At 63.9% G+C, this 56,085-nt stretch carries 57 protein-coding genes (1 of these 57 only partly in view); 20 read left to right on the plus strand and 37 right to left on the minus strand.

Annotation, left to right across the window (positions count from 1 at the left end):
- On the minus strand, positions 1 to 285 hold a 285-nt coding region (locus tag DL237_RS01925; protein WP_199671919.1), incomplete at its 3' end, for a hypothetical protein.
- A 149-nt stretch (positions 286 to 434) separates the two neighbouring features.
- On the opposite strand from DL237_RS01925, the gene dapA reads away from it, so the two are divergent.
- Positions 435 to 1,310, plus strand: coding sequence for a 4-hydroxy-tetrahydrodipicolinate synthase (gene dapA, locus DL237_RS01930; RefSeq protein WP_119397351.1), 876 nt, complete (start codon positions 435 to 437; stop codon positions 1,308 to 1,310).
- Positions 1,311 to 1,371: 61 nt separating this feature from the next.
- On the opposite strand, the gene mntR is transcribed toward dapA, so the two are convergent.
- Positions 1,372 to 1,803, minus strand: a complete 432-nt coding sequence (mntR, locus tag DL237_RS01935; protein WP_119397352.1) for a manganese-binding transcriptional regulator MntR — start codon at positions 1,801 to 1,803, stop codon at positions 1,372 to 1,374.
- A gap of 243 nt (positions 1,804 to 2,046) precedes the next feature.
- Here mntR and DL237_RS01940 point away from each other — a divergent pair, with 243 nt between their 5' ends.
- Positions 2,047 to 3,336 carry an Nramp family divalent metal transporter gene (locus tag DL237_RS01940; protein WP_119397353.1) on the plus strand — a complete coding sequence of 430 codons (1,290 nt, stop codon included), beginning with the start codon at positions 2,047 to 2,049 and terminating at the stop codon, positions 3,334 to 3,336.
- A gap of 163 nt (positions 3,337 to 3,499) precedes the next feature.
- On the opposite strand, the gene DL237_RS01945 is transcribed toward DL237_RS01940, so the two are convergent.
- The 4 genes from DL237_RS01945 to smpB form a co-directional block, all read right to left on the minus strand.
- Complete coding sequence (locus tag DL237_RS01945; RefSeq protein WP_119397354.1) at positions 3,500 to 4,084, minus strand: VOC family protein; 585 nt, start codon at positions 4,082 to 4,084, stop codon at positions 3,500 to 3,502.
- A 102-nt stretch (positions 4,085 to 4,186) separates the two neighbouring features.
- Positions 4,187 to 5,371 carry an amino acid aminotransferase gene (locus DL237_RS01950; protein ID WP_119397355.1) on the minus strand — a complete coding sequence of 395 codons (1,185 nt, stop codon included), beginning with the start codon at positions 5,369 to 5,371 and terminating at the stop codon, positions 4,187 to 4,189.
- A 7-nt stretch (positions 5,372 to 5,378) separates the two neighbouring features.
- The gene (sseA, locus tag DL237_RS01955; RefSeq protein ID WP_119397356.1) at positions 5,379 to 6,230 is read right to left on the minus strand and encodes a 3-mercaptopyruvate sulfurtransferase; all 852 of its coding nucleotides are present in this window, start codon (positions 6,228 to 6,230) and stop codon (positions 5,379 to 5,381) included.
- A gap of 71 nt (positions 6,231 to 6,301) precedes the next feature.
- Positions 6,302 to 6,775 carry an SsrA-binding protein SmpB gene (gene smpB / locus DL237_RS01960; RefSeq protein WP_119397357.1) on the minus strand — a complete coding sequence of 158 codons (474 nt, stop codon included), beginning with the start codon at positions 6,773 to 6,775 and terminating at the stop codon, positions 6,302 to 6,304.
- A 129-nt stretch (positions 6,776 to 6,904) separates the two neighbouring features.
- Between smpB and DL237_RS01965 the strand changes: the two genes are divergently transcribed.
- A complete protein-coding gene (locus tag DL237_RS01965) occupies positions 6,905 to 7,930 on the plus strand; it encodes an NADP-dependent oxidoreductase (protein WP_119397659.1) in 1,026 nt (341 codons plus the stop codon).
- A gap of 69 nt (positions 7,931 to 7,999) precedes the next feature.
- Here DL237_RS01965 and DL237_RS01970 read toward each other — a convergent pair whose 3' ends face one another.
- Together DL237_RS01970 and DL237_RS01975 are read right to left on the minus strand one after the other, a co-directional pair.
- Positions 8,000 to 8,677: a DsbA family protein gene (locus tag DL237_RS01970; protein ID WP_119397358.1), complete on the minus strand. Its 678-nt coding sequence runs from the start codon at positions 8,675 to 8,677 to the stop codon at positions 8,000 to 8,002.
- A 16-nt stretch (positions 8,678 to 8,693) separates the two neighbouring features.
- Positions 8,694 to 9,203 (minus strand): DUF721 domain-containing protein, encoded by a 510-nt coding sequence (locus DL237_RS01975; protein ID WP_119397359.1) that lies wholly within the window; start codon positions 9,201 to 9,203, stop codon positions 8,694 to 8,696.
- A gap of 181 nt (positions 9,204 to 9,384) precedes the next feature.
- Here DL237_RS01975 and DL237_RS01980 point away from each other — a divergent pair, with 181 nt between their 5' ends.
- Positions 9,385 to 10,389 (plus strand): A/G-specific adenine glycosylase, encoded by a 1,005-nt coding sequence (locus DL237_RS01980; RefSeq protein ID WP_119397360.1) that lies wholly within the window; start codon positions 9,385 to 9,387, stop codon positions 10,387 to 10,389.
- A gap of 22 nt (positions 10,390 to 10,411) precedes the next feature.
- On the plus strand, positions 10,412 to 11,548 hold the full coding sequence (locus tag DL237_RS01985) for an alkane 1-monooxygenase (protein ID WP_119397361.1): 1,137 nt from the start codon (positions 10,412 to 10,414) through the stop codon (positions 11,546 to 11,548).
- 206 nt (positions 11,549 to 11,754) lie between these two features.
- On the opposite strand, the gene DL237_RS01990 is transcribed toward DL237_RS01985, so the two are convergent.
- From DL237_RS01990 to ade, 4 genes are all read right to left on the minus strand, one after another.
- The gene (locus DL237_RS01990; protein WP_119397362.1) at positions 11,755 to 12,816 is read right to left on the minus strand and encodes an acyl-CoA dehydrogenase family protein; all 1,062 of its coding nucleotides are present in this window, start codon (positions 12,814 to 12,816) and stop codon (positions 11,755 to 11,757) included.
- Between the two features lie 3 nt (positions 12,817 to 12,819).
- Complete coding sequence (locus tag DL237_RS01995; RefSeq protein ID WP_119397363.1) at positions 12,820 to 14,004, minus strand: acyl-CoA dehydrogenase family protein; 1,185 nt, start codon at positions 14,002 to 14,004, stop codon at positions 12,820 to 12,822.
- A 4-nt stretch (positions 14,005 to 14,008) separates the two neighbouring features.
- Positions 14,009 to 16,108, minus strand: a complete 2,100-nt coding sequence (locus tag DL237_RS02000; protein WP_119397364.1) for a 3-hydroxyacyl-CoA dehydrogenase NAD-binding domain-containing protein — start codon at positions 16,106 to 16,108, stop codon at positions 14,009 to 14,011.
- A gap of 151 nt (positions 16,109 to 16,259) precedes the next feature.
- Positions 16,260 to 17,960: an adenine deaminase gene (gene ade, locus DL237_RS02005; RefSeq protein WP_119397365.1), complete on the minus strand. Its 1,701-nt coding sequence runs from the start codon at positions 17,958 to 17,960 to the stop codon at positions 16,260 to 16,262.
- A 103-nt stretch (positions 17,961 to 18,063) separates the two neighbouring features.
- Here ade and DL237_RS02010 point away from each other — a divergent pair, with 103 nt between their 5' ends.
- From DL237_RS02010 to DL237_RS02020, 3 genes are all read left to right on the plus strand, one after another.
- Complete coding sequence (locus DL237_RS02010; RefSeq protein WP_119397366.1) at positions 18,064 to 18,753, plus strand: fumarylacetoacetate hydrolase family protein; 690 nt, start codon at positions 18,064 to 18,066, stop codon at positions 18,751 to 18,753.
- A 142-nt stretch (positions 18,754 to 18,895) separates the two neighbouring features.
- The gene (locus DL237_RS02015; protein ID WP_119397367.1) at positions 18,896 to 19,429 is read left to right on the plus strand and encodes a TetR/AcrR family transcriptional regulator; all 534 of its coding nucleotides are present in this window, start codon (positions 18,896 to 18,898) and stop codon (positions 19,427 to 19,429) included.
- A gap of 23 nt (positions 19,430 to 19,452) precedes the next feature.
- A complete protein-coding gene (locus DL237_RS02020; RefSeq protein WP_158585576.1) occupies positions 19,453 to 19,878 on the plus strand; it encodes an META domain-containing protein in 426 nt (141 codons plus the stop codon).
- Here the strand turns inward: DL237_RS02020 and recO are convergent.
- Complete coding sequence (recO, locus tag DL237_RS02025; RefSeq protein ID WP_233544850.1) at positions 19,853 to 20,527, minus strand: DNA repair protein RecO; 675 nt, start codon at positions 20,525 to 20,527, stop codon at positions 19,853 to 19,855. The two genes, DL237_RS02020 and recO, sit on opposite strands and share 26 nt — an antisense overlap.
- On the opposite strand from recO, the gene DL237_RS02030 reads away from it, so the two are divergent.
- Entirely contained in the window at positions 20,429 to 21,262 is an 834-nt protein-coding gene (locus tag DL237_RS02030) for a Pr6Pr family membrane protein (protein ID WP_233544832.1), read from the plus strand. The two genes, recO and DL237_RS02030, sit on opposite strands and share 99 nt — an antisense overlap.
- Positions 21,263 to 21,268: 6 nt before the next feature.
- On the opposite strand, the gene DL237_RS02035 is transcribed toward DL237_RS02030, so the two are convergent.
- On the minus strand, positions 21,269 to 21,598 hold the full coding sequence (locus DL237_RS02035; protein WP_119397370.1) for a DUF1491 family protein: 330 nt from the start codon (positions 21,596 to 21,598) through the stop codon (positions 21,269 to 21,271).
- An 84-nt stretch (positions 21,599 to 21,682) separates the two neighbouring features.
- Between DL237_RS02035 and DL237_RS20550 the strand changes: the two genes are divergently transcribed.
- Complete coding sequence (locus tag DL237_RS20550; protein ID WP_158585577.1) at positions 21,683 to 21,853, plus strand: hypothetical protein; 171 nt, start codon at positions 21,683 to 21,685, stop codon at positions 21,851 to 21,853.
- A 6-nt stretch (positions 21,854 to 21,859) separates the two neighbouring features.
- Here the strand turns inward: DL237_RS20550 and era are convergent, their stop codons facing one another.
- From era to folK, 10 genes are all read right to left on the minus strand, one after another.
- Positions 21,860 to 22,765, minus strand: a complete 906-nt coding sequence (era, locus tag DL237_RS02040; protein WP_119397371.1) for a GTPase Era — start codon at positions 22,763 to 22,765, stop codon at positions 21,860 to 21,862.
- 75 nt (positions 22,766 to 22,840) lie between these two features.
- Positions 22,841 to 23,719 (minus strand): DMT family transporter, encoded by an 879-nt coding sequence (locus tag DL237_RS02045; RefSeq protein WP_233544833.1) that lies wholly within the window; start codon positions 23,717 to 23,719, stop codon positions 22,841 to 22,843.
- The gene (rnc, locus tag DL237_RS02050; RefSeq protein WP_119397372.1) at positions 23,716 to 24,408 is read right to left on the minus strand and encodes a ribonuclease III; all 693 of its coding nucleotides are present in this window, start codon (positions 24,406 to 24,408) and stop codon (positions 23,716 to 23,718) included. Before rnc ends, DL237_RS02045 begins: the two co-directional genes overlap by 4 nt.
- Positions 24,409 to 24,499: 91 nt before the next feature.
- A complete protein-coding gene (lepB, locus tag DL237_RS02055; RefSeq protein ID WP_119397373.1) occupies positions 24,500 to 25,339 on the minus strand; it encodes a signal peptidase I in 840 nt (279 codons plus the stop codon).
- 162 nt (positions 25,340 to 25,501) lie between these two features.
- Positions 25,502 to 25,933, minus strand: coding sequence for a holo-ACP synthase (gene acpS, locus DL237_RS02060; protein WP_119397374.1), 432 nt, complete (start codon positions 25,931 to 25,933; stop codon positions 25,502 to 25,504).
- Entirely contained in the window at positions 25,933 to 26,682 is a 750-nt protein-coding gene (locus tag DL237_RS02065) for a pyridoxine 5'-phosphate synthase (RefSeq protein WP_119397375.1), read from the minus strand. Before DL237_RS02065 ends, acpS begins: the two co-directional genes overlap by 1 nt.
- A 159-nt stretch (positions 26,683 to 26,841) precedes the next feature.
- On the minus strand, positions 26,842 to 27,570 hold the full coding sequence (locus DL237_RS02070) for a DUF2062 domain-containing protein (protein ID WP_119397376.1): 729 nt from the start codon (positions 27,568 to 27,570) through the stop codon (positions 26,842 to 26,844).
- On the minus strand, positions 27,560 to 29,770 hold the full coding sequence (locus DL237_RS02075; protein WP_233544834.1) for a RelA/SpoT family protein: 2,211 nt from the start codon (positions 29,768 to 29,770) through the stop codon (positions 27,560 to 27,562). Before DL237_RS02075 ends, DL237_RS02070 begins: the two co-directional genes overlap by 11 nt.
- A gap of 110 nt (positions 29,771 to 29,880) precedes the next feature.
- Complete coding sequence (gene rpoZ / locus DL237_RS02080) at positions 29,881 to 30,237, minus strand: DNA-directed RNA polymerase subunit omega (protein ID WP_119397378.1); 357 nt, start codon at positions 30,235 to 30,237, stop codon at positions 29,881 to 29,883.
- 65 nt (positions 30,238 to 30,302) lie between these two features.
- Positions 30,303 to 30,971, minus strand: coding sequence for a 2-amino-4-hydroxy-6-hydroxymethyldihydropteridine diphosphokinase (folK, locus tag DL237_RS02085; RefSeq protein WP_119397379.1), 669 nt, complete (start codon positions 30,969 to 30,971; stop codon positions 30,303 to 30,305).
- 53 nt (positions 30,972 to 31,024) lie between these two features.
- On the opposite strand from folK, the gene DL237_RS02090 reads away from it, so the two are divergent.
- The 6 genes from DL237_RS02090 (at position 31,025) to cydB (ending at position 37,486) form a co-directional block, all read left to right on the plus strand.
- Positions 31,025 to 31,597, plus strand: coding sequence for a LabA-like NYN domain-containing protein (locus DL237_RS02090; RefSeq protein WP_119397380.1), 573 nt, complete (start codon positions 31,025 to 31,027; stop codon positions 31,595 to 31,597).
- Between the two features lie 218 nt (positions 31,598 to 31,815).
- A complete protein-coding gene (gene ispH / locus DL237_RS02095) occupies positions 31,816 to 32,766 on the plus strand; it encodes a 4-hydroxy-3-methylbut-2-enyl diphosphate reductase (RefSeq protein WP_119397381.1) in 951 nt (316 codons plus the stop codon).
- Between the two features lie 223 nt (positions 32,767 to 32,989).
- Entirely contained in the window at positions 32,990 to 34,231 is a 1,242-nt protein-coding gene (locus DL237_RS02100; protein ID WP_119397382.1) for an aminopeptidase, read from the plus strand.
- A gap of 90 nt (positions 34,232 to 34,321) precedes the next feature.
- On the plus strand, positions 34,322 to 34,771 hold the full coding sequence (gene rnhA / locus DL237_RS02105; protein WP_119397383.1) for a ribonuclease HI: 450 nt from the start codon (positions 34,322 to 34,324) through the stop codon (positions 34,769 to 34,771).
- A gap of 271 nt (positions 34,772 to 35,042) precedes the next feature.
- Complete coding sequence (locus DL237_RS02110; protein ID WP_119397384.1) at positions 35,043 to 36,467, plus strand: cytochrome ubiquinol oxidase subunit I; 1,425 nt, start codon at positions 35,043 to 35,045, stop codon at positions 36,465 to 36,467.
- A gap of 5 nt (positions 36,468 to 36,472) precedes the next feature.
- Entirely contained in the window at positions 36,473 to 37,486 is a 1,014-nt protein-coding gene (cydB, locus tag DL237_RS02115) for a cytochrome d ubiquinol oxidase subunit II (protein WP_119397662.1), read from the plus strand.
- 154 nt (positions 37,487 to 37,640) lie between these two features.
- Here cydB and fmt read toward each other — a convergent pair whose 3' ends face one another.
- The 4 genes from fmt to def (DL237_RS02140) form a co-directional block, all read right to left on the minus strand.
- On the minus strand, positions 37,641 to 38,564 hold the full coding sequence (fmt, locus tag DL237_RS02125; RefSeq protein WP_119397386.1) for a methionyl-tRNA formyltransferase: 924 nt from the start codon (positions 38,562 to 38,564) through the stop codon (positions 37,641 to 37,643).
- A gap of 63 nt (positions 38,565 to 38,627) precedes the next feature.
- The gene (gene def, locus DL237_RS02130; RefSeq protein WP_119397387.1) at positions 38,628 to 39,122 is read right to left on the minus strand and encodes a peptide deformylase; all 495 of its coding nucleotides are present in this window, start codon (positions 39,120 to 39,122) and stop codon (positions 38,628 to 38,630) included.
- On the minus strand, positions 39,119 to 39,616 hold the full coding sequence (def, locus tag DL237_RS02135; protein WP_119397388.1) for a peptide deformylase: 498 nt from the start codon (positions 39,614 to 39,616) through the stop codon (positions 39,119 to 39,121). Before def (DL237_RS02135) ends, def (DL237_RS02130) begins: the two co-directional genes overlap by 4 nt.
- A gap of 40 nt (positions 39,617 to 39,656) precedes the next feature.
- The gene (def, locus tag DL237_RS02140; RefSeq protein WP_199671945.1) at positions 39,657 to 40,175 is read right to left on the minus strand and encodes a peptide deformylase; all 519 of its coding nucleotides are present in this window, start codon (positions 40,173 to 40,175) and stop codon (positions 39,657 to 39,659) included.
- A gap of 165 nt (positions 40,176 to 40,340) precedes the next feature.
- On the opposite strand from def (DL237_RS02140), the gene DL237_RS02145 reads away from it, so the two are divergent.
- Both DL237_RS02145 and DL237_RS02150 read left to right on the plus strand, forming a co-directional pair.
- Positions 40,341 to 41,513 (plus strand): MalY/PatB family protein, encoded by a 1,173-nt coding sequence (locus DL237_RS02145; RefSeq protein WP_119397389.1) that lies wholly within the window; start codon positions 40,341 to 40,343, stop codon positions 41,511 to 41,513.
- Positions 41,514 to 41,681: 168 nt separating this feature from the next.
- On the plus strand, positions 41,682 to 42,323 hold the full coding sequence (locus tag DL237_RS02150) for a VOC family protein (protein WP_119397390.1): 642 nt from the start codon (positions 41,682 to 41,684) through the stop codon (positions 42,321 to 42,323).
- Positions 42,324 to 42,459: 136 nt separating this feature from the next.
- On the opposite strand, the gene DL237_RS02155 is transcribed toward DL237_RS02150, so the two are convergent.
- The 5 genes from DL237_RS02155 to DL237_RS02175 all read right to left on the minus strand — a co-directional run bounded on the left by DL237_RS02155 (position 42,460) and on the right by DL237_RS02175 (position 48,007).
- Complete coding sequence (locus tag DL237_RS02155; RefSeq protein ID WP_119397664.1) at positions 42,460 to 42,936, minus strand: Hsp20 family protein; 477 nt, start codon at positions 42,934 to 42,936, stop codon at positions 42,460 to 42,462.
- 147 nt (positions 42,937 to 43,083) lie between these two features.
- Complete coding sequence (locus tag DL237_RS02160) at positions 43,084 to 43,875, minus strand: trypsin-like serine peptidase (RefSeq protein ID WP_119397391.1); 792 nt, start codon at positions 43,873 to 43,875, stop codon at positions 43,084 to 43,086.
- Between the two features lie 53 nt (positions 43,876 to 43,928).
- On the minus strand, positions 43,929 to 45,257 hold the full coding sequence (glcF, locus tag DL237_RS02165) for a glycolate oxidase subunit GlcF (protein ID WP_119397392.1): 1,329 nt from the start codon (positions 45,255 to 45,257) through the stop codon (positions 43,929 to 43,931).
- 99 nt (positions 45,258 to 45,356) lie between these two features.
- A complete protein-coding gene (locus tag DL237_RS02170; protein WP_119397393.1) occupies positions 45,357 to 46,508 on the minus strand; it encodes an FAD-binding protein in 1,152 nt (383 codons plus the stop codon).
- Positions 46,509 to 46,576: 68 nt separating this feature from the next.
- Entirely contained in the window at positions 46,577 to 48,007 is a 1,431-nt protein-coding gene (locus tag DL237_RS02175; protein WP_119397394.1) for an FAD-linked oxidase C-terminal domain-containing protein, read from the minus strand.
- 112 nt (positions 48,008 to 48,119) lie between these two features.
- Here DL237_RS02175 and DL237_RS02180 point away from each other — a divergent pair, with 112 nt between their 5' ends.
- Positions 48,120 to 48,833, plus strand: a complete 714-nt coding sequence (locus DL237_RS02180; RefSeq protein ID WP_119397395.1) for a DUF599 domain-containing protein — start codon at positions 48,120 to 48,122, stop codon at positions 48,831 to 48,833.
- A 53-nt stretch (positions 48,834 to 48,886) separates the two neighbouring features.
- Here the strand turns inward: DL237_RS02180 and DL237_RS02185 are convergent, their stop codons facing one another.
- From DL237_RS02185 to DL237_RS02200, 4 genes are read right to left on the minus strand one after another with little or no spacing between them, the layout of a single operon-like run.
- Complete coding sequence (locus DL237_RS02185) at positions 48,887 to 50,938, minus strand: hypothetical protein (RefSeq protein WP_119397665.1); 2,052 nt, start codon at positions 50,936 to 50,938, stop codon at positions 48,887 to 48,889.
- On the minus strand, positions 50,938 to 53,727 hold the full coding sequence (locus DL237_RS02190; RefSeq protein WP_119397396.1) for a DUF4159 domain-containing protein: 2,790 nt from the start codon (positions 53,725 to 53,727) through the stop codon (positions 50,938 to 50,940). The genes DL237_RS02185 and DL237_RS02190 overlap by 1 nt, the downstream gene beginning before the upstream one ends.
- Positions 53,727 to 54,602, minus strand: a complete 876-nt coding sequence (locus DL237_RS02195; RefSeq protein ID WP_119397397.1) for a DUF58 domain-containing protein — start codon at positions 54,600 to 54,602, stop codon at positions 53,727 to 53,729. Before DL237_RS02195 ends, DL237_RS02190 begins: the two co-directional genes overlap by 1 nt.
- Positions 54,599 to 55,606, minus strand: a complete 1,008-nt coding sequence (locus tag DL237_RS02200; protein WP_119397398.1) for an AAA family ATPase — start codon at positions 55,604 to 55,606, stop codon at positions 54,599 to 54,601. Before DL237_RS02200 ends, DL237_RS02195 begins: the two co-directional genes overlap by 4 nt.
- A 70-nt stretch (positions 55,607 to 55,676) precedes the next feature.
- On the opposite strand from DL237_RS02200, the gene DL237_RS02205 reads away from it, so the two are divergent.
- Positions 55,677 to 56,085, plus strand: partial view of a DUF1285 domain-containing protein gene (locus DL237_RS02205; RefSeq protein WP_119397666.1) — the 5' portion only. The gene runs 185 nt beyond the window's last position; the window shows 409 of its 594 coding nt (coding positions 1-409); the start codon lies at positions 55,677 to 55,679; its stop codon lies off the right edge, out of view.

The following is a 56,085-nucleotide window of genomic DNA, read 5'->3' on the forward strand; positions in this document are numbered from 1 at the left end:
CCAGTCCCCGTCCTGCGCCGCCTGCATCGCCCAGGCCAGCGGCCGCGGCGGCATCCGGCTGGGCCGCTCGCCACTCACGGGCGGCAGCAAGGCGACCTGCGCCACCGGCTCGCTCTCCGGCGGGGTCGTGCCGGCCCCCGTCGCACCCGTCACCGCCGGCGCCATACCCGCGACACCCGGCGCCTTTTTTTCCACCCCGCGCGCCACGGCCACCACCGCGACAGCCAGGCCCGCGCATAGCGCGATGCAAAGGGCGAAATGCGCCGAATAACGCGGTAGTCTCACTTGTTTTACCTCAATCTTCTGGTTAGACGCTGACAGGATAACCCCCCGCAGCCTGCCCTCAACACACTTTACCGGCAGCGCGGGTTCTCCCCCGGGCACACGCGGATTTCCGCCGCCCCCTTCGTGCGATACAAGATAAGGAGCGTGTCATGTTCAAAGGGTCCATTCCCGCCCTGGTCACGCCGTTCAAGGACGGCGAGCTGGATCTGGCCACGCTCAAGAAACTCGTCGACTGGCATATCGAGCAGGGCTCCTCCGGTATCGTTCCCGTCGGCACCACCGGCGAATCCCCCACGCTCAGCCTGCGCGAACACGAGATCGTCGTCGAGGAGGTCGTGAAATACGTCGCGGGCCGCGTGCCCGTCATCGCCGGGGCCGGGGCCAACAACACCGCCGAGGGCATCCGCCTGATCACCCACGCGGCCGAGGTCGGCGCCGATGCCGCCCTTGTCGTGACACCCTATTACAACAAGCCGACGCAGCGCGGGTTGATCGCCCACTACACCGCGATGCACGACGCCTGCGACCTGCCGATCATCATCTACAACATCCCCGGCCGCTCCGTCGTCGACATGACCCCCGCCACCATGGGCGAACTGGCGAAACTGCCGCGCATCGTCGGGGTCAAGGACGCCACCGCGAAACTCGACCGTGTGCCGCTGACCCGCATGGCCTGCGGACCCGACTTCATCCAGCTCTCGGGCGAGGACGCCACCGCCGTCGGCTTCAACGCCATGGGCGGCACGGGCTGCATCTCGGTCACCGCCAACGTTGCCCCCGCGCTCTGCGCCCAGATGCAGGCGGCGACTTTGGCGGGCGATTACAAGCTGGCCCTCGATTACCAGGACCGCCTGATGCCCCTGCACGAGGCGATCTTTATCGAACCGGGCCTGTGCGGCGCCAAATTCGCCATGTCCGAACTGGGCCTCTGCTCGGCCGAGGTACGCCTGCCCCTGACCGCGCTGGAAGACAGCACCAAGGACCGCATCCGCCACGGTATGCGCCACGCAGGCCTGATGAACTGATCGCGCCAGGCCTCTGGCCGATCAGGGCCGCCCTCAGGGGCGGCTTTTTCATGCGCGGGTGTCAGGCATTCTGCCGCGCCAGAAACGCCTCGAACGCCTGCAAGGTCCGATCCGACACGTGATGCTCGATCCCCTCGGCGTCCATCTCGGCCACCTCTGCCGGCACGCCCGTGGCGATCAGCAGCGCCACCACCGTGCGGTGACGCGCCCGCACACGTTCGGCCAGCGCCGCGCCCTCCTCGGTCAGGAACACCCCCCGATAGGGCCGCGCCGTGGCCAGCCCCGCCCGCTTCAGCCGCGTGATCGTCTTGGTGGCGGTCGGCTGGGCCACGCCCATGCGCCCGGCAATATCGGCCACCCGTGCCTCGCCCAGCTCCTCGTGCAGATCCCCGATCAGCTCGACGTAATCCTCCAGCAGGGCCATCGACTGCGCCTCGCGCGCGCGCGAAAAGCGGTCGGCCTGGCAGGCTGCCCCCTGGGGCGCGTCGAGCATCGTTTCGGGTCCCGTCTCTGGTCCCGTCTCTGGCCCCAACTCCGGCTGGCTTTCAGGCGCGGTCTCTGGCGTCATCTGAGGCATCGTATCCGGGTCCGCCTATCTGTTTTGCAAACGTCATAGCCAAGGCTCAACTGTATCACGATCCCTCTGTCGCGGCCACCAGTCGGGGCAAATAAAATTTGCCTGTTGTAACTGGTATAGCACTGGCTATAACTCGGCCGATAGATATCAGAGGCGCTCATGCTCGACCTGACGCTCAAGACCCGTGCCGGAATAACCAGGGTGCTGAATGGCCAGCGCAGCGGCCTGCGCGGGTTCCTGCTGTTCGCCGGTCCGGCCATCATCGCCTCGGTCGCCTACATGGACCCGGGCAATTACGCCACCAACATCCAGGCCGGTGCGGGCTATGGCTATGCGCTGCTCTGGGTCGTGGTGCTGGCCAACGGGATCGCCATGCTGTTCCAGGCCCTGTCGGCGCGCCTCGGCATCGTGACCGGCCACAACCTTGCCGAACTGTCGCGCGACCATTTCCCCCGCCCCGTCGTCTGGGTGATGTGGGCCGTCAGCGAAATCGCCGCCATGGCCACCGACCTTGCCGAATTCCTCGGCGGGGCCATTGGCCTGTCGCTGCTGTTCGGCCTGCCGCTGATGGCCGGCATGGTCATCACCGCGATCGTCACCTACGCCATCCTCGTCTTTGAACGCTACGGGTTCCGCCCGATGGAGCTGATCATCGGCGCGCTCGTCGGTCTGATCGGCCTGTGCTACTTTGCCGAACTGCTCGTCGCCCCGGTCGACTGGTCCGCGACGCTGATGGGCATGACCACGCCGCGCCTGCCCGACAATGCCGCGCTGATGATCGCCGTCGGCATCATCGGCGCCACCGTCATGCCGCACGCCATCTACCTGCATTCCGGCTTGACCCAGGGCCGCGCCGAGGTGCGCAGCGACGCCGACCGCCGCAAGGTGCTCAAGTTCTCGAATATCGAGGTTGTGCTGGCCCTGGCCGTCGCGGGCATGGTCAACATGGCCATGGTGATGATGGCCGCCAGCGCCTTTCACCAGGGCCATTCCGAGGTGGCCGAGATCGAGACCGCCTATCACACCCTGACACCCCTGCTGGGGGCGGCGGCGGCGGGCATGTTCCTGACCTCGCTGATCGCCTCGGGCGTGTCCAGTTCGGTCGTCGGCACCATGGCCGGTCAGATGATCATGCAGGGGTTCCTGCGAGTCCGCGTGCCGATCTGGCTGCGCCGCCTTGTCACCATGGTGCCCGCCTTTGCCGTCGTCGCCGCCGGGGTGAACACCACGCAGGCGCTGGTCGCCAGCCAGGTCGTGCTGTCGATCGCGCTTCCCGTGCCGATGGTGGCGCTGATCGTGTTCTCGGCACGCCGTGACATCATGGGGGCCTTTACCATCGGGCCTGTCCTGCGCACTCTCGCCATTCTCGGCGCGACGGTGGTTCTGGGCCTGAACGTCGTGCTGCTCGCCGGGGTGTTCGGCCTGTCGGTGCCGTTTCCAGGCGGCTGACCGGCGGATTGCCCGGCCGCGCAGCCGGGCAGCTGAACGGCGATTTTCACACCGTTCGGATACCGCTCTGATACCGTCCAGATACCGACGTTCGAATCCGGCGATATCAAGGGCTTGGCCCGCTCAGACCGGCAAATGCCGACGTCGGTGCGCCAGACCGCCCTCAGGGATAGGGATTTGCCGGCGCGCGACTGTCCGACAGCGTCTGCGTCGACCGTTCCACGATCCGCTCGATCGCGTCCGCCAGATGCGCCTCCGCGATATTGTAGTCGCCGCGCTCCACCCGGATCTTGTGCGCCTCCAGCAGCACGGCGGCATGGCTCGATCCCTCCGGCGGAAAGAACTTGTAGCTCGCCAGTTCGATCAGCAACCCCAGGGGATCCTTGAAGTAAATCGAATCCATGAAACCCCGGTCCTTGACGCCCGAGTGCTTTATCCCGCGTTCGTCCAGGCGGGTCACGGCCTGGCTAAAGCTGGCCGCGCTGACGTTGAACGCCAGGTGGTGCACGCAGCCCGGATCCATCGGTGTCCGGTCGTGCATGGGTTTTCGTTTTTCATTGGTAAAGATGGTGATCAGCCGCCCGTCGCCGGGATCGAAGTACAGATGCCCCTCGTCCGGGTTGTCCAGGTTGGGTTGATCAAAGACAAAGGGCATGCCCAGCACACCCTCCCAAAAGTCTATACTTGTCTGACGGTTAGCACCAGTGATCGTGATATGATGCACGCCTTGAACCTGTAGTTTCCGCATGTCGCCCCCTCCGGTTTTCGTCGGAAACGATCCTGCGGCGCTCAGGCGCTTGCGTCAACTCGGGCGGGCGCACAGCCTTGGTGCGCCCGCCTGGATATTGGGTCAGACGCCCGCGTCGATGATCGCCTTGGCCAGGATCGGCACGGTCTGCGTGTTCAGCCCGGCGATGTTCATCCGGCTGTCGCCGACCATGTAAATGCCGCTCTCCGCACGCATTTTTTCCACCAGCTCAGGTGTCGTACCAAGACGAGAGAACATGCCACGGTGCTGCCCGAGAAAGGCAAAGCGGTCCGACCCCGACAGTTTCTGCAACTCATCCGCCAACTGTTTGCGCAGGCCCAGCATCGACAGTCGCACGTCCTCCAGCTCGCCCGCCCAGTCGGCGCGCAGGGCCGGATCGTTCAGGATCGTGCTGACAATCCGCGCCCCATGGTCCGGCGGAAAGGAATAGTTCTGCCGGTTCAGATAGGCCAGCGTGCCCTGCGCCAGTTTGGTCTTGCCCGCATCCGCGCTGACCGCCATCAGCAGGCCAGTACGTTCGCGGTAAATCCCGAAGTTCTTGGAGCAGCTCGCCGCGATCAGCAGTTCCGGTACGTTTTCAGCAACATAGCGGGTTCCGGCCGCGTCCTCGTCCAGACCGTCGCCAAAGCCCTGGTAGGCGATGTCGATCATCGGCAGCGCGCCCTTGTCGTTCAGCAGGGCGACGACTTCGCGCCATTGCGTCATGTTCAGGTTCGCGCCGGTCGGGTTGTGACAGCAGCCATGCAGCAGCACGACGTCGCCCGCTTTCAGCCCCTTCAGGTCCTCGACCATGCCATCAAAGGCCACGCCGCCCGTCTCGCTGTCGAAATAGCGATAGGGCACAACCTCCATGCCGAGGTACTTCAGGATCGACAGGTGGTTCGGCCAGGTCGGGTCCGAGACAAAGACGCGGGCCTCCGGGTTCCCCATCTTAATCATTTCAAAGGCTTGACGGACCGCACCCGTGCCGCCCGGCGTCGCCACAGCGGCGACCTGATCGCGGGTCACCGCGTCGCCCAGCACCAGGTTGATCAGTGCGTCGGCATAGTCGGGATCACCCGCAAGGCCGGTATAGGCCTTGGTCGTCTGCTCTTCCCAGATCTTCTGCTCGGCGGCTTTCACCGCGCGCATCACGGGCGTGACCCCTTCGGCATTCTTGTAGACGCCGACGCCAAGGTCGATCTTGTCGTCGCGCGGATCGGCCTTGTACATGCCCATCAGTGCCAGGATCTTGTCAGCAGGCTGCTCTTTAAGGTTCTCGAACATTTTTCTCTTATTCTCCTACGGCGACGGGCAGGGTGGGGAACGCGCCCCATTCCGCCCAGGAACCGTCATACAAGGCATGGTCGGTCTTGCCGATCCGCTCCAGCGCGAGGCAGACAACAGCGGCGGTCACACCCGACCCGCAGCTGGTAATGGCAGGTTTGTCCAGATCGACTCCGGCGGCCTGGAAAGTGGCGCGCAGGTCGTCCGGGGTCTTGAGGGTTCCCTTGGCGCTCAGCAAATCCGGGAAGGGTACGTTTTTCGAGCCCGGGATATGCCCCTTGCGCAGGCCAGCGCGCGGCTCGTCCACCTCGCCGCGAAACCGCGGCGCGGCGCGGGCATCGATGATCTCGTAATCCCCCAGCTTGCTGGCGGCGCTGACTTGCGTGACGTCCTTCACCATCTGGTTCTGGCGGCGCACGGTCATGTGGCGATCACGGATAAGTGGCTCCATATCCTCGATTTCCCGGCCCTCGGCCCGCCATTTGGGCAGACCGCCATCCAGAACGGCCACGTCGAACTGCCCCATCAAACGGAACAGCCACCAGACGCGGGCGGCGGAAAATATGCCGGTTGAATCGTAGACCACGACCTGATGCCCGTCCCCCACGCCCATGGCGCGCAAACGCGACATGAACTTTTCGACCGGCGGCGCCATGTGTGGCAGCTCGGAGCGATGGTCGCTGATCTCGTCTATGTCAAAGAATCGCGCGCCGGGGATATGCCCATCTGCGTACTCGGCCTTGGGGTCGCGACCTGAACCGGGCATGAACCAGCTCGCGTCGAGCAAGCGTAGGTCAGGGTCTTTCAGATGTTGGGCCAACCAGTCGGTCGAAACGAGAACCTTGGGATCATCCTGCACGGGATTGCGCCTTTCGCATGGAAACCGCTGATTCCCTAGCCTTCCCCACCCGTTTTCGCAAGGGTCAGGGGCTAGTGATGCTCTTTCAGCAGCCGCTGTTTCTGACGACCCCAATCGCGTTTTGCCTCGGTCGCCCGCTTGTCGTGGTTCTTCTTGCCCTTGGCCACGCCGATCTTGATCTTGGCCATGCCGCGATGATTGAAATACATCACCAGCGGCACCAACGTCATGCCTTCACGCTGCGTAGACTTCCACAGACCTGCCATTTCCTTTTTGGAAACCAACAGCTTGCGCCGGGCACGCGGTTCATGGCCGAACATCGCGCGATCGTAGGGTGCGATATAGGAATTCACCAGCCACAGCTCTCCCTCCTCCACCGCCGCATAGCTTTCAGCGATGTTGGATTGGCCGATGCGCAGCGATTTCACCTCGGACCCGGTCAGCATGATGCCGCACTCGAGGTCATCCTCGATTGCATAGTCATAACGCGCGCGGCGATTTTCCGCGATGATCTTGTAGTTCGGGTCTGATTTTTTCTGTGCCATGATCGCGCCTCTTTACGTCACCCGGGGCAGCGCTGTCCATCGCCGGACGACTGCGGAATTAATTTCCATAATGCGGCTTGGAAAATACCCCGGAACGCGTAACTTGTGGGCAAAGGAAAGGATTTCAAGATGACCGACACGATGCAACGGATCGTTCTGGCGCGACGACCGCAGGGCTTTCCCGTCGACGCCGATTTCCGACTCGAAGATATCGACATGCCCTCGCCCGCCGCGGGCGAGGTGCTTGTACGCCTGACCCACATGTCGCTGGATCCGTACATGCGGGGCCGGATGGACTATGTCAAAAGCTACACCGCGCCCCAGGAGCTGGATCAGACCATGGGCGCCGGGGGTGTCGGGGAGGTGATCGCCTCACGCGATGACGGCTTCGCACCGGGCGACAAGGTGTTCGGGATGTTCGGCTGGGCAAGTCACGCCTGCCTGCCCGCCAACCAGTTGCGCAAGCTCGACCCCGACCTGCCGCCCTCGACCGCGCTTGGCGTACTGGGGATGCCGGGATTCACCGCCTGGTCGGGCCTGGATGCCTATGCCAAGATGAAGGCAGGCGAAACGCTGGTGGTGGCAGCGGCGACAGGTCCCGTCGGCTCGATGGTCGGGCAACTGGCCAAGAAGGCAGGGCTGCGTGTCGTCGGCGTCGCCGGCGGGCCGGACAAATGCAAGATGGCGGTCGAGACCTTCGGCTTTGACGCCTGTGTCGATCACCGTGCCTACAAGACGCCGATCGAGATGATGGAGGCGCTGCACGCCGAATGCCCGGATGGCATCGACGTCTATTTCGAAAACGTCGGCGGGCAGGTTCTGGGTGGCGTACTGCCAATCATGAACACCTACGGCAGGATCATCGTCTGCGGCATGATCGCGTGGTATTCGGGCGAAAGCGACGACACCGGCCAGATGCCGCTGCAAAAGCTGTGGCGCATGGCGCTGGTCAAGCGTCTGACGATCCAGGGGCTGCTGCAAACCGATCATGTGGATCGGTTCGGCGAATTCCTGGCAGAGGTCGCACCGGATGTTAAATCCGGCAAGATTGCCTATCTCGAAGACGTGGCAGAGGGTCTTGAAAACGCACCCCAGGCCTTCTTTTCGATGCTCAAGGGCGGCAATACCGGCAAGCAGGTCGTCAAGATCTCCTGACGCCGTTTCCGCGATGGAAAAGGGGCGGCGGATTAACGCGCCGCCCCTTTTCCGTGACCAAGGCCGCTCTCAGCCGAGCTGTTCGTCAAGGATCTTCTTCAGTTCCGCATAGCTCATGTTGGAATACTTTTCGCCATTGATGATCAGGGTCGGGGTGCCGCTCACATCATCTGCCGTCGCATTCTTCTGGTACCAGGCTGCCAGGGTCCGCGCCTGGTCTTCGTCCGCCAGGCAGGCTTCGAGGGTGGCATCGTCCAGACCTGCGACTTTGCCCAGCTTGCGCAGGTTGTCGGCGATGTCCGCTTCGGACTTCGCGCCGCGCAGCCACTGATCCTGCTGTTCATACAGCATATCGGCGATGCCAAAGAACCGCATCCCGCCATTGCACCGCGCGATCAGCGAAGCCCAGAGGCCATAGCGGTCGAAATACACATCGCGGTAAATGAACTTGACCTTGCCGGTATCGATGTAATCCGTCCGCAGTTGCGTAAAGACATTGTTGTGAAAGTCACGGCAGTGCGGACAGGTGAAGGAAGCGTATTCCATCATGGTCACAGGCGCATCGGCATCACCCAGCACCATTTCCGTGACGCCAGAGGTATCCACATCTGCCACTGCCGAGGCATCACCGGCGTTGACGGCGGTCTGCGCCTCGGCCGCATTGCGGGTGTTGTAGAAATAGCCGCCTGCGGCCACGACGACAGCCGCGCCTGCGATACCGCCGCCGATGAGGGTTCTGCGATCCATCAGTTGTGATCCTTTCTCAAACCTTAGATTTTCCTAGTACATTGCGGGCCAGCGCCTCAAGCGCCGCTTTCAGCCCGTCGTCCTTGACCCCGTCCGCCACGGCCGAGGCACGCGCGACAACCTGCGGGTCAGGCTGAATTGGCGCGGCGGGCGCCTTGCGCATTTCAAAGGCCACCTGCCCTTCGGCAAAGCCCGTGCTCGCCGTCTGGGTGATACGGACCCGCGCGATGGCATTGTAGCCGTAGACGCCGTTGACCCGCTCGCGCAGCACATCCTTTTGCATTTCCAAGACCGGAGCATGGGCCCCCGTTGTCAGCAGCACCAGGGTGCCCCCCAGATTGCCGCGCGGATACTTGACCTCGACCGGGCGGGCGATGGCCGCGATGTCGGCCCCCGCTATTTCCTCCCAATGGGTCAAAAGCCGCGAGATGGCAAAACCACGCGTTTCACCGGCCTTTCGGATCCTGCTCTCAAGCAGGCCGTAAGTACGGGTAAAGCCATAGGTTGAGGACTGTCGACGCGGCACGGGTTGCATCCTTTCGATTGGCGCTATTCTAGTGGGTGTCACTGGCCATGCCAGAGGAAAGCCATGGCAAAGACGGGTGGAGGCATAAAGATTGCGTGAGACGGCAGTAGCAAAAGCGACAGGGGATGCGCCAGCGCAGTCTGCGGATCTGCTGGCCTGGTACGACGTACATGCGCGCGACATGCCCTGGCGGACCAGCCCGGCGGACCGCGCCCGTGGCATTCTGCCCGACCCCTATCACATCTGGATGTCCGAGGTCATGCTGCAACAGACCACCGTTGCCGCGGTGCGCGATTATTTCCTGCGTTTCACGGCGCGCTGGCCCACCGTTGCCGACCTGGCCGCAGCCGAGGACGGTGACGTCATGGGCGAATGGGCCGGGCTTGGGTATTACGCCCGCGCCCGCAACCTGCTGAAATGCGCCCGCGCGGTCGTCACGGACCACGGCGGCCAGTTCCCGGACACTCTGGAAGGTCTGCTCGGCCTGCCCGGCGTCGGCCCCTATACCGCCGCCGCCATCGCCTCCATCGCATTTGATCGCGCCGAAACGGTGGTGGACGGAAACGTCGAACGCGTCATGGCGCGCCTCTACGATATCCACACACCCCTGCCCGGCGCAAAACCGGAGCTGACGGCCCGGGCTGCCCGGCTGACACCGACGCAACGACCCGGTGACTATGCCCAGGCCGTAATGGACCTTGGCGCAACGATCTGTTCCCCGCGAAACCCCGCCTGTGGGATCTGCCCCTGGCAGACGCCTTGCGCCGCACGGCGTCTTGGCACCGCAACGGAACTGCCGAAGAAAACCCCGAAAAAACCCAAACCCACCCGCACCGGAATTGCCTATATTGCGCGGCGATCCGACGGTGACTGGCTGCTGGAGCGCCGCCCTGATCGCGGACTTCTGGGCGGGATGCTCGGCTGGCCCGGATCCGAGTGGGCCGAACAGGTGCCGCCACACGCCGCACCATTCGACGCGGACTGGGTAACGTTGCCGGCACAGGCCCTGCATACGTTCACACATTTTCATCTGCGCCTGACGATCCAGGTCGCCGTCGCGCCGCAGGGCACCAATCCGACAACAGGCAGCTTCCTGTCCGGCGACATGTTCCGCCCCTCGGATCTGCCGACGGTGATGCGAAAGGCGTTTGACCTGGCGCAGGACCACTTCGTAGGATCGCGCTGACCAACGCCCCTTTGTCGGGAAAATGCCGATGTCCCCAACTGCCCCTTCCGGCTTTGCCGCTGCACTCCCCTTCTGGCTCTCGCTGGTGATGGTGCCGTTGGTGGTGATCGGCGCCTTGCAAGGCGGGCTCAGCGTTCTTCTTGTCCCGCTGTACGGGTACGGGCTGTTTTCGGTGCTCGATCACCTGCTTGGACTCGACCCCACCAACCGCGACATCCAGACCGGGGACAACGCCCTGTTCTGGCATCGTGCCGTCACGCTGATCTGGCCCCTCTTGCAGTTCCTGACGCTGTTCTGGGTGATCTGGTACGCCAGCCACGCCGACCATCTCGGCATCCTGGAAACCATCGTCCTGTTTTACGGCGTCGGCACGATGACCGGCGCCATCGGTATCGTCTACAGCCATGAGCTCATGCACCAGCGTACCAAGACGGAACGCTGGATGGCCGACGTTCTGCTGTCGATGGTGCTCTACAGCCATTTCCGCACCGAACACCTTCTTGTGCATCACACACACGTGGCAACGCCACGTGACGCGGTAACCGCACGCTATAACGAAGGGTTTCCGCATTTCTTTGCACGCGTCATGCGCGAATGCCCCCGGTCGGCCTGGGCCGCCGAGGTGGACCGATTGCACAAACGCGGTCGAACCGCCCTGGACCGCAGCAACCCCTTCTGGCGCTATGCCGCGCTTCAGGCTGCGATGCTGCTTCTTGCGATTGGGTTGGGGGGGGTGACGGGCCTCGTGTTGTTCCTGTTTCAGGCGCTGGTCGCGATCTGGCTGCTCGAACTGACCGACTACATCGAACACTACGGCCTGACCCGCAAATACCTCGGGAATGGCAAATTCGAACACGTCAAACCGCATCACAGCTGGAATGCGACGCATACCGCCACCAACTGGTTGCTGATCAATCTTCAGCGCCACTCAGACCATCACGCGCGGCCTGACCGGCGCTTTCCCCTGCTGCAGGCCCGCTCGGGACAAGAGGCGCCGCAACTGCCGCATGGCTACCCGATCATGGCGATGATGGCGATGATCCCATCACTCTGGCGGCGCAGGATGAACCCCCGCGTGCGCAAGTGGCGCGCGATGTACTACCCCGAAATCACAGACTGGCGCCCCTACAAGGCCGGAACCCATCGCGATCTGAGCTGAGGGCGTGCCTGACCGATCACGATGGGGAAGCGGGTTTGCGATAACAGAGGTTTGAGGCCGCCCGAAGAACAGCGATACCTCGCCCCTCAACCGGCCTGGCAAAAGGTCGGCGCCCCCGGCCCGGTGATTGCTTGCGCCAGGTATCCCCACGTACCCCCTGGCGGCGCCAACGCAGGCGCGGCCCTGAAAAGGACCGCGCCTTCAGTTCATGCCGCCATCACGCGCGACAGATGGAAGTCCGTATCGCCCAGCTGATGATCGATCATGACCAGGCGCTTGGCATAATGGCTTCCGGGATATTCCCAGGTCATCGCAATCCCGCCGTGCATCTGGATCGCCTCTTCGGCGACAAGGCGCCCGGCACGGCCGATCAGGTTCTTGGCCATCGAGGCATAGCGGCTTGCCTGCCCTCCGCCCAGTTCCGACGCAGCCTTGATCGTGATCGACCGGGCCTGCTCGATCTCGGTCAACATGTCGACGGCCCTGTGCTGCAACGCCTGAAAGCTGCCAATGGGTCGCCCAAACTGCTTGCGCGTGCCCAGGTATTCCACGGTCATCGCGTGCAGGACATCCATCGCCCCAACCGCTTCGGAGCACAGCGCGACGATCCCGGCGTTGACCGCGTCCTGCAACGCCGCGCCTGCATCCGCGATCAGCAGGGTTGCCGGCGCATCATCCAGCAAGACCTCGGCTGCGCCACCGCCGTCCATCATCGCGTAGCCAGTCACCGAGGCAGCGCTGGCCGCGACCTCGAACATTGCCAGCTTGCCCTCGAACTTTGCCGCGATCAGAAAGACTTCGGCCACCTGTCCACCGTAGACGGCGGATTTGCGACCGTTCAGAACATGCCCCTCTCCGCGGGCTGTAGCCTCTGTCGCGATCAAATCCAGCTCATAAGGCGCTTCCAGCTCTCCCAGGCCGACCGCGTATTTCGTCGCGCCGCTCAGCAGGCTTTCCTGGTCGGCGCCCGCCGCCGTCAACAGACGGCTCGCCAAGACTGCCGCCAAAACGGGTTCGGGGCACAGGGCCCGCCCAAGGGCCTCGAACACGACCGAAATATCGAAGCCGCTGCCGCCAAAACCACCGGCATCCTCTGGCGCCAGCGCGAACAGGGCCCCCAGTTCCGATAGCTCTGCCCAGCGATCCGGCGCGTGATAAGGGGCGGCGTAGGCCACCTTGGTGCGCGCCTCGAATGGGTATTTGTCCTTCAGATAGCGGGTCAGGGAATCCGACAACATCTGCCGGTCTTCTGTCAGGTCGAAATCCATGCCTCAAAGCTCCAGCATTGTCTTGGTCAGAATATTGCGCTGGATCTCGTTGGACCCACCGAAGATCGAGGTCTTGCGATTGTTGAAATACCGCGCGGCGTCATTGGCGTGATCTGCAGGCGCCAGTGACAGGTTGCCCTCGATACTGCCTGGAAACGGCGCTGCCGCCGGCCCGAGCGCACGTCGCGCCAGGTCCTTCAACTCCTGCCCGATGACCGTCCCCTTGATCTTGAGGATCGAGGTTTCCGGCCCCGGCGCACCCTGTTTCTGCGCCTTGTAGAGCATCCGCAGGTTGGTGATCTTCATGGCTTCAAGGTCGATCTCGACCTGCGCGATCCGCGCGGCAAACAGCGGATCCTCTGCCAGAGGTTTGCCGTTGCGCTTGACGACGCGGGCCAGCGCCTTGACCTCTTCCAGTGACTGCATCGAAAATCCGACACCGGCGATATTCGTGCGCTCATGCGTCAACAGGAACTTGGCAATGGTCCAACCCATGTTTTCCTCGCCCACCAGATTGGCGGCCGGAACGCGGACGTCGGTAAAGAATACCTCGTTCACCTCGTGGCCGCCTTCGATCAGGCGGATCGGGCGCATCTCGATCCCCGGCGTGTCAAGGTCGACCAGGATAAAGGAAATCCCCTGCTGCTGCTTCACGTCCGGGTCGGTGCGCACCAGGCAGAAGATCATGTTGGCGTGCTGTCCCAGCGTGGTCCAGGTCTTTTGTCCGTTGATCACATAGTCATCGCCATCGCGAACGGCGCGCGTCTTGAGGCTGGCAAGGTCCGACCCGGCACCGGGCTCGGAATACCCCTGGCACCACCAATCCTCACCCGACAGGATGCGCGGCAGATAGTGGTCCTGCTGTTCCTTGCTGCCGAACTGTTGCAACACCGGCCCCAGCATGGCGAGGCCAAAGGGCACGATGCGCGGCGCATAGGCGCGACAGGCCTCTTCTTCGAAGATATGGCGCTGTACCGGGCTCCAGCCGGGGCCGCCGAACTCCGGTTCCCATGTCGTGGCCAGCCAGCCCTTGGCGTTCAGGATCGCATGGTAGCGGTCCATCATGTCCTTGCTCAGCTCGCCTCCCGCCCGCACGGCATCGCTCATCTCGCTTGGCAGGTTCTCGGCGAAGAAATCCCGAACCTCCTGCCGAAAGGCCTGCTCTTCGTCGCTGAAAGACAGATCCATGCGCTTATCCTTCCTTGTTCAAATCTGCGAAGGTGCTGCCGTCGGCGGCCATCTTTCGCAAAATATCCGGCACCCGCCAGTAATGTGCGTCTTCGGCGGCGTACCCTTCGATCCGCTCGACCAGCGCCGCCGCGCCAATCGTGTCGGCATAGTGCAGCGGACCGCCCCGAAACCGGGGGAAGCCGTAGCCGAACAGAAAGACCATATCGACGTCGACCGGCCGCTTGGCTGTACCATCCTCGACCACCCGCGCCGCCTCGACGATCATTGCCGTCATGTAGCGATCGACGATGTCTTCGTCGGAAAAGTCCTTTGGCGTGATCCCCTTGGCGGCGCGCACCGCGTCGATGATGCCGGCGACCTCCGGGTTGGGCACGGGTGCGCCACTGTCGTACAGGTAATAACCCTGCCCGGTCTTGCGCCCGAACCAGCCGTTTTCGCAGATCTTGTCCGCGATATCCCCGGCATACCGTTGCGCGGGATCACGCGTCTCGGCCTTGCGCTTGCGCGTCATCCAACCGATATCGAGGCCCGCCAGATCGCTGACCTTGTGCGGCCCCATGGCAAAGCCGAATTGCTCCAGAGCGCGGTCCACCTGCTGCGGCGAGGCACCATCGAGCACAAGATACGCCGCGCAGAGCCCGTAGTGCGCCAGAATGCGGTTGCCGATGAACCCGTCGCAGACCTGCGCCAGCACCCCAACCTTCTTCAGCCGCTTGGCCAGGGCAAAGCCACTGGCCAGAACATCCGCACCCGTATGCTTGCCCTGAACGATCTCCAGCAGGCGCATGACATGGGCCGGGCTGAAAAAGTGCAGGCCCAGCACATCACCGGGCCGGTTGGTGCTGGTCGCGATTTCATCAATATCGAGGTAGGAGGTATTGGAGGCCAAAATCGCGCCCGGTTTGCAGATCGCATCCAGCTTGCCAAAGATGTCTTTCTTGACGTCCATCTGCTCAAACACGGCCTCGATCACCAGATCGACGTCCGACAGGCTCTCCATCTCCAGCGACGGTTCCAGCATGGCAATCGCGGCGTCACGCTTGTCGCTGCTCAGCTTGCCCCGACTAACAGCTCCGTCGAGGTTCTTGGTGATCGTTGCGACGCCACGTTCGAGGCCGTCGGCCGCCACCTCGATCAGACGAACCGGCAGACCGGCAATCAGGCAGGACGTCGCGATGCCAGACCCCATCGTCCCGCCGCCGATGACGCCGATCTTGGCGATCTCGCGCGTGGGTCCCTTGGCTTCGGCGATGTTGGAAACGGCGCGCTCGCCGAAAAAGGCATGGATCAGCCCCGCGCGTTGTGGCGTTTCCATGCAATCGAGGAACGCCTGCCGTTCAACCTTCAGCCCCTCGTCGATCGGCAGATTGCAGGCGGCGACGGCCTCGACACACTTGGCCGGGCTGAACAGATGCGGCGCCTTGCGGCGGACGCCCTCAAGCGTGGCGTCCAGAACCGCGCGGTCATACTCTGCCTCGATCCTGTCGGTGCGGCGGGTGGTCAGGGTGCCATCCAGCACCTGCCGCGCTGCTGCCAGCGCCACGTCGCGGGGCGCACCTTCGACCACGCGATCCACCACGCCCTTCTCAAGCGCCTCGGACACTGGCACCTGACGTCCCGAAAGGATCACGTCCAGCGCGAAGGACAGGCCTGCCAGACGCGGCAGGCGTTGCGTGCCCCCGGCACCGGGCAACAGACCCAGCAGGACCTCAGGCAGACCCACCTTGGCGCCCTTTATCGCGACGCGCGCATGGGTCGCCAGCGCGATCTCGAAACCGCCGCCAAGGGCCGTACCGTGTATGACCGAGACGACCGGGATCGCGCTGCGCTCTACCTCGTTCAGGACATCGGGAAGGGACGGTTGCTTGGGTGGCTTGCCGAACTCGCGGATATCAGCGCCAGCGGTAAAGGTGCGCCCGGCGCAATACAACGCGATCACCTTGGCCTTTCCGGCGGAATTGATATCCGAAATGGCGCTGGACAGACCGATACGCACGGCGTGACCCGTCGCATTTACCGGTGGATTATCTATGCAAATCAGCGCGATATCATCCGCCGTCTCGGTCGAGATGACATCCGCCACCTGTACTCCGTCAGCCATGTCGCTCCTCCCCCATCGCAATGGCAATTTCAGGCGGATTCCCCCCTCGCGCACGGCGCGCAGAGGAAACCCACCCCGTTGGGAAGCAGACTAGGCCGCGCGAGGGGCGCGGGTCAATAGTGTGGAATTACATTTTGCATTGCGAAATAGGTCAGGAGATGATCTCGAATTTCACCACATCCACCATCCCGCGGTCCGTGATCTTCAACGCCGGGATCACGGGCAACGCCAGGAAGGCCAGTTGCAGGAAAGGTTCCTCCAGCGCGACATCCAGCGATTTCGCAGCAGCCCGCAGCACGATCAGGGCGTCATGGACCACCTCGAAAGGCTCCGTGCTCATCAGTCCCGCGACCGGCAGCGCCAATTCGGCCAGCACCTTGCCGTTCTCGACCACCACGAACCCGCCCTCGATCTCTCCCAGCCGGTTCGCCGCAAGCGCCATGTCGTCGTAATCCACCCCGACGCAGGCAATGTTGTGGTGATCGTGGCAGACGGTCGAGGCGATGGCTCCGCGTTTCAATCCAAAGCCCTTGACGAAACCACTGGCGATATTGCCGTTGATGCCGTGCCGCTCGACCACGGCGATCTTGACCAGATCCCGTTCGGGGTCGGGCTTCTTGTCGCCATCCTCGATCGCGATCACCTCTTTCAGGTGCTCGGTGATGATCTTGCCTTCCATGATGCCGATCACGTCGGTTTCTTCGCGGTTGGCAGAGGTGCGAAAACTTTCGGCGGTCACAACAGGCGCCTTCACCGAATTGCGCCCCACGGGAGGTGTGATCGAACGGGCCGCAAAGGCCGCATCGTTGAACTGTACGCCCCCCGAAAACACCATTTCGGCGCGGCAGGTCGCCAGATCGTCGATCACCACGATATCGGCGCGCTTGCCAGGGCTGATCGAGCCGCGATCCTTGAGGCCGAACGCCTCGGCGGCCGACAGGCTGGCGGCGCGATAAACGGCCAGCGGCGGACAACCCATGCGGATCAGTTCCCGGATCATGAAATCCAGGTGCCCGTGTTCACCGATATCCAGCGGGTTACGGTCATCGGTGCACAGGCACATGTAGGCGCTGGTGATGTCGCTCAGCAGCGGTTGCAAGGCGACCATGTCCTTGGAAACCGAGCCTTCGCGGATCAGCACGCGCATCCCCTTTTGCAGCTTCTCGCGGGCCTCCTTAGCGGTCGTCGCCTCATGCTCGGTGCGGATTCCGGCGGCGACATAGGCGTTCAGGCCCTTGCCCAGCAACTGTGGGCAGTGGCCATCTATATGCTGGCCCCGAAACAGCTCCAGCTTGGCCATGCAGCCGGGGTCCTGAAAGATCACGCCGGGGTAATTCATGAACTCGGCCAACCCGATGACCTGCGGGTGATCCATCAACGGCGCCAGATCGTCGGCTTCGATCCGCGCACCGGCGGTTTCCATGTGGCTCGATGGCACGCAGGAAGACAGGTTGACGCGGATGTCCATCACCGTCTCGGTCGCGCAGGACAGGAAATACTCGATCCCCGGCACCCCGATCACGTTGGCGATCTCGTGCGGGTCACAGATCGCCGTGGTCACGCCACGCGGGCCGACGCAGCGGTCGAATTCATGCGGGGTGACCATGCTGCTCTCTATGTGCAAATGCGTATCGATAAATCCAGGCACCAGGATCTTGCCGGAAACGTCGATCTCCTCGACCCCGTCGTATTGCGCCATGATGCCGACGATGCGCTCGCCGCAGATCGCGACGTCTCCCTCCAGCAGCGCGCCGGTGACGACGTCCAGAACCTTGCCGCCCTTGAGGACCAGATCCGCCGGGACATCGCCCTTTCCCTGTGCAATCATGTCGGACAAGGGTTTCAAAGTCATCGTGGCCTCCTGCAAATGCTCGCCTCAAAAAGCCTGATCCGGGCCGCCTTGTCCAGCGCTGGACCGCGGCGTAAGCAGGGCGTGAACCGCAAGAGGACCCCGCATGAGCCTGTTTGACCTGCCCCCCATTCCCGACATCCCCGTCACCGGCGAGACGGAGGGGTATCCCGTCCGCCGTATTTTCTGCGTCGGGCGCAACTATGCCGCCCATGCCGCCGAATTTGGCAACGAAGTACCCGATTCTCCTTTCTACTTCACGAAATCCCCGGCCTCGATGATCCTGTCGGGTGGCACCGCCCCGTATCCGCCCGGGACCACCAACTATCACTTCGAGATGGAGCTGGCCGTGGCCATCGGCGCGCCGGTCTTCAAATGCGCTCCCGAAGATGCGGCGGCGGCGGTCTATGGCTATGCTTGCGCGCTGGACATGACCCGTCGCGATCTGCAAATCGCGGAACGGAACAAGCAGCGCCCATGGGATCTGGGCAAGGACGTGGAAAATTCCGCTGTCATCGGGCCGATCACCAAGGCCGCCGATTTCGGCGCGGTGGCCAAGCAGGCCATTGAACTGACGTTGGATGGAACGACCAAGCAGAAATCAACGCTGAACCTGATGATTCACGATGTCGCTGCGATCATCAGCCACCTCTCAGGGTTCTACCATCTGCGCGCCGGCGACATGATCCTGACCGGAACCCCCGAAGGCGTCGGCCCCGTTGCGCCGGGCAATGTGATCGAAGGCACCATCGACGGACTGACCCCCGTGCGCCTGACGATCGCCGAGGCGGCCTGACACCTGATCGCGCTTGCGCATGCGCCGACCCGCGCAGGCGCGGCCAGGGAACGCTGCCTTGTAAATACGCGGCGACCTGCCGCCCTGTCGGCGGCGCGTGTCTATCGTTGCTGCATCGCAGCGGCTCAGCTAGTCTCAGAGGATGAGTCGAAAGAACCGCCTTTCCCCTGATGATTGGCTGCGCGCCGGTCTGGATGCCCTCTCGACCCTCGGTCCAGAGGCGCTGAAGGCCGAACCTTTGGCCCGCGCGCTGGACACGACAAAGGGATCATTCTACTGGCACTTTCCCGATGTTCCCGCGTTCCGTCAGGCCCTGCTGAAGTTCTGGGGCGAGGAATCACAGGCCGCACCTGCTGCGCCGGACGATAAACGCGCAGCGGTGGCTCAGCTCCACGCCCTTGTACGCAACGGATTTTCCGATGATCCGCTGGCCGAGGCCGCGATGCGCGCATGGGCCCGCACCGACGCGACCGCCAAGGCAACGCTGGAAGATATCGATGCCCGCCGACTGACCCACCTCGAGGACGTGCTGAAACAGATCGGTGTCACAAACCCCGACATCGCCCGTCTGCTCTATGCTGCCCGTATCGGCATGGGAGAGTTGGGCCCCGCGGATGAAAAACGCAATCACGAGGCGCTTGATACCCTCGTGGATCTTGTCCTCGCCCTCAGATGAAACAGCGCGCTCAAGCTCGCAGCATGGCGCGATTGCGGCACTCGGGGCGCCGGGTCAGCGGTCTTGCCATCGCCTGCCTCGCGCTGTCTCTGCTCGGTGGCTGCCGAGAGGCCGAGCTGATCGCGGCACAAACCACCTGGCAGCTGGACGCCATCAACGAAAAGACCGTGCCCGACACAGACCGTGCCACGCTGCGCATCCCCGCCCTTGGACGGCTCGAAGGGCAGGCCCCCTGCAATCGTTACTCAGGCACCTGGGTCGGGGTCGAGGATGACTTCCGCACCGAAGGCATTGCCAGCACCCGGATGGCCTGCCCCGCGATCGACGCGGAACAGGTCTATCTGGCGGCACTGCGGCGCGTCACCTCGGCCACGGTCACCGACGACACGCTGACGCTGACCGGGCCTGGCCTGACACTGCGCTTCAGCCCGCTGCTACGCGCCGGCTGATTGCCTCGATCAACCGCTGCCGCGCATCCGGCAGGGGTTTGCTGCCCAGTTCCGGCGCCAGCCGGTTGTGCAGGAAATGCCCTGTGACCATCAGCGCAGCGGCCACGTCCGCATCAGGGGCATCGCCCTGTCCCATCAGCGTTGGCGGCAGTGGCAGCAGCCGGTCGGCGTACGCCCCCGCCCCGGCGCGCGTGACCGCCCGCCCCGTCCGGGGCGAGACATAGGCCAGCCCCTCTGTCGCGCCCGTCACCGCGCAACACGACAGATCCAGACCATAGCCCATGTCCTCCAGCAGCGCCATTTCCCACCTCAGATAGGCCAGTGGCCATACCTCGGGGCGATCCAGCAGATCCAGCAATTGCTCTGTCTGACGATAAAGCCGTGGATGCGCTTCTCGTTCGGGCAGGCAGAACACCAACAACCCCGTGACCGCGTTCAGCCCCGCCAACGCCAACCGCTCTCCCAGGCTGACAGCCGCACGCGATCGCACGGGTTCCACCGTGAAATATCCCAGATGCTCCTCGAGTCGGGCACGCCAGGCGATGTCCAATTGGGCACCCGGTTGCAGCATCGGCGCGATCTTGCGCGAGGATCCGCCGCGTACGATTCCGGCGTGCCGACCATGCGAAGGCGTAAACACCTCAATGATCGCGGCACTCTCGCCATGACGCCTGACCGCCAACAAGATTCCGTCTTCCCGCCATTCCATGCCATCATCATCCATCGACTTGCAGACAGCGGCAAGATGGCTCAGCTTACCGCCATGGATTTTCGCTCTTCCACTCTCTCACCAACGGCCCGCGCGCTCGCATTGCTCATCGTGATCAGCGCCGCCGTCTCGCTGTCTTTCGAATTCATGGCCACGCAGCTTGACCATCCAACCGACTCGGCATTGCAAATCCTGTGGCGACTGGCGCGCTATTTCACCATCCTCACCAATCTGCTGGTGCTGATCAGCTTTTTCGCCATCGTTTCGTTACGACGAAAGCTCGGCGCATTGTGGATGGGCGGCCTGGCCGTCTGGATAACCGTCACGGGGGCCGTGTATCACCTGCTGCTGGCCAGCGTGCACCAGGGCCTGTCGCTCTATGCCGATTTCGGCCTCCATACGCTGACGCCGGTGCTGACGATGCTCTGGTGGCTCATCTTTGCACCGAAGGGCAACCTTGGCCTCGGACCGGCCATCCTGTGGCTGTTCTGGCCTGCACTCTATATCCTGTACGCCCTTTGGCGCGGCACTCGCGACGGCGATTACCCTTATTTCTTCATTGACCCGGCACAGGTCGGCTGGGACGGTGTGGCGATCTGGTCGGCAATGCTCGGGCTGGGCTTTCTGGCCCTCGGGCTTGTCTATTCCTGGATCGGCCGGATCGCACGCCGCTAACGCGCATCAGTCCGACAGACCGTCCTCGTCCAACAGATGCCGCCCCTGGCGGTCCTCGACCTCGATCACCCACAGATCGGGATCAAAGCTGCGCTGACGTGCAATGGCCGCATCCACCTCGCGCTCCGCACCTTCGGCCAGCGTGACCCAGGTGCGCGCCCCGCTCATGATGTCGAAGCTGCGCTGAAACAGCCGGGCCTGGCCGTCCAACGTGTTCATCTTGACCAGAACGGCCCCGCCCGTGTCATCGCCATGCGCCACGACAAAAACCGGAATATCAGCCAGCCGCAGACGCGTCAGGTAGGCAGCGACCCAGATTTCAGCTTTCAGACGCATCGCATACTCCTCCGGGTCCACGGCGCTATGCGCCGCCACCCATTGTTGCTAGGCTGGGCAAACACCGAACAGGACCCCTGCCAGATGCCCCTGCCTGCCGCCATCCTTCTCATCGTCGGGATTGTCCTGAACGTGATCTACATCCTGTTCAGCCTGCCAGCGTCCTACGGAGTGGCCCTGAACGTCACCGGGATCATCAGCATCCTGATCGGTCTGATCTGGTGGCAGATCGCCCGCCAGCGCGGGCGGCGCTGACCGCGATCAGTTGCCGTCCTTGAAATCCAGACCCATCTCGGAATAGCGCTCGGATTCCTCAAGCCAGTTTTCGCGCACTTTCACCTGCAGGAACAGGTGAACACGGCGGCCCAGAAACTCTTCCATCTCGGTGCGTGCGGCGGTCGACACACCCTTGATCGTCTCGCCCTTCTTGCCCAGCAGAATGCCCTTGTGACCGTCGCGCACAACATAGACGATCTGGTCGATCCGCGCACTGCCATCCGGGCGCTCCTCCCAGCTCTCGGTCTCGACCGTCAGCTGATAGGGCAGCTCCTGGTGCAGACGCAGTGTCAGCTTTTCGCGGGTCATCTCGGCGGCGATCATGCGCATCGGCAGATCGGCAATCTGATCCTCGGGGTACAGCCACGGCCCCTCCGGCATCTTGCCCGCCAGCCAGTCCCGCAGCGACTGCACGCCATGTCCCTTTTCAGCCGAGATCATGAACGTCTCGGCAAAGGCAAACTGGTCGTTCATCTTCTTGGTCAGGGCCAGCAGCACGGGGGCCTCGACGCGGTCGATCTTGTTGATCGCCAGCGCGATCGTGCGGCCCTCTGACATCTCCTGCAAACTCGCCAGGATGGCCTCGACGCCCTCGGTGATACCACGATGCGCCTCGATCAACAGCACGACGACATCGGCATCCGCCGCGCCGCCCCAGGCGGCTGCCACCATTGCGCGGTCCAGGCGGCGGCGCGGCTTGAACAGGCCAGGCGTGTCGACAAAGACGATCTGGCTCTCACCCTCGATCGCGACACCGCGAATCCGGGCGCGGGTCGTCTGCACCTTGTGGGTGACAATGCTGACCTTTGCGCCAACCATCCGGTTCAGCAGCGTTGACTTGCCCGCATTGGGTTCGCCGATCAGGGCCGTAAAGCCGGCGCGTGTGCTCATGAGATCATCCGTTGATGTGAAGGGGGCCTTCTAGGGCAGAATAGCCCACCGTACCAGCCCTGTCTGCAAGGTCGTTCAGACGGGTGTCACCGCTGTCACACGGCCCGACCGCAGCAAGGTATAGATCCCGCTACCCACGATCAGAACGCCACCCGCAAGTGTCCAAAGATCGGGGCGCTCGCCAAACACGAAGAACGCGATGACCAGCGCAACCAGCAACCGGCTATAGCGGAACGGGGCAACGACACTGATTTCCCCGGTGCGCATCGCCAGCGTCAGCGCGGTATAGGCACCGACCCCGAAAATGGCCGTAACCCCCAGCATCCCCAAATCCCGCAGCGGTGGCAGGCGCGGCACATCGCCCGCCACGACCATCAGGATACCGCCCGCCGCCAGTACAACGAAGAACCCAAGTGTGCCCAGCTGGTATCGCGACACGCTGGGCGGCGCGGCGCGCGTCGCCAGATCCCGCCCGGCGAACCCGATCATGCCTGCGACCGCCAACAGCGCGTCGACACGAAATGCCTCGGGTGTGGGGCGCAAGATCAGCAAGACCCCGCAGAACCCGACCGCCATCGCGCTCCACCGGCGCAGACCGACCTTTTCCCCCAGGACAAGCGCCGCCCCCAATGTCACCACCAGCGGCGTCGCCTGCAAGATGGCCGAGGTCGTCGACAGCGGCGTGAATGCCAGCGCCAGCGCAAAGAACAGCCGCCCGCCCAGCTCGAATACCGACCGGATCAGCAGGCGGGGCCGCACCATTTCGGGGTTCAGCACCCTTTCGCCCACCCGACGCGACAGCAGTGCAAAAACCGACATCCCGATGGCGCCGAACATCGCCAGCGCAAAACCCGGCGCCACATCCGCCGTCACAGTCTTGAAAAATGCGTCCTCGCCGGCAAACAGCATCATCGCCAGAACCATGAACAGGCTGCCGCGCAGGTTGTCGCTCACGCTTCGCCGTCTTTCATGACCCGGTCCAGCAGCGCCCTGGCCGCCGCCTGTTCGGCCATCCGCTTCGAGTTCGCCTTGGCCGAGGCTTCTTCACCGGTCTCCAGCCGTGCGCAGATGGTAAAGATCGGCGCATGGTCCGGGCCGCTGCGCGCCGTCTCGATATAGGCCGGGGGTGGCAACCGACGTGCCTGCGCCCATTCCTGAAGCGATGTCTTGGCGTCGCGGGCATCTTCGTCGACCGTGGCGATGCGCGGCCCCCAAAGGCGCAGGATCATTGCCTTGGCCGCGTCGAAACCACCGTCCAGGTACACGGCGGCAATCACCGCCTCCATCGCGTCCCCCAGCAAGGCCAGCTTGCGACGACCGCCGCTGATCTGTTCCGACCGGCCCAGTTTCAGCACCGCACCGACGTCGATCTGGCGGGCGACATCGGCACAGGTCTCCTTGCGCACCAGCGCGTTGAAGCGCGGCGCCAGCATCCCCTCGCTTGCCACGCGATCACTGGCCAGCAGCGCCTCGGCCATCACCAGGCCCAGAACCCGGTCACCCAGAAATTCCAGCCTCTGGTTGTCGTCGCGCGTCGGCGTCGCGACCGACGAATGGGTAACAGCCCGCAATAGCAGTTCAGGCCGGGCGAATTCATGGCCCAGCCTGTCCTGAAACAGCTTCATGTCCTGCGATAACTTCATGCCTGGGTCCGGTTGCCTGACGGTTTACGCGTAAAAACACCCATCTGGCGCCCGGCGCAAGGCCGGGACCGCCGCGCAAACTGCCGCACGATCAGTCGACCTTGCGGAAAAACCGGTCCTTGCGCCAATCCCAGAAGAACAGCAGCGACCGGCCAGCAGACGAGAATATGATCCGATCCGCCCGCCCGATCAGGTTTTCGGCGGGAACAAAGCCCACGCCACGCGCCGATTGCGCAAACCGCGAATCGGTAGAGTTGTCGCGGTTGTCCCCCATGAAGAAGTAATGCCCCTCGGGCACACGATAGACCCCCGTGTCGTCCGCCTGGCTCTGATAGCGAATGTCCAGGATATCATGCGTCACGCCATTGGGCAGCGTTTCGATGATGCGGGTCTTCTTGCACTCGCCGCCCATGCCGACCGGGGCATTCGAACACAGCGGGGCGCGCCCTTGCGGACCCTGCGGTTCGTAGGTTTCGACAAAGGTGCCACCGTCTTCCTGCTTCACCGGTTCACCGTTGATGTACAGCAGCGAATCCCGCACCTGGATCTCGTCGCCCGGCAGGCCGATCAGGCGCTTGATGTAATCCTCGCCGGTGACGGGATGGCGAAACACGACCACGTCGCCACGCTCGGGCGCGCTGCCCATCAAGCGGCTGTTGCCATCCCCATCCAGAAAACCGCAGATGTCCTTTGCGTCCAGATCGAGGCCGGCCACCTTGATCGACGGGCACGACGCATAGGAATATCCATAGGCCATCTTGTTGACGAACAGGAAATCCCCGATCAGCAGCGTGTCCTTCATTGACCCCGATGGAATCCAGAATGGCTGAAAGAAGAGAGTGCGAAAAAGCCCTGCGATCAGCAGCGCCCAAAAGATCGTCTTGACGGTTTCCCAGATGAAATTACCGCTTTCCTTGGGCTTGTCGGCCATGATCTGCCGGTCCTCCGCTAGCTGTTTCGCGCATCGGGCCCAGCGGCCCCTAAAGCCCGCGTTACATGCGGGGCAGACGGGGTCAAGTCAAGCAGCACGCAGTTCACTCCGCCGCGACCGGCTTTGCCGCATCCTGCGCCGATGTGATGACCCCGGAAAATCCTAGTCCGGCACGGACAACTCCGCCTGCGGGCCATTGATCGGGCGTGCCTCGATCACGACAAAGGCCTGCGCCCAGGGGTGATCGTCGGTCAGCGTCACGTGAACGATTGCCTCGTGACCTGGAGGGGTCATCTGTGCCAGACGCTCTGCCGCCCAGCCCGTGACCTCCATCACGGGTTGGCCGGTGCGCAGGTTGCTGACGGCCATGTCGCGCCAGGAAATGCCCATGCGCAAACCGGTACCAAGCGCCTTTGAACAGGCCTCCTTGGCGGCCCAGCGTTTGGCATAGGTGCCCGCGACATCCTTGCGCCGCGCCGCCTTGGCCTGCTCGACCTCGGTGAACACGCGATTGCGGAAACGATCCCCGAACCGCTCCAGCGTTGCCGCGATACGCTCTATATTTGCCAGGTCTGTGCCGATGCCCAGAATCATCAGGCGCGCGCCGCATCCATCAGGCGGCGCATTTCGGCAATCGCAGGGCCCAGCCCCAGGAAAATCGCCTCTCCGACCAGGAAATGCCCGATATTCAGCTCTCGCACCTCGGGAAAGGCGGCAATCGGCTGCACGGTATCATAGGTCAGCCCGTGCCCCGCGTGCACCTCAAGGCCCAACGACGCGGCAAAGGTGGACATCTCGCGCAGCCGTTCCAGCTCCGCGTCGCGTTCCTCGAACCGTCCCTCGGCGTGGGCATCGCAATAGGCACCGGTATGCAGCTCGATCACCTCGGCCCCGATGCGGTGCGCGGCTTCGATCTGGCGCCGGTCGGCGGCGATGAAGATGGACACCCGGCACCCCGCCTCGCGCAGCGGTGCGATGAAATGCGCCAGCCGGTTTTCCTCGCGCGCAACCTCCAGGCCGCCTTCGGTCGTGCGCTCTTCGCGCTTTTCCGGCACCAGGCAAACGGCGTGGGGGCGATGGCGCAGCGCAATCGCCTGCATTTCATCCGTTGCCGCCATCTCGAAATTCAGCGGCACGGTCAGGCTGGCGGCCAGTCCCTCAATGTCGGCATCCGAAATATGGCGACGATCTTCGCGCAGGTGGGCAGTTATTCCATCGGCCCCGGCCTCTTCGGCCAGTCTCGCCGCGCGCAGCGGGTCGGGATAGATCCCGCCACGGGCATTTCGCACGGTGGCAACGTGATCGATGTTCACGCCAAGGCGCAGTCTTGCAAGCTCGCTCATACAGGCACTCCTGTCAGGGTCGGGCCACGCCGGGCCAAACCATTCCCGTCAGGGCCAGCCGCCCCGAAACGCCCAATAGATGCCGGAACACCGCGCCAAGGACCAGAGCCAATCCCCCGGATCGCCTGCAACGACACCGGCTTTTACCGCGCCGCCTCGCTAGGAGCCGTTGCCGTTTTCGCGCGCCTGCTTGCCCTTGACGCCCTTGCCACCCGCAGGCCCAGCCTTTGCGCCCGGTCCCTTGCCCGCAACTCCCTTGGTCGATTTGGCGCGGATCGCGGCCAACTTGGCCTTCAGCGCGCCGCGCCGCCGCGCCTGGTAGGCACGGATCAGCGGCACCGAAACGTAATATCCCACTAGCCCGGCGACCAGACCGGGAAGGATCCCCCCGATCATGTAGGGGAAAAAGATCTGATGATAGAACACGCTGAGACCGTGCCAATTGGCGTCTGTGTCCGTGAACAGCGCCAGCAGGTTGTTCTTCAGATCATCCGCCGCATCAACGAACTTGCCCCCGAACGAACGATGCTCCTCGCCGCCACCGCGCATGTGCATCCCCAGCATCCAGTACCCTGTCTGGATCGAGATCGCGCCAATCGGCACATAGGTCAGCGGATTGCCCATGAACGTGCCCAGCAAGGCCGCAATCACGTTTCCCCGTACCACCAGCGCGATCAGCGCGGAAACGACAAAGTGCATCCCGAAAAAGGGGGTGAAGACGGTAAAGATGCCGGCGAAAATGCCCCGGGCGATCTTTTCCGGCGTATCGGGCAGACGGCGCAGCCGGTGCTTGGTGTAATGAAATGCCCGCGCCCAGCCGCCTTTGGGCCAGAAGAAGTCAGCGATGATCTTCCAGTATGGCCGTCTGTCTCGACGCTTAAAGACCAACGGGCTCTCCCTGCGGGGTCAGAGGCGGCGCCACGGGCGCTTCCTCGGGGTTGCGGTGGCGCGAAACCGAAGCCACATCCCCCTCGGCCTCGATGGCCGAAATAACCGTGTGCAAATGCTCGGCGTCGCGCAATTCGATATCTACCAGCAACCGGAAAAAATCCGGTTTACGGTCCTTGAACTCAAGGTTGGAGATATTGACCTTCTGCTCGCCGATCAATGTGCAAATCCGGCCAAGCACGCCCGGATCGTTTGCCAGCGTCAATTCCAGCGTAACCGCGTAAATTGCGGCATGTCGTCCGGCCTGCCAGTGCAGATCGACCCAGCGATCCAGCTGATCCTCGTAGGCCGACAGCGATTCGCAGTCGATGGCATGCACCGCCAGCGGACGTCCCCGCCAGGTAATTCCGACGATCCGCTCGCCCGGCAGCGGCTGGCAGCAGCGCGCCCGCTTGAAGCTCTGCCCCTGTTCCAGCCCGACCAGCGCCCGGTCGCGCTTGACCGCGTCCAGGTCATCCTTCGGCGACAGCTCCGGATACAGCACCGCAACCACCCGCGCGACGCGCAGTTCTGCCCGGCCAAGCTGCGCCAATAACTCATCCCGGCCTTCCAGCCGCAACTTGCTGGCGGCGGTTTCCAGCACCTTGTCGGTGGCCTTCTTGCCGATATGTTCGAACCCCGACCGCGCCAGCTCCCGGCCAAGCTTGACGTAACGCTCGCGGTCGACTTCACGCAGGGCCCGCCGGATGGCGGCCTTGGCACGCCCCGTCGTGGCGATCTCCAGCCAGGTCGCTTGCGGCTCCTGCCCCTCGGCGGTGATGATTTCGACCGACTGACCGTTCTTCACCCGCGTCCACAGCGGCACCCGCATCCCGTCGATCTTCGCCCCGACGCAGGCCGACCCGATCCGTGTGTGAATGGCATAGGCAAAATCGATCGGCGTCGCGCCGCGCGGCAGCTTGACCACCTCGCCCTTCGGCGTGAAGCAAAAGACCTTGTCCGAATACATCTCAAGCTTGACGGCCTCGAGGAAATCCTCGTGATCTTCCTCGGCGCCCATCTGCTCGGTCAGGGCGCTGATCCACTTGGTCGGGTCGACGGCAAAGGGGTTTTCCGCCTTCACGCCGTCCTTGTAGGACCAGTGCGCAGCAACGCCCGCCTCCGCAACCTCATGCATTTGCCGCGTGCGGATCTGCACCTCGACGCGTTTGCCATCCCGCCCCGACACCGTGGTGTGGATCGAGCGATAGCCATTCGACTTCGGCTGGCTGACGTAATCCTTGAACCGCCCCGGAATAGATTTCCAGCGCCGGTGAATGACGCCAAGCGCGCGATAGCAATCATCCTCGGTCTCGGTGATGATGCGGAAACCATAGATGTCGGACAGGCGGGAAAAGCTCTGGTTCTTCTCCTGCATCTTGCGCCAGATCGAATAGGGTTTCTTGGCCCGCCCCATCACCTCGGCCGGCACGGTGTTGCCCGCCAGCTCGCGCCGCATGTCGCCGGTGATACGTTCGATCACGTCCCCGGTTTCGTTCTGCAGGCTGACGAAACGGCGGATGATGCTGTTGCGCCCCTCGGGGTTCAGCACGCGAAACGCCAGATCTTCCAGCTCTTCGCGCATCCACTGCATCCCCATGCGGCCGGCCAGCGGCGCAAAGATATCCATGGTTTCACGGGCCTTCTGAACCTGCTTTTCCGGCTTCATCGCCTTGATCGTGCGCATGTTGTGCAGACGGTCGGCCAGCTTGACCAGAATCACCCGCATGTCCTTGGACATCGCCATGAACAGCTTGCGAAAGTTCTCGGCCTGCTTGGTCTCGGTGCTGGACAGTTGCAGATTGGTCAGCTTGGTAACGCCATCGACCAGGTCCGCCACCTCTTCGCTGAAACGCTCGGCGATCTGCATATAGCTCGCCTTGGTGTCCTCGATGGTGTCGTGCAGCAGCGCGGTGATGATCGTCGCATCGTCCAGCTTCTGCTCGGCCAGAATGCTGGCCACGGCAATGGGGTGGCAGAAATACGGCTCACCCGAACGGCGCATCTGTCCGTCGTGCATCTCGCGGCCAAATTCATAGGCGGCGCGGATACGCTTTTCGTTTGTCTTGGGGTTATAGGCGCGGACGAGCGCGATAAGATCGTCTGCCGGGATAAGATCCACGTTGGTGCCTTTTTCCCCTTCGGACTTGCTGTCCCGCACCGTTCGGCCCTTGCTATATTGGCCTGCAGCGACCTGGCCGTTGATCTGCATGTTGGGTCAGCACCGTGCGGGCACACCTCTCGGGCGTCCCGCAACGGCCATCTTCAGGCTCAGCCCTGACGTTGCGCCTCGACCAGCGCACGCAGCAGCTTTTCTTCGCTCATGTCGTCTTCCACCGGCTTGTCGGCAGGCTCGGCACCCATGAGCAGGGCCATGCTGTCTTCTTCCGGCTCGTCGACTTCGATCTGCGACTGGTTCGATTCGATCAGCCGTTCGCGCAGTTCGTCCGCCGACTGGGTCTCCTCGGCGATTTCACGCAGGCTCACGACGGGGTTCTTGTCGTTGTCGCGATCCACGGTAATCGCGCCGCCTGCGCTGATCTCGCGGGCCCGGTGGGCTGCCAGCATGACCAGTTCGAAGCGGTTCGGAACCTTGTCGACACAATCTTCTACGGTTACGCGCGCCATCGGAGCACTCCTCGGGACTTGGATGCGGATTGATGTAGAGAGAGTGGTTTTATGCCTGCCGCCCTTTATTGACAAGCAGATTCTGGCAAAGGAACAACAGAATCCCGTTCAGACTGTGGTAAATTTTCGCACATTTGCGTGACAGTCAGGCCCAGGACCGGGTGCATCCACTGCGGACAGATGTCGCACAGCGGCACCAGCACGAAGGCCCTGTCCTGCACCCTCGGGTGCGGCAGGATCAACCTATCCGGGCTTTGCGTCTGCTGCTGCTCCGCCGAAAGTGTCCGCCAATGCCCCTGCGTCACCTCATCGGGCAAAACCAGGTCGCCCGCCGCGATCAGATCCAGGTCCAGCGGCCGCGCGGCCCAGCGTGTTGTGCGTAGACGGCCGAACGCCTGCTCGACATCGTGCAGTCGGGCCAGCACCTCCTCCGGCGCCGCGTCACTGCACAGTTCGAGGGCGGCATTCACGAAATCGGGCCCCGCCCCCGCCGGAAAGGCCGGTGTCCGGAAAAACCGGCTGACACGACAGGACCACCCCGTATCCCGGCGCAACATTTCTACCGCAGATTGCAGGACCTCGACGGGTGACAAGCCGCCAGAAGGCAGATTTCCGCCTATCGCGACCAAATATGATCTTATCACCGCTGGCTCCCGTTTATCATTTGCACTTCCAAGTTCACTTGATGCACTCTCAAATAACTTTATTTTAAAGAGTCCGCTCCGCCGGTTCATTCACTCCTCACTCACTCATCGACCCGGACGGACAATTAGAAGGGTATTTTTTTATGTTCTATAAAGACGAACGGCTTGCGCTGTTCATCGACGGATCGAATCTGTACGCAGCGGCAAAATCGCTCGGATTCGACATTGATTACAAGTTGCTCCGGCAGGAGTTCATGCGCCGGGGAAAATTGTTGCGCGCCTTTTACTATACCGCCCTCCTGGAAAATGACGAATATTCCCCGATCCGCCCGTTGGTGGACTGGCTGCACTACAACGGCTTCACCATGGTGACGAAGCCCGCCAAGGAGTTTACCGACAGCCAGGGCCGCCGCAAGGTCAAGGGCAACATGGATATCGAACTGGCAGTCGATGCAATGGAACTTGCGCCGCGTGTCGATCATATCGTCCTGTTCAGCGGCGATGGCGACTTCCGCCCGCTCGTGGAAAGCCTCCAGCGCCAGGGCGTACGGGTCTCGGTCGTATCCACGATCCGCAGCCAACCCCCCATGATCGCGGACGAGTTGCGCCGTCAGGCTGATAATTTCATCGAGCTGGAGGAACTCAAGGACGTCATCGGGCGCCCCCCGCGCGACACGAACGACGAAACGCGCCCGCGCACGGCAGCCACCCTCTGATCCGGTCCGCTACCCTGATACCCGCGCAATAGGGGCACGCCCCCGAGTCGATGCTCGCGACCCGACGCCCCCCCCTCCGCATCACCTGCCTCACCCGCCGCGGCGCATCCGGCGGGCGGGTGGGCCAAGGGAAGAAGCCGGGGATTGCGCGACAGGCCCCTTTGAAGGTTCAGCCACGACCCGCTACACTGGCGGAGCATTCATTCGAAGAGACCCCGATGACAAAGCCCCCTCTCACGCTCTACCTCGCCGCACCGCGCGGTTTCTGCGCCGGCGTCGACCGTGCCATCAAGATCGTCGAGATGGCGCTCCAGAAATGGGGGGCACCGGTCTATGTCCGGCACGAAATCGTTCACAACAAGTTCGTCGTCGACAGCCTGCGCGACCTCGGCGCGGTCTTCGTCGAGGAACTGGACGAATGCCCTCCCGACCGTCCCGTGATCTTTTCCGCCCATGGCGTGCCAAAGGCGGTTCCGGCCGAGGCCGCGCGCCGCGAGATGATCTATGTCGACGCCACCTGCCCGCTGGTCTCCAAGGTCCACATCGAGGCCGAACGTCACGCCGAGGCCGGCCTGCAGATCATCATGATCGGCCACGCCGGCCACCCCGAAACAATCGGCACCATGGGCCAGCTGCCGGATGGCGAAGTCCTGCTGGTTGAAACCGAAGCAGATGTCGCCACACTTCGCGTGCGCGATCCCGCCAAACTGGCCTTCGTGACCCAGACCACGCTCTCGGTCGACGATACCGCAGGCATCGTCACCGCCCTGCACGCCCGCTTTCCTGCCATCACCGGTCCGCACAAGGAAGATATCTGCTACGCAACGACCAACCGGCAAGATGCGGTCAAGGCCATGGCAGGCCGCATCGATGCCATGCTTGTCGTCGGCGCCCCCAACTCCTCCAATTCCCGCCGTCTGGTCGAAGTCGCCGCCCGTCAGGGCTGCCCCTATGCCCAGCTCGTGCAACGCGCCACCGATATCGACTGGCGCGCGCTCATCGGCATCCGCGCCATCGGCATCACTGCCGGCGCCTCTGCCCCGGAGATCCTCGTCGACGAGGTGATCGCCGCCCTGCACGCCCGCTTCGAGGTGACCGAGGAACTGGTGGAAACCGCCAAGGAAAACGTCGAATTCAAGGTGCCGCGCGTCCTGCGCCTGCCGGCGTAAGAAACACCAGGCCGCGCGCCTGCCAAGCCGCGCATGCCTCCGGCGGGGGTATTTTTGGCCAGATGACAAAGAGCCGGTCCACATCGTTTCCCTGTTGGAAATATCCCGGGGGAGCCGAAGGCGGGGGCAGAGCCCCCAACGCCACGTGGACCCAGGCGCAGTATATGCTAAGTCAGGCCAGAACGCCCCGGCACCGGGGCGCCGCAACCCGACGGAGGCACAGATGTCCAAAACCCCGATAGATCCCGCAACGCTCGACCGGCTGGCCGAGGTTGCCGTCAAGGTCGGTCTCGATCTGCAACCGGGTCAGGATCTGATCCTGACCGCCCCCACCACCGCCCTGCCGCTGGTGCGCCGTATCGCCGCCGCTGCCTATCGCGCCGGTGCGGGCGTCGTGACCCCGATCCTGTCGGACGCCGAGGTCACCCTCGCCCGGTACCGGCATGGGCACGACGAGACCTTCGACACAGCGCCGAGCTGGCTCTACAACGGCATGGCCGAGGCCTATGGCAAGAACGCCGCGCGCATGGCCATCGTCGGGGACGACCCGATGCTGTTGGCGGAAATGGACGCGGCAAAGGTGGCGCGGGCTGGAAAGGCGAACTCCATCGCCTACAAGCCGGCCCTGTCGAAGATCTCCAACTTCGACATCAATTGGACCATCGTCGCTTATCCCGGCACCGAGTGGGCGCAGCGCATGTTCCCCGATCTGTCCGCAGACGACGCGACGGCGAAACTGGCCGACGCGATCTTTGCAGCCTCCCGCGTCACCGGCACCGACGCCGTGGCCGAGTGGCAGCAGCACAATGCCGCCCTGCGCGCCCGCACCCGCTGGCTGAACGATCAGCGATTCGACGCCCTGCGTTATACCGGCCCCGGCACGGATCTGACGATCGGCCTGGCGGATGACCACGAATGGCATGGCGGCGCGTCCGAGGCCAGGAACGGCGTCACGTGCAACCCGAACATGCCGACCGAAGAGGTTTTCACCACGCCGCACGCCCACCGGGTCAACGGCACCGTCCGCGCCACCAAGCCGCTTGCGCATCAGGGCAACCTGATCGAGAACATCGAGATGACCTTCAAGGATGGCCGCGCCGTCTCGGCCACCGCCTCGGGCGGCGAGGAGAACCTGATCAAGCTGATCGATACGGACGAGGGCGCGCGCCGCCTGGGTGAGGTTGCCCTGGTCCCCCATTCCTCGCCGATCTCGGCCTCGGGCCTGCTGTTCTACAACACGCTGTTTGACGAGAATGCGTCCTGCCACATCGCGCTCGGCCAATGCTATTCCAAGTGCTTCCTCGACGGGGCGACCTTAAGCGAAGCAGAGATCGCGGAAAAGGGCGGCAATTCCAGCATGATCCACGTTGACTGGATGATCGGCAGCGATGAGATCGACATCGACGGCATCAAGCCGGACGGCACCCTCGTACCCGTGTTCCGCAAGGGCGAATGGGCGCAATAAAAGCCATCGGCGGCGGGGCATCTTTCCCCGCCGCACTTGACCTTGCCCCCGGCGCATGGTGTCACCGCGCACAGCCACAGGACCAGACCCATGCCAGACCTCTATGCCTTCACCGACGGAGCCTGCTCCGGCAACCCCGGCCCCGGCGGCTGGGGCACCCTGCTGCAAGCGCGCGACGGCACGAAAGTCGTGAAGGAGCGGGAGCTGAAGGGCGGCGAAGCCAATACCACCAACAACCGCATGGAACTGCTGGCCGCGATCAATGCCCTCGAAGCGCTGGAACGGCCAACCAAGCTCACCATCTTCACCGACAGCCAATACGTGAAAAACGGCGTCACCACCTGGATCCACGGCTGGAAGCGGAACGGCTGGAAAACCGCCGCCAAGAAACCGGTCAAGAACGCCGATCTCTGGCAACAGCTTGATGCGGCGCAAAAGCGGCACACGGTGACCTGGGAATGGGTCAAGGGCCACGCCGGCCACCCCGAAAACGAACGTGCGGACGAGTTGGCGCGTGCCGGAATGGCCCCCTTCAAGTAGCGCTTACCGCGCCACAAAGCCCCCTCGCCCATCTGGCAATCGCCCCGGAATGGCCCAACGACGCACCACCTGCGCCACCAGCCCCCCCCGCTGTTTACGCAGCGGCTAAAACGTTGTCGCACTGTGATCTTTTTCTGCTAGGCTGAGGCGGCACGCTTGGGGCGCGCCCGACCGGGGCCGCCCTGCCAAAAGGTCGCGCGGCATAATCGTCGCATGGGCCTGAGGGCGAAAACCGGTCAAACAGGGCCCCGACTTGTTCAGTGAGGCGCAAATGCAGGATTTCCTTGGTCTCGATGCCGTGACACTCGCCCGAATTCAATTCGGCTTCACCGTGTCCTTCCACTTCATCTTTCCGTCCTTCACCATCGGGCTGGCCAGCTACCTGGCCGTGCTCAACGCGCTCTGGCTGAAAACCCGCGACGAAACCTACCTCCGGCTGTTCCGCTACTGGGTCAAGATCTTTGCCATCGTCTTTGCCATGGGCGTCGTGTCGGGCATCGTCATGTCCTACCAGTTCGGCACCAACTGGTCGGTGTTTTCCGACAAGGCCGGCCCGGTGATCGGCCCGCTGATGGCCTACGAAGTGCTGACGGCGTTTTTTCTTGAGGCAGGCTTTCTCGGGATCATGCTGTTCGGCCGGTCCAAGGTGGGCGAGGGGCTGCACATGTTTGCCACCGCCATGGTCGCGGTCGGGACCGCCATTTCGGCCACGTGGATCCTGTCGGTGAATTCGTGGATGCAGACGCCGCAGGGTTTCACAATCGGCGAGAATGGCCAGTACCTGCCCGCCGACTGGATGCAGATCATCTTCAACCCGTCCTTTCCCTACCGGCTGGCCCATGCGCTGACGGCGTCCTACCTGACCACGGCGCTGGTGGTGGGCGGGGTCGGTGCATGGCACCTGCTGCGCGGGCGCAGCCGCAACACCGGCGTGCGGGTCATGTTTTCCATGGCGATGTGGATGGCCGCCGTGGTCGCGCCGCTCCAGATCTTCATCGGGGATCAGCACGGCCTGAACACGCTGGAACACCAGCCGATGAAGGTCGCCGCGATGGAGGGGCATTTCGAAAGCCACCCGGATGGCGCACCGCTGATCCTGTTCGGCCTGCCCGATCAGGACGCCCAGACGGTGCGCTACAAGATCGAGGTGCCAAAGCTGTCCTCGCTGATCCTGACCCATTCGTGGGATGGTGCGCTCAGCGGCCTCGATGCGGTGCCCCGCGATCAGCAACCCCCGGTCGCCATCGTCTTCTGGTCCTTCCGGATCATGGTCGGCCTCGGTTTCCTGATGATGGGCGTCGGCCTCTGGTCGCTCTGGGCGCGTTGGCGCGGAACGCTGTATGATGCGCGCTGGCTGCACCGCCTTGCCGTGGTGATGGGGCCCTCGGGCTTCGTCGCCGTCATCGCCGGCTGGATCACGACCGAGGTCGGACGCCAGCCCTGGGTGATCTATGGCCACCTTGCCACCGCCGACTCGCACTCGCCCCTGGACGCGGCGGCGGTCGGCACCTCGCTGATTGCCTTTGTCGTCGTCTACTTCCTGCTGTTCGGCTCGGGCGTGGCCTATATCCTGCGCCTCATGTCGAAACCGCCCGAGCCACGCGAGGCCAGGCTCAAGGATGGCGCCGGACCGATGCACGCCGCGGGCCTTGGCGCGGTGCATGGCGAGAGTTCAGAGAGGGGGACGGCACAATGATCGACATGCTGACAGACCTGACCGTGATCTGGGCGCTGCTGCTTGCCCTGTCGGTCTTCATCTACGTCGTGCTGGATGGCTTTGACCTCGGCATCGGCATCCTCTACCCGCTGTTCCCGAAAAAGAAGGACCGCGACCTGCTGATGAACGCCGTCGCGCCGGTCTGGGACGGAAATGAGACATGGCTGGTGCTGGGTGGTGGTGGTCTGATGGCGGCCTTTCCGCTCGCCTATGCGGTACTGCTGCCCGCGCTCTACCCGCCGATCATCATCATGCTGCTGGCGCTGGTGTTTCGCGGCGTCGCCTTCGAATTCCGCTGGCGCGCCAGCTCGGCGTTCACCCGGCGCGCATGGGATGCGTCCTTTTTCTGGGGGTCGCTGCTGGCGGCGCTGATGCAGGGCATCACCCTCGGCGCGCTGTTGCAGGGCATCAGGGTCGAAGGGCGCGCCTATGCGGGTGGCTGGTGGGACTGGCTGACGCCCTTCACGCTGCTGACAGGCGTGGCCGTTGCCTGTGGCTATGCCCTGCTCGGCACCTGCTACCTGAACTGGAAGATCGAAGGCGACATCCAGACCCGCGTGCGTCACCTCGCCCGCCGCCTCGGCGTCGCCACCATGGCCTTCATCGTCGCGGTCAGCCTGGCCACGCCCTTTCTCGCGGGCGAATATTACCTGCGCTGGTTCACATGGCCGTCGATGCTGGTGGCGGCACCCGTGCCGATCCTGCTGGGCCTGATCGCGCTCGGCTTTGCCCGGTCGCTGTTTGCACAGGGGCGCGACTGGCTGCCCTTCCTGCTGGCGCTGGCAATGTTCGCACTGTGTTTTCTGGGGCTGGGGCTGTCGATCTGGCCGAACGTCATCCCGCCTTCGATCACCATCTGGGATGCCGCCTCGCCGCACTCCAGCCAGGTCTTCATGCTCTGGGGCGCCGGGATCATGCTGCCGATCATCCTCGGCTATACCGCCTATGCCTATTACGTCTTTCGCGGCAAGCTCGACCCGGAGGAGGGGTATCACTGATGCGCCGGATGCTCTGGTTCGTCGCCATGTACGCGATCGGCCTGGGGGCGATCACCGTGGTGGCGCTGCTGATCCGCGCCGCCCTGCCCTACTGATCGCCCACGCGGCCAGTCCCCGTAGGGCGGGGTTCACCCCGCCTCCAGGGCGGCCGTGCCTAGCCCAGCACATCGCCCGTGCGGATCGGAACGCCCCGCAAGAACACCTCGGCGTCCTGCGGCCCCTTGCCTGCCCGCTGCAATTTCAGCAGTTGCACGGCGCCGCTGCCACAGGCCACGCGCAGCGCATCGTCCAGCACCTCGCCAGGGACACCGCCGCCAGGGACGCCCGCCCCGCTGACCACGCGTGACGCCAGCAGCTTGATCCGCTGCCCGTCGAACTCCACCCAGGCACCCGGAAACGGCGACAGCCCCCTTATCAGACGGTCGACCTCTTCGGCGGAGTGCGCGAAATCCACCCGCGCCTCGGACTTGTCGATCTTTTTCGCATAGGTCACGCCCTCGTCGGGCTGCACCTCGGGCTGCAAGGTCTCCAGTCCTGCCAGAGCCTCGACAATCAGCGCGGCGCCCATCTCCGACAACCTGTCGTGCAGTTCCGCCGTCGTTTCCTGCGCGCCAATCGCCGTCGCACGCCGCAACAGCACCGGCCCTGTGTCCAGCCCCGCCTCCATCTGCATGATGCAGATGCCGGTCTCGGCGTCACCGGCCATGATCGCACGATGGATCGGCGCGGCCCCGCGCCAGCGCGGCAACAGGCTGGCGTGAATGTTCAGGCAGCCGTGCGCCGGGGCATCCAGCACCGCCTGCGGCAGGATCAGCCCATAGGCCACCACCACGGCGATATCGGCATTCAGCGCAGCGAACTCGGCCTGCGCCGCCGCGTCCTTCAGCGACACCGGATGGCGCACCTCCAGCCCCAGTTCGATCGCGCGCGCATGGACCGGGGTCGGGCGGTCCTTCTTGCCGCGACCGGCGGGGCGCGGCGGCTGGCAATAGACGCAGGCAATGTCGTGACCCGCCGCAACCAGCGCCTCAAGCACCGGCACGGAAAACTCCGGCGTTCCCATGAAGATCACACGCATATCGCTTCTCCCTGCCTCGGCCATCGCCCCAAGGGCGGGGGTACACCCCGCCGCCCGTGTCCGTCACCCGGCCTTCCTGGCCCGCCGCAACAGCATGTCGCGCTTTACCTTGCTCAGGTGGTCGAAATACATCTTGCCCGCCAGATGGTCGATCTGGTGCTGCACGGAGGTCGCCCAGAGACCGACAAAGTCTTTCTCCTCGACCTCGCCCGCCGCGTTCAAAAAGCGTACCGTCACCGCGCGGGGGCGTTCGATCCTGGCCGACACTCCGGGCAGGTTTGGGCTGGCCTCCTCATGCGGGCGCAGTTGCACGCTGGCATGCAGCACCTCCGGGTTGGCCATGCGCACGGGTTTGCCGCGCTCCTCGCTGGCGTCCACGACCGCCAGGCGCAGCATCACCCCGATCTGGGGCGCGGCCAGACCGACGCCCGGCATTTCCTCCATCGTGTCGATCATGTCGCGCCAGATCGCGCGGATCTCGTCCGTGACCTCTTCGACGGCGATGGCGGGGCTGCGCAGGCGCTTGTCGGGCCAGGGGATGCAACGGCGGGCGGTCATTCCAGAACCTCGTAGGCTTTCATCAGCGCCTCCAGCGCGTCGGGGGCCAGGTAGTTCAGATAGACCCGCCCCTCCAGATGATCGAATTCGTGTTGCGCACAGACCGCTTCAAAACCGCTCAGGCGCTCTTCGTGCAAGGCCCAGTCCGGATCATGCCAGCGCAGAACCACCTCTGCCGGGCGCGGCACCTCGGCGGTGACACCGGGAATCGACAGGCAGCCCTCGGTGTGCACCGCCATCGCATCGGACCGCCAGACGATCTCGGGGTTCAGACAGGCGCGCGGGCTGCGCGTGCCCTCCTTCCAGGTGCAATCCATCACGAATACACGGGCCAGCACGCCGACCTGGCTGGCCGCAAGACCGCGCCCCGGCGCCGCATACATCGTGTCGAACATGTCCGCGACGAAGGCCGCGACATCCGCGCCCCGCTCGATCGGGTCGCAGACCGCCTTCAGGCTGGGATCCGGCCAGCGCAGGATATCCAGAACCGCCATGGCTCAGCGCCCCCGGCAGCGGATATGCGCGGGGCGACCCTCAGTCACGGGCCATTTCACGCTTCAGCTTCTGCATCTTGCGGGTGATCATCTGGCGCTTCATCGGCGTCAGGTAATCGATGAACAGCTTGCCATCCAGGTGGTCGATCTCGTGCTGCACACAGATCGCCCAAAGGCCGCCAAAGGTTTCCTGCTGCGCGCGCCCGTCGCGGTCCATCCAGCGGGCCGTCACCTCGGCAGGGCGTGTCACCGGCGCATATTGCTCGGGGATCGACAGGCAGCCTTCCTCGTAGGATTGGGTCTCGTCGCTGGCGGCGATGATCTCGGGGTTGAACATGACCAGCGGGCGCGGTGCCTCGCCGTCTTCCTTGACGCAATCCAGCACGATCAGCCTTTGCAGGATGCCGATCTGCGGGGCCGCCAGGCCGATACCCGGCGCGTCGTACATGGTTTCCAGCATGTCATCGGACAGCAGCCGCAGCTCGTCCGAAAGATCGGGCAAGGGGGCGGCGACCTTTTTCAGGCGCGGATCGGGGTGGATCAGGATCTGGCGTTTCATGCGCCCCATGTAGGACAAGCTTTGCCCTTGCGCAATATTGGCCGACGCCGTGCCGATCACCGCCTTGCGTGCAGCCACGCGCAGATCCGGGCCGGCCCTGCGCACCGCGGCCCCTTGCGCCGGGCCGGCAAATCAATAGCGTTCCCGTCAATGACAGGAGACAACATGGATTTCGACGAGATCATCGAACGGCGCGGCACCCATTCCGCCAAATGGGACGGCATGGAAAGCTATTGCGGCGTCTCACCCGAGAACGGCCTGCCGATGTGGGTGGCCGACATGGACTTTCGCCCCCCCACCTGCGTGCAGAGCGCGTTGCAGGCCTACCTCGATCACGGGATCTATGGCTATTTCGGCGACGACAGCGCCTATCGCGCCGCGATCTGCTGGTGGATGGACAACCGCCATGGCTGGACACTGGACCCCAGGGCGATCTTTTCGACCCACGGCCTGGTCAATGGCACCGGCCTCTGCCTGCAGGCATTTACAAAACCGGGGGACGGCGTGGTGCTGTTCACCCCGGTGTATCACGCCTTCGCCCGGGTCATCAAAGCCGCGGAGCGTGACGTGGTCGAATGCGAACTGGCCCTGAACGACGGCCGCTACGAGTTGGACTTCGACGCCTACGATGCGCAGATGACCGGATCGGAAACGATGCTGATCCTGTGTTCGCCGCACAATCCCGGTGGCCGCGTCTGGAGCCGAGCCGAATTGCAGGGCGTCGCCGATTTCGCGCGCCGTCACGATCTGATCATCGTGTCGGACGAGATCCACTGCGACCTCGTGCTGCCGGGCCAGAAACATCTGCCGATGGCGATGGTGGACGACACCATCGCGGATCGGCTGGTGATGATGACGGCGACCACCAAGACCTTCAACCTGGCCGGCGGGCATGTCGGCAACGTGATCATCCACGACCCCGCGCTGCGCAAGCGGTTCGAGGCGGTGATGATGGCCAATGGCATTTCCCCCAACGCCTTTGCGGTGCACATGGCGACCGCGGCCTATTCCCCCGAAGGCGCGGCCTGGGTCGATGCGCTCTGTGATTACCTGGACGGCAATTGCCGTCTGTTCGATGCCGGGATCAATGCGATCCCCGGGGTCCGGTCCATGCGGCTGGAGGGAACCTACCTGGCCTGGGTGGATTTTTCCGGCACCGGTATGGCCCCGGACGAGGTGCGGCGGCGCATCCTCGACGACGCCAGGATCGCCGTGAACTTTGGCGAGGTCTTCGGCGCGGGCGGTGACGGCTTTCAGCGTTTCAACCTCGGGACCCAGAGAGCGCGGGTGGAAGAGGCGGTCAAGCGGATGACGGAGGCGTTTTCCGATCTGCAATAGCAAGGACGGTGACCCTGGCCGGGGCGGGGGGCCAGCCCCCCGAGCCCCCCGGGATATTTCCGACAGGGAAACATGGGGGTGCAGGGCAATTTAGCACCGTTCAGACACCGCCCGGATACCGCTCAAATACCGACGTCGAAAATGTTTGTTTCCAAAGGGTTGCGGGATATGTCTGGACGGGCTGAATTTGACCACCTCGTGATCGGTGCACGCACCCTGCAAGAGGGGGTGGCCTTTGCCGAGGCGACCTTGGGGGTGGTGATGCCCGAGGGGGGCGCGCATCCCCTGATGGGTACGCACAACCACCTGCTGCGCCTGGGTGCGGCATCGTTCCTGGAGGTCATTGCGCCCGATCCCGCCGCCCGCGCACCGGGGCGGCCCCGCTGGTTCGGGCTGGATCATCCGCCCGAGGTGCCGCGTCTGCTGCACTGGGTCCTGCGGATGCCCGGCCTGGCAGCGAGGCGCGATCTGCTGCCTGCCGAGGTCGGGGAGGTGATCGAACAGACCCGGGGGGCGTTGAGATGGCAGATCACGGTGCCGCGCGACGGCAGCCTGCCGTTCGGTGGCGCCTTTCCCAGCGTCATCGATTGGGGTGCACGGGACGACCTGCCCCCCTGCGCGATGCCGGGGGCGGGATTTTCCATGACACGGTTGGAGGTTGCGCATCCCGATGCAGGGCGCATCGGCGATCTGCTGGCGCCGCTTCTGGATGACGGGAGAATTTGTTTCGCAGCGAAACGCACGCCCGGCCTGACAGCCTGGCTGGAGGGGCCGCGGGGTACGGTGGTTCTGGGCGGTGGTCCTCGTTGAGCGACGGCGCCGGGTCAGGGCAGTGTCGGGTCAGGGCGGTGTCGGGTCAGGGCGGTGTCGACTCAGGGTGGTGTCGGGCATGAAAAAAGCGCGGCCCCCCAGGGACCGCGCTCTGTCACCGCTGAGCCGAGGTAAGTCAGGCGTCTGCGGTTTCGTCTGTCGTTTCGATCGCCTTGGCCGTCACGGTATTGCCGCGCGCGATGTCGATCCGGCGGGGCTTGAGGGCCTCGGGCACTTCCCGGACCAGATCGATATGCAGCATGCCATCGGCATGGGTGGCGCCGGAGACACGCACGTGATCGGCAAGGGCAAAGCGGCGTTCGAACGCGCGGGTCGCAATGCCACGATGCAGATAGGTGCGCGGGCTCTCATCGCTCGGTTTGCTGGCAGAGACGACGAGCGCGCGGTCCTTGACCTCGACATTCAGATCGCTGTCGGCAAAGCCGGCGACCGCGATCGAGATACGATAGGAATCTTCGGCAGTCTTTTCGATATTGTAAGGAGGATAGGTCGAGGTGCCGACATCGCTGGTCAGCGCACGATCCATCATGTCGGCAAGCTGATCAAAGCCGACGGTGGCACGATAGAGGGGGGCTAGGTCGAAATTACGCATGGGTTTGTCATCCTTCATCAAGCGATAACGGTTTACGTGATGGCCCTCCGCGACGGGACGGGCCGGTCTGTGCAGGACCCGTCTTCTGGCGTCCTGCTGAAAACTATCTGGGAAGAGATCCTTGCGCTTTCAAGAGATCGCGGCGCCTCAGCGGCTGAAAATTGCCGAACCTGTCTGCGCGGCGGGCTGGGTGTTTGCCTGCTGTTCCAGCAGCAACTGGTCTGCCTGCGGCAGGGCCGCCATGCCGAACCCCTTGCCCGCGGCAAGCGCGGCGCGAAGCTGGATAAGGGGCTGGCCCAGCTGGGTGCCGAGCGCGACATGCCGCCCCCCCATATCGGCCTTGGCCGAGACGATGGAGACGATGCGGGGCTGGCCTGCGACAACGCTGAAGATGGGCGCGCCGGACGCGCCGAAATCGACGGTGCATGAGGTGACGAGCACGCCTTCCTGCTGGGTGATCACGGCGCAACCCTGTTGCAGTGGCGGGGCTTCGGCGCGGTCGAAGGCATAGGCGACGATGCTGATGCGTGCGCCACGGGCGGGCCGCAGATCGGTGTCAAAGGGCACGGCGGCATCGGCCCCGATCGGGTCGGACAGTTCCAGCAGCGCGACATCATTGCGCAACCGGTTGGGCGAATGGCCGGCGTCATAAACGTAATCCGGATCGACCACCGCCCGCCGGACCTGACGGGTGGCGCGGGCGCGTCCGTTGATCAGGCCCGCGCGAAAGGCAATCGCGGTTGGTTCTATCCTTTGGCCGCTGACCGCATCGAACATGCAGTGCGCGGCCGTCAGCACGAGGTTGTCCGCGATCAGCGCACCGGTGCAGAACCCCTTTCCCGCGATATCCAGACGCCCGACACCCTGCCAAGCCGAGGCATCCTGCGCCAGTGCGGGCGGGGCAAGGGCAAGCAGCAGAAAGACATAGCGTAACAGCATCGGTGCTCCGAAAACCCGGTTTCAGCCCGGATGCCCCAGGTGCTGTGCCCCTATCAACGCAGGATCGGCACCGGGTGTTGTGCCCGAGCGCGCGTCATCGCCGGAGGCTTTGGCCCCCCCGTCACCCAGTCCAGCAGCTCGACCGTATGAACCACCGGTACGCCGGTGGCAGATCCGATCTGCATCATGCAGCCGATATTCCCCGCCGCGATGACCTGCGGCTGAAGCGCCTCCAGCGTGCGGACCTTGCGCGCTTTCAACGTGGCGGATATTTCGGGCTGCATCAGGTTGTAGGTGCCGGCAGAGCCGCAGCACAGATGTGCATCCGCTGGCAACATCACCTGAAAACCCGCCGCCGCCAACAGCTTCTTTGGGGGATCGGTAATCTTCTGACCATGCTGTAGCGAACAGGCCGCGTGATAGGCGATCCGCAGGCCCTGCGCCTCGGGGCGCATCGGGTCGGGAAGGGTCAGTTCGGCCAGCAATTCCGTGATATCCCTGGCCAGTCCCGCGACCTTCGCTGCCTGATCACAGAGCGCATGATCGCGAAACATGTGACCGTAATCCTTGACAGTCGTGCCGCAGCCCGAGGTATTGATGACGATGGCATCCAGACCCTCGCCCTCCATCTCGCGGCCCCAGGCGCGGATATTGGCGGCAGCGGCGTCGTGGCTGTCTGTCTCTCGTCCCATGTGATGCGTCAGGGCGCCACAACAACCCGCGCCCTTGGCGACAACCACCTCGACCCCCAGCCGCGTCAGCAGGCGGATCGTCGCATCGTTGATATCGGTGTTCAGCGCCTTTTGCGCGCACCCGGTCATCAGCGCCACACGCTTGCGCCGGGCCCCGCTGGCGGCAAAGCTCTGCGGGGCGTCGTTGCGCGAGACCGGCGGGATACGCGCGGGTGCCATATCCAGCATTGCGCGCAGCCGGGCATCGGGAACGAACCGCCGCAAAGGGCGCACGATCCTCGCCCCCCACAGCGCGGCGCGAAACCGGCGCGGATAGGGTAGAATGGCTGCCAGCAGAGATCGTAACATGCGATCATGCCATGGGCGGCGATACCTCTTTTCGATGTAGGCGCGGGCATGGTCGACCAGGTGCATGTAGTGGACCCCGGACGGACAGGTCGTCATGCAGGCCAGACAGGACAGACAGCGGTCGATGTGCTTGACCGTCTTTTCGTCTGGCACACGTTCATTTTCCAGCATGTCCTTGATCAGGTAGATGCGGCCGCGCGGGCTGTCGAGCTCATCGCCCAGCATTTGGTAGGTCGGGCAGGTGGCGGTGCAAAATCCGCAATGCACACAGGATCGCAGGATCTGGTTCGCCCGCGCCGTCCCGGGGTCGGCCAGTTGTGCCTTGGTAAACGTCGTCTGCATCTCAGCGCGCTGCTCCTGACTTGTCGGGTTTCGGGGCGGTGTTCACGGCAAGCGCCGCCACGACCGTCGTACGGGGGGCACCGCGTGGCCTGACCCAGATCATGCCGGATCCATCAAGCGGGGGTTCAGGATGCCTTTTGGGTCGAAACGCGCCCGCAGGCCCGCCGCGATACGCTCCAGCGGGGCGGACTGCGGATGAAACATCGCCACGGCCGCGCGCTCAGCGCTCGGCGCCCTCACAAGCGTGGCATGTCCCCGCAGCGCCGACACCTCCGACCGCACAACGTCGCTCCGCGCGGATGTCCCCGCCAATGAAAGCCAGATCAGCCCACCCGCCCAGTCACAGATCGCACGATGCGCCACGCCTGCACCCTGCAAGGACGCAAGCAGGGCCGGTGCGTCGGTCGGCCTGACGCAAATCCGCCACAGCGGAGCGTCGCCCCCCGCGAAAGGCACGACATCCCGCACCTGCCGCCACAACGCGGCACTCTCCTCACCTTCGACGATCCTGTGCGGGCCCGGAACCGCCTCGGCAAGACGCGCGATGCGATAGGCCACGCTGCCGCGCAACCCCTCGACGCGAATACGCTGCTCGGCCTCTTCGCCGACAACACCGGGCCCGATCCAGACCGCCCCGCTGACGTCGAACGGCGTGCCCATGGCGCGGCACAGATCCGCGACGCCCGCACGCGCGTCCTGACCGCTCAGCACCAGCGTTGCCTCGGCCTGGGGCACCGCCAGAACCTTCAGGCTGACCTCGCTCAGCACACCCAGCGTCCCCCAGCTCCCCGCCATCAGCTTGACCAGATCATAGCCGGTCACGTTCTTCATCACCCGTCCGCCATTGCGCACGACACGGCCCGCCCCATCGACGAACCGAACCCCAAGCAGGAAATCCCGTGCGGCCCCGACCTGGATGCGCCGCGGCCCCGACACGTTGGCCGCCACGACCCCCCCGATCGTCGGCGCGCCCATAGCCCCCGTCACGCCACGATGATCCATCGGCTCAAAAGCCAGCCGCTGGTTCCGCTCGGCCAGCACGGCTTCGATCTCTGCAACGGGCGTGCCTGCCTGCGCGACAAGTGTCAGGGCACCGGGCTCGTACAGGCTCACCCCGCGCAACCCGCCCGTGTCCAGCGTTTCGCCCGTCACGCGACCGAATGCGCCCCGCGTTCCGCCACCCTTTATGCGCACGGGACTCGCCGCACCTTGCAACAGCTCCGCCAGTTCAACTTCCGTTTCGGGCTTCATGGTCATCTTGCCTCAAATACCTCGGGGTGAATTGGCTGCGGGCACTGCAGACAAGAGGGGCTGGCCCCTCATCCACGCCGTCCGGCACTGACCGCCAGCGGAAAAACCTTGGCCGGGTTCAGCAGCCACTTCGCGTCGAACACATCCTTGATCGCCATCTGCGCTTCCAGGTCGACCGCATCGTATTGCACCAGCATCAGGTCGCGCTTTTCGATCCCAACGCCATGTTCGCCGGTCAGACACCCCCCCACCTCGACACACAGCTTGAGGATCTCGGCCCCCAGTGCCTCGCACAACTCCAGCTGTCCTTCCTCATTTGCATTGAACAGGATCAGCGGGTGCATGTTGCCATCGCCTGCATGAAAGACATTGGCCACGTCCAGACCGAATGTCCGGCTCATCTCGGCGATCCGTCCCAGAACCAGAGGCAAGGTATTCACGGGGATCGTACCGTCCAGGCACATGTAATCGTTGATCTGCCCCATGGCCCCGAAGGCGCTCTTGCGACCCAGCCAGATCTTTGCGCTTTCCTCTGCCGAGGCGCTTTCGCGCAACTCCACGGGGTCGTGACGCCGCGCAATTGCAGTGATGATCGCCAGCTGTTCCTGAATTTCCGCTTCGCTACCCTCGACCTCGATGATCAAAAGCGCCTCGCAGTCGGGATAGCCTGCTCCGGAGAAGTCGTCCGTGGCGCGAATGCAGGGGCGGTCCATGAATTCGATCGCGACAGGAAGGATACCGGATTCGATGATGTCGCTGACACACCGCCCGGCGACCTCGTTGCTGTCATAGCCGATCAGCACGGGTCGGGCGCCCTCGGGCTTGGGCAAGATGCGCAACGTCGCCTCTGTCACGACGCCAAGCTGCCCCTCGCTGCCACAGATCACTCCCAGCAGGTCCAGCCCCGGCGCATCCAGATGACCGCCCCCCACCTCGACGATCTCACCGTTCATGAGAACCAGCGTCACACCAAGCAGGTTGTTGGTTGTCACGCCATATTTCAGGCAATGCGCCCCACCTGAGTTCATCGCGATATTGCCGGCAATCGCACAGGCTAGCTGGCTCGACGGATCCGGGGCGTAAAAAAACCCATCCGCCTCGACAGCGCCCGAAACCGACAGGTTCGTACGGCCCGTCTGCACCCGAATATACCGGTTGGCGTAATCCGTCTCGATCACGGCGTTCATCCGGGCCACGCCCAGGATCACGCAATCCGCGGTCGGCAGCGCCCCTCCCGCCAGGGACGTCCCCGATCCGCGCGGCACCACCGGCACACCCAGTTCGTGGCAGATCGCCAGCACCCGGGAAACTTCCTGCGTTGTGCTTGGCAGGACCGCACACAGGGGGGCACACCGATAGGCGGTCAGCGCGTCGCATTCATAGGCCCGGGTTTCGGCCGGATCATCGATCACCGCATCGGCGGGCAGAACCCGTCGCAAGCGTGCCACAAGGTCGGGTTTTCTTGCGACGACTTGCGCATCAGGGACGGGCATTTCCATTTCGCTGATCCCTTGTTTTGCTGAAAATTCACCGGAGCGCCAGGATTGGTAATATTTTATAACCAATAAATCAGATAGGCAAGACGCCTGACCTCAGGGTATCACGTGGGCCATGACATCGCTGGATTTCCTGACACTTTTCACCGTCTACGACGTGCTGGCCGTGGCCGCGATCCTGTTGGCATGGCTGACAATCGGGTGGCGAATCGAACACCCGTCAAAGCGCCGCCCCTCTGTTTCGATCCTGATGGCAGGCTACCGGCGGGAATGGATGCGTCAGATGGTGACGCGACAGCCCAGGATTTTCGACAGCCACATCCTCAGCACGCTGCGGCAGGGCACGTCTTTCTTCGGATCGGCCACGATGATCGCGATCGGTGGTGTGTTGGCCCTGATCGGCAATTCGGAACCCCTGGGTGGTATCGCCGAACAACTGGGGGCGGACGATACACCGCTGGTGTTCTGGGAAATGAAACTGGTGCTGGTGTTGTTCTTCCTGACCAACGCCTTTCTCAAGTTCGTCTGGTCGCACAGGCTTTTCGGCTATTGCGCGGTCATGATGGGATCGGTCCCGAACGAGATTGACGACAGCCGCGCCGTGACACGCGCACTGAAGGCCGCAGAGGTCAATATCAGTGCCGCGCGGGGGTTTAACCGCGGCCTTCGGTCTGTCTACTTTGCGATGGCCGCAACGGCCTGGGCGCTTGGTCCGATGGGATTGCTGATCGCGACGATCGTCACCTGTTCGATCCTGTGGCGGCGAGAGTTCGCATCCCTGTCACGCGCCGTTCTGCTTTCGGGCAATGACCGCGAAACCGGCATGTGACCGACCTGGCCGATCTGGTCTTGCCAGCTGCCATGTGCCCACTTTCGCAATAGTCAGCGGCGCCCTTCGCGCAACCAGCCCGCCAAGATCATCAATGCGCTCAAAAGCAGCACCAGCCACGGCGGCAACAGAGGGGTTTGCGTGACATTGCGCGTTTCGTAGGCATCTCGGGGCGTCAGGCCGATCCAGCCGCGTCCGGCCGCGGGCCGACCAGCACGAACGTCACGCACGGTCGGCAAACCATCGGAAAGGCGGCGCACACCGCCCCGCGTCTCATCCACCACAGGCGCCAGCGCGCCGCCGTCTGCGATGGTTTCCTCGAACTCGCGCGGGGCCGCGGGGCCAAGACCGATGACGCTGGTCAGGTCACCAGACGTCAACCGATACAACCCGATATCGGGCCCGGAATATTCCGCCTCGAACCGACCGGGAGAGGTTTCCTGCAGCGTGACCTCCTGTTGCGTACCGTCAGGCGCGGTGATCGTCACCGGTCCCGTCGTTTCCGACAGGGTACGGCGCACGATTGTCATCGTTTGCCCGACCGCTTCGGCGGTCAGCGCCTCTTCTTCCAGGTCGGGTTCCTTCATCATCCAGTGCGCCAGGCGCCGCAGCAGTTCAAGTTGCGGACCGCCGCCTTCGAAACCACGGTTCCACAACCAGGCATGATCAGAGGCAAGCAGGGCAACGCGCCCTTCGCCAACCCGATCAAGGATCAGCAGGGGCCGGTCCTCGACACCGGACATGACGACCTGCCCGCGTTCGGGCGTCACGTCGATCTGGCGCATCCAGCGGCCCCAGTCTCCGTCCCAAGCCTGTTCAAGCCCTGCCGTCACGGGGTGGCGTTCACCGAGGTCCGTGACCTTGGGGCGATAACCTTCGTCAAAGACGCGTGCAGTGGGGCGCGCGGGCAGGACCTCGGCCAAGGGAGAGCGATAGAGAGAATCCGCCGAGGCGAAATCAGGCCCGGCCGCAATCAGCACCGCCCCGCCCTTGGTCACGTAATCGCGCACGTTGTCGATGTAGAGGGTCGGCAAGATACCCCGCCGCTTGTAGCGATCAAAGATGATCAGATCGAAGTCCTCGATCTTTTCCAGGAACAACTCGCGCGTCGGAAATGCAATCAACGACAGTTCCGAAACCGGAACGCCATCCTGCTTGGACGGCGGACGCAGGATCGTGAAATGCACCAGGTCCACCGAACTGTCCGATTTCAGCAGGTTGCGCCAGGTCCGGCCGCCGGGATGCGGCTCGCCCGACACCAGCAAGACGCGCAACCTGTCGCGCACACCATTCATCTGCACGATCGCGGAATTGTTGCGCCCGGTCAGCTCTCCGTCCTGTTCGGGCGTCGTGAACTGAATGACATTGCGCCCGCCATGATCCAGTTTTACCGGCAGTTCGAAATCCCGCCCGGTTTCGGCGGTCACCCGGATCGGCTCTCCTCCATCAAGTGAAATCGCCACCTCCGCCTGGCCCTGCACGCCTTCGGGGACCGCGCCGTCATCTTCGATCCGAAGCGTCAGCACAACGTCCTCGCCCAAGATCCCGAAGGCCGGTGCATTCTTGACCACCAGGCGGCGGTCCCAATCCTGGGGCGTCCCGCTGAGCAGGAGGTGCAGCGGCGCGGGCAGACCCGGCGCCTGGTCGAGGTCATGCAAACGACCATCCGACAAAAGGATGACACCCGCGATCCGGGCGCGCGGTTCCTCGGCCAGCGCTTCCGACACGGCCGTCATCAGCAATGTGCCGGCGTCGCCCGGGCCATCCCCAACCTCGATCCGGCGCAGTTCGGTATTGGGGCGCGCCGTTATGCGCGCCGCCAGGGTGTTTGCCGCCTCTTGCGTTTGGGCAGCGCGGTCCGCCAGGCGCTGCGATGCGGACCTGTCTTCGACCAGCAGAACGATGTCGGTCAATGGCGCGCGATCTTCCTGCCGCAGAGAGGGGCCGCTGAGCGCAGCCAGAATCAGCGCCCCGGCCAGGCCACGCCAGGCCCACCCAGCCAGACCCCGCCAAAGGGCAAGCAAGGTGCCAGCGCCGACAATCGCCCCAAGCACCACCAGGACCATCCACGGCAGAAGCGGGTTGAATACGATATGGGCCATCATCATTGTCCCAACCTGTCCAGCAGTGCCGGCACATGCACCTGATCGGATTTATAGTTACCGGTCAGGACGTGCATGATCAGGTTCACGCCAAAACGCAAAGCGATCTCTCTCTGACGTTCCCCGGCAAAGCCGCTGCCCACCGGCACCAACGGATTGCCATTGCCATCGACCGCCCAGGCCGAAGCCCAGTCATTTCCCCCGATCACGACCGGCGTCACTCCGTCGTTCAGGTTGCGGAACGGCATACCTTCGATCAGTTCGGCATCGGCAGGCGCCGCTTCGACCCAGATCGTGCCTTGTGCGAAACGGCCCGGAAAGTCCTGCAAAAGGTAGAAGGTTCGCGTCAGGACATGATCCTTCGGGATCGGTTCAAGCGACGGTATATCCAAAGGTCGCGCAATGTCCTGCAACCGCCTTCCCTCGGGGCTGGCCGCGCCAAAGCCTGCGATATCGGCATCTCGGGTGTCAAAGAGGATCATGCCGCCCGTACGCAGGTAACGGTTCAGCTTGGCATAGGCGGCATCTGAGGGGATCGGCTGAGTCGCGCTGATTGGCCAATACAGAAAGGGAAAAAGCGACAGTTCATCGGTTTCGATGTCCACGGCCATCGGCGCAGCAGGTTCGACCGAAGTGCGGAAGAACAAGGTATCCGACAAGCCCTGCAACCCTGCCTGCGCAAGGTCGTCGAGTTGCTGGTTGCCCGTCACCACGTGAGCCAGAACCAGCTCTGCCGTCGCCGCGAGGGCAAAATCATCGTCAGATGCGGCCCCCTGGGCGTGCGCGCCGGGAACGGGCATCAGTAGCGCCACCAGGGCGATTGCCGCGGTCGTGGCGCGCGAGCCGCGCAGCCGACCGGACAGGGAAAGCGAGGCAAGGATATCTGCCAGCAGGACAAGCAGCGCCAGCGCCAGAAGCAGCCCGCCGAGCGGCCTCTCGTCAGGCCGCGCCAGACCTTCGACGGCGACATCGGCAGGCCAGCGCGTGGCGGCAAGTGTGGTTTCGGCGCCGATGACATTGCGGGCGATGCTGCGATCCTCGCTTTGATACAGACCGGGATGCAGGTTCGGCCCGAGAGGCGCCCCCAACAACAACGCCCCATCGACCCCCGGCAGCGTCCCGGCGTTTGAAATCGTGCCAAAGGCGTCTATCACGCGCAGCGGTTGCCAGACAGACCCCTCCAGGTCGCCGGGATCGGGCGTCGCCGTGATGGAGCTGACCGAGAGCCGTTCCATCATCTGAACGAACAAGCCCGAAAGCGGCAGGTTGGACCATTCTGCATTCGCGGTAACATGGAACAGGACCACCTGCCCCTGGTCGATCCGCTTGCGCGTCACCAACGGCGTGCCATCGCTGAGCCGCGCGATCACGCGCGAGGACAGTGTCGGGTCAGGCTGCGCCATCACCTGTGACGATACGGTGACGTCCTGGGGAATTTCGAGGCCGGAAAACGGGCTGTCCTCGTCAAACTGGGCCAGGGTCTTGGGTTCACCCCAGCTCATCGCACCGCCGACATTGCGCCCGCCGGCACGCAGGCGGACGGGCATCAGGGCGTCTTCGGTGTCCCGGCTGACCTCACTGGCAGCAAGACGGGGGCCGGCGAAACGCAACAGAAGTCCACCCTGAGAGACCCAGTCCAGCAGCATCTTTTCCTCGCCATCCGACAAGGTCGCAACGTCGGCAAGCACGATCACATCCGGATTTGCCGGGAGTATGTCGGTCAATGCGCCGTGCAGCAGGTCCGCGCTCGGTTCCAGCGCCTTTTCCAGGTAATGAAGCGGCGACAGCAGCTCCAACCCCTCGCGATCGTCACGGCCAGCGATCAGCGCCACCTCTCGCCGTCGCAGGCCATCATCCGTCAGGGACACGGCCCCTGCCGAACGTTCGCCGGCAATCGAAAAGTGCGTAAGGCGGGCGCGCAACTCCGCCGGCAGCGCCAGATCCTTGTCTGCCACGGCCTGTCCGGCGGCGAAGGTCACCTCGGCCGCCTCCAGAACCCGCATCGTACCCGCGGGATCGCGCCCATGCGCCTGCACCGAAATCACATGCGGCGCGTCCAGATCGTGACCCGTGCGAATGGCCGTCAGCCTGACCGCTCCGTCCTGGAACCCGCTGGGGCGCAAGGCAACGACATCCTGGCCTGTTTCAAGCACCCGGACCGGACCTTTGGCACGCACGACGTCCAGCACCTCGGCGCGACCAGGCCGATCCAGCCCATCAGAAACCCATACCGTTTCAAATCCGCGATCCACCGCCTTCAACTGATCGATCAGGCTGGCCATGGCGGGAGTGTCGGCAGGCGCGGGCTCCCACGCCTCGGGCGCGAGGCCCGGCAGGCGCGTCAGCCAGGTTTCCGCGGTCTGAAACATCGGTGCCTCAGGGGTGGTCAGGCGCACCACGGCGGTCGGGCGGCCCGCGCGCATCGCTTCGTTCAACAGTGTCTCGATGGCGTTTTCCTTGCGCGGCCATTCGCTGGCCGACGCCCAGCTGCCATCTAGCAGGATCAGCAAGGGCCCCGATGTGTCCTGCCGGTTCTGCGCCGGGTTCAGCACTGGCCCGGCAAGGCCGATGATCACCGCAGCCACGGCCAGCATCCGCAACAGCAGCAGCCACCAGGGCGTGCGGTCGCTGACGCTTTCATTGTCCTTTAGCCCCAGCAGCAGCGCCACGCCGGGAAACCGGCGGCGCACAGGGGCGGGCGGCACCGCACGCAACAAAACCCACAGGATCGGCAAAGCTGCAAGGGCGATCAGCAGCCAGGGCGCGGCGAAACCGATGGGGCCAAGACTCATTACGCGGTTCCCCTGTCGAGTGCCTGCCAGATCCACAGCAGGGCGGATTGTGCCGAGGCTTCGGTGTGATGGGTGCTGAATTGCCAGCCGGTCGCACGGCAAAGTGCGCTCAGGGCATCCTTACGCTCGGCCAGACGGGTCAGGTAGCGGTCGCGCAGGTCATTGGCTTTCAGCGTTTCATGGGCCACGGACCCGCCGACACTCTCGAAAATGGTGCGGCCCTGGAACGGGAAAGCCTCTTCGATCGGGTCGAGGACCTGCAGCAATACGCCGCGAATGCCTCGGTCAGCCGCCTTTGTCAGGGCCTGCGTCAATTGATCCGTTGGACCCAGGAAATCCGACACAAACAGCGCCCGGGTATTGGGTATCATCGCGCGATGCTCGGGAACCCCGAAATCCCCCTGCGACGGAAGGGAAAAGAATTCGGCAAGCCGCAGGATCTGGTTGTTGCCACGGCGCGGTGGCAGGGTCGTGCCTGTCAGCCCCACGCGTTCCCCGCCGCGCACCAGCAGAATCGCTGTTGCCAATGCCAGGCTACGGGCGCGGTCGCCCTTTTGCGGCAGGGTCTTAGATGACGTGAACTGCATCGACGCGGACTGGTCCACCCAGAGCATGACGCTCTGCGCGATCTGCCACTCTCGCTCACGCACGAATCGTTCGTCCGAGCGAGCCGAGCGGCGCCAATCGATCATCCGGCGCGGGTCGCCCGGTTGCACGGGGCGATATTGCCAGAAATCATCGCCCAGTCCGGCCCGTCGCCGCCCGTGATCGCCCAGCAGCACCGTCCCGGCGAGCTGTTCGGCGCGCGCCAGAAGCGGAGGAAACTTCGCAGCTTCCTCCTCGGCCCGATGGCGAAGGGCGGCAGGTGTCCTCACGCGGCTGCCTCGATCCCCGAAACACTGGTGGCGACATCCGCGATCAGCCCGCGAAGATCATCGCCGCGCGCGCGGGCGGCAAAGTTGAGGCCCATGCGATGCGACAGCACGGGCCGCGCCATGGCCAGCACATCCTCGGGCGACGGGGCAAGACGCCCCTGCAACATGGCGCGCGCGCGGACCGTCAGCATCAGGGCCTGCGCGGCGCGGGGCCCAGGACCCCAGGAAACCGTCTCGCGCACGCGGGCCGAGGCCGAGGGATCGTCAGGGCGGCAGGCCCGCACCAGGTCCAGGATCATTTCGACAATGCTGTCGCCCACCGGCATCCGACGCAAGAGTGTCTGCGCCTCCAGCAATTCCGATGCAGTAAACACCGCGTGGGCCTCGGTTTCGGTGGCGCCGGTGGTTGAAAGGAGAATCGCCCGCTCTGTATCGCGATCAGGATAATCCACGTCGATCTTCACGAGGAAACGGTCAAGCTGTGCCTCGGGCAGCGGATAGGTGCCTTCCTGCTCGATCGGGTTCTGCGTGGCGAGGACGTGGAACGGCATTCCGAGGGGGCGATCCTCGCCCGCGACCGTGACCATCTTTTCCTGCATTGCCTGGAGCAGCGCCGACTGCGTGCGTGGCGATGCACGGTTGATTTCATCAGCCATAAGCAACTGGCAGAACACCGGCCCAGACAGAAACCGGAAGCTGCGCGAGCCGTCTGCCGCGGTCTCAAGCACCTCGGAACCAAGGATATCTGCGGGCATCAAGTCCGGCGTGAACTGGATGCGGCTGCCGTCCAACCCCATGACGGTCGACAAGGTTTCGACCAGCCGCGTCTTGCCCAGTCCGGGAAGGCCGATGAGCAGAGCATGCCCGCCGCACAACAAGGCCGACAATGTCAGGTCGACGACCGCCTCCTGGCCGACGAACCGCTGGGTGATGGAGGCTTTGGCCTGCGCCAGCTTTTCCTCGACCGCTTCGATGGCAATCACGAGGTCATCTGCATCTGTCATGGCAAAAACTCCTGTTCGACCTATATCTTGTTTAACGAACTGTACTCACGAGATGGTTAACGGCCAATTCATGCTCACACAAAATACCGTGAAAGTGACAGCAGAGAGTATCCTTGCCTCTGCAAAAGCAGCCAAGGGACGCGGACTTCCGCCTGTTCACGCCTGGAACCCGGAATTTTGCGGCGATCTGGATATGCGTATCGCACGCGATGGCACATGGTTCTATCTGGGAACGCCCATCGGTCGACCTGAGCTGGTGCGCCTGTTCTCGACCATCCTGCGCAAGGATGGGGATCAATACTTCCTCGTCACGCCGGTCGAAAAAGTTGGTATCACGGTTGAGGATGCGCCATTCGTTGCCGTCGATTTCGACGTGGAGGGCACGGGCGAGACGCAATCTCTGACCTTCCTGACCAATGTAGCGGACAAGGCCGCTGCCGGGCCGGATCACCCGATCAGGGTTGTCCGCGACCCGGAGA

Origin of the sequence: Pseudooceanicola sediminis, assembly GCF_003575965.1 — a bacterium.
Taxonomy (GTDB): Bacteria; Pseudomonadota; Alphaproteobacteria; order Rhodobacterales; family Rhodobacteraceae; genus Pseudooceanicola; species Pseudooceanicola sediminis.

Bases quoted from the DNA above. Each gene is read 5' to 3' on its own strand.
- dapA (WP_119397351.1), top strand. From the start codon at position 435: ATGTTCAAAGGGTCCATTCCCGCCCTGGTCACGCCGTTCAAGGACGGC.
- mntR (WP_119397352.1), bottom strand. From the start codon at position 1,803: ATGCTCGACGCGCCCCAGGGGGCAGCCTGCCAGGCCGACCGCTTTTCG.
- DL237_RS01940 (WP_119397353.1), top strand. From the start codon at position 2,047: ATGCTCGACCTGACGCTCAAGACCCGTGCCGGAATAACCAGGGTGCTG.
- DL237_RS01945 (WP_119397354.1), bottom strand. From the start codon at position 4,084: ATGCGGAAACTACAGGTTCAAGGCGTGCATCATATCACGATCACTGGT.
- DL237_RS01950 (WP_119397355.1), bottom strand. From the start codon at position 5,371: ATGTTCGAGAACCTTAAAGAGCAGCCTGCTGACAAGATCCTGGCACTG.
- smpB (WP_119397357.1), bottom strand. From the start codon at position 6,775: ATGGCACAGAAAAAATCAGACCCGAACTACAAGATCATCGCGGAAAAT.
- DL237_RS01965 (WP_119397659.1), top strand. From the start codon at position 6,905: ATGACCGACACGATGCAACGGATCGTTCTGGCGCGACGACCGCAGGGC.
- DL237_RS01970 (WP_119397358.1), bottom strand. From the start codon at position 8,677: ATGGATCGCAGAACCCTCATCGGCGGCGGTATCGCAGGCGCGGCTGTC.
- DL237_RS01980 (WP_119397360.1), top strand. From the start codon at position 9,385: ATGCCCTGGCGGACCAGCCCGGCGGACCGCGCCCGTGGCATTCTGCCC.
- DL237_RS01985 (WP_119397361.1), top strand. From the start codon at position 10,412: ATGCCGATGTCCCCAACTGCCCCTTCCGGCTTTGCCGCTGCACTCCCC.
- DL237_RS01990 (WP_119397362.1), bottom strand. From the start codon at position 12,816: ATGGATTTCGACCTGACAGAAGACCGGCAGATGTTGTCGGATTCCCTG.
- DL237_RS01995 (WP_119397363.1), bottom strand. From the start codon at position 14,004: ATGGATCTGTCTTTCAGCGACGAAGAGCAGGCCTTTCGGCAGGAGGTT.
- DL237_RS02000 (WP_119397364.1), bottom strand. From the start codon at position 16,108: ATGGCTGACGGAGTACAGGTGGCGGATGTCATCTCGACCGAGACGGCG.
- ade (WP_119397365.1), bottom strand. From the start codon at position 17,960: ATGACTTTGAAACCCTTGTCCGACATGATTGCACAGGGAAAGGGCGAT.
- DL237_RS02010 (WP_119397366.1), top strand. From the start codon at position 18,064: ATGAGCCTGTTTGACCTGCCCCCCATTCCCGACATCCCCGTCACCGGC.
- DL237_RS02015 (WP_119397367.1), top strand. From the start codon at position 18,896: ATGAGTCGAAAGAACCGCCTTTCCCCTGATGATTGGCTGCGCGCCGGT.
- DL237_RS02020 (WP_158585576.1), top strand. From the start codon at position 19,453: ATGGCGCGATTGCGGCACTCGGGGCGCCGGGTCAGCGGTCTTGCCATC.
- DL237_RS02035 (WP_119397370.1), bottom strand. From the start codon at position 21,598: ATGCGTCTGAAAGCTGAAATCTGGGTCGCTGCCTACCTGACGCGTCTG.
- DL237_RS20550 (WP_158585577.1), top strand. From the start codon at position 21,683: ATGCCCCTGCCTGCCGCCATCCTTCTCATCGTCGGGATTGTCCTGAAC.
- era (WP_119397371.1), bottom strand. From the start codon at position 22,765: ATGAGCACACGCGCCGGCTTTACGGCCCTGATCGGCGAACCCAATGCG.
- rnc (WP_119397372.1), bottom strand. From the start codon at position 24,408: ATGAAGTTATCGCAGGACATGAAGCTGTTTCAGGACAGGCTGGGCCAT.
- lepB (WP_119397373.1), bottom strand. From the start codon at position 25,339: ATGGCCGACAAGCCCAAGGAAAGCGGTAATTTCATCTGGGAAACCGTC.
- acpS (WP_119397374.1), bottom strand. From the start codon at position 25,933: ATGATTCTGGGCATCGGCACAGACCTGGCAAATATAGAGCGTATCGCG.
- DL237_RS02065 (WP_119397375.1), bottom strand. From the start codon at position 26,682: ATGAGCGAGCTTGCAAGACTGCGCCTTGGCGTGAACATCGATCACGTT.
- rpoZ (WP_119397378.1), bottom strand. From the start codon at position 30,237: ATGGCGCGCGTAACCGTAGAAGATTGTGTCGACAAGGTTCCGAACCGC.
- folK (WP_119397379.1), bottom strand. From the start codon at position 30,971: ATGAACCGGCGGAGCGGACTCTTTAAAATAAAGTTATTTGAGAGTGCA.
- DL237_RS02090 (WP_119397380.1), top strand. From the start codon at position 31,025: ATGTTCTATAAAGACGAACGGCTTGCGCTGTTCATCGACGGATCGAAT.
- ispH (WP_119397381.1), top strand. From the start codon at position 31,816: ATGACAAAGCCCCCTCTCACGCTCTACCTCGCCGCACCGCGCGGTTTC.
- DL237_RS02100 (WP_119397382.1), top strand. From the start codon at position 32,990: ATGTCCAAAACCCCGATAGATCCCGCAACGCTCGACCGGCTGGCCGAG.
- rnhA (WP_119397383.1), top strand. From the start codon at position 34,322: ATGCCAGACCTCTATGCCTTCACCGACGGAGCCTGCTCCGGCAACCCC.
- DL237_RS02110 (WP_119397384.1), top strand. From the start codon at position 35,043: ATGCAGGATTTCCTTGGTCTCGATGCCGTGACACTCGCCCGAATTCAA.
- cydB (WP_119397662.1), top strand. From the start codon at position 36,473: ATGCTGACAGACCTGACCGTGATCTGGGCGCTGCTGCTTGCCCTGTCG.
- fmt (WP_119397386.1), bottom strand. From the start codon at position 38,564: ATGCGTGTGATCTTCATGGGAACGCCGGAGTTTTCCGTGCCGGTGCTT.
- def (WP_119397387.1), bottom strand. From the start codon at position 39,122: ATGACCGCCCGCCGTTGCATCCCCTGGCCCGACAAGCGCCTGCGCAGC.
- def (WP_119397388.1), bottom strand. From the start codon at position 39,616: ATGGCGGTTCTGGATATCCTGCGCTGGCCGGATCCCAGCCTGAAGGCG.
- def (WP_199671945.1), bottom strand. From the start codon at position 40,175: ATGAAACGCCAGATCCTGATCCACCCCGATCCGCGCCTGAAAAAGGTC.
- DL237_RS02145 (WP_119397389.1), top strand. From the start codon at position 40,341: ATGGATTTCGACGAGATCATCGAACGGCGCGGCACCCATTCCGCCAAA.
- DL237_RS02150 (WP_119397390.1), top strand. From the start codon at position 41,682: ATGTCTGGACGGGCTGAATTTGACCACCTCGTGATCGGTGCACGCACC.
- DL237_RS02155 (WP_119397664.1), bottom strand. From the start codon at position 42,936: ATGCGTAATTTCGACCTAGCCCCCCTCTATCGTGCCACCGTCGGCTTT.
- DL237_RS02160 (WP_119397391.1), bottom strand. From the start codon at position 43,875: ATGCTGTTACGCTATGTCTTTCTGCTGCTTGCCCTTGCCCCGCCCGCA.
- glcF (WP_119397392.1), bottom strand. From the start codon at position 45,257: ATGCAGACGACGTTTACCAAGGCACAACTGGCCGACCCCGGGACGGCG.
- DL237_RS02170 (WP_119397393.1), bottom strand. From the start codon at position 46,508: ATGAAGCCCGAAACGGAAGTTGAACTGGCGGAGCTGTTGCAAGGTGCG.
- DL237_RS02175 (WP_119397394.1), bottom strand. From the start codon at position 48,007: ATGGAAATGCCCGTCCCTGATGCGCAAGTCGTCGCAAGAAAACCCGAC.
- DL237_RS02180 (WP_119397395.1), top strand. From the start codon at position 48,120: ATGACATCGCTGGATTTCCTGACACTTTTCACCGTCTACGACGTGCTG.
- DL237_RS02185 (WP_119397665.1), bottom strand. From the start codon at position 50,938: ATGATGGCCCATATCGTATTCAACCCGCTTCTGCCGTGGATGGTCCTG.
- DL237_RS02190 (WP_119397396.1), bottom strand. From the start codon at position 53,727: ATGAGTCTTGGCCCCATCGGTTTCGCCGCGCCCTGGCTGCTGATCGCC.
- DL237_RS02200 (WP_119397398.1), bottom strand. From the start codon at position 55,606: ATGACAGATGCAGATGACCTCGTGATTGCCATCGAAGCGGTCGAGGAA.